Source organism: Novacetimonas pomaceti (assembly GCF_003207955.1).
Classification (GTDB): domain Bacteria; phylum Pseudomonadota; class Alphaproteobacteria; order Acetobacterales; family Acetobacteraceae; genus Novacetimonas; species Novacetimonas pomaceti.
This window is the reverse complement of the sequence record NZ_NOXG01000008.1, coordinates 57,672-113,307: the sequence shown is the minus strand read 5'-3', so window position 1 is coordinate 113,307 and position 55,636 is coordinate 57,672. Positions and strand designations below refer to the sequence as shown.

General features: G+C 60.4%; 42 protein-coding genes (1 of these 42 running past the window's edge). 15 read left to right on the top strand and 27 right to left on the bottom strand.

The window, feature by feature from the left end; all coding sequences use genetic code 11:
• Positions 1-83 precede the first annotated feature (83 nt).
• The 7 genes from CFR71_RS09200 to CFR71_RS16890 form a co-directional block, all read right to left on the bottom strand.
• The gene (locus tag CFR71_RS09200) at positions 84-965 is read right to left on the bottom strand and encodes a DUF4910 domain-containing protein (RefSeq protein WP_165832074.1); all 882 of its coding nucleotides are present in this window, start codon (positions 963-965) and stop codon (positions 84-86) included.
• 53 nt (positions 966-1,018) lie between these two features.
• Positions 1,019-1,975 carry a hypothetical protein gene (locus CFR71_RS16170; RefSeq protein ID WP_133251122.1) on the bottom strand — a complete coding sequence of 319 codons (957 nt, stop codon included), beginning with the start codon at positions 1,973-1,975 and terminating at the stop codon, positions 1,019-1,021.
• A gap of 40 nt (positions 1,976-2,015) precedes the next feature.
• Positions 2,016-2,975: a hypothetical protein gene (locus CFR71_RS09190; protein ID WP_110530400.1), complete on the bottom strand. Its 960-nt coding sequence runs from the start codon at positions 2,973-2,975 to the stop codon at positions 2,016-2,018.
• Between the two features lie 51 nt (positions 2,976-3,026).
• Positions 3,027-4,322 (bottom strand): class I SAM-dependent methyltransferase, encoded by a 1,296-nt coding sequence (locus CFR71_RS09185; protein ID WP_110530398.1) that lies wholly within the window; start codon positions 4,320-4,322, stop codon positions 3,027-3,029.
• A 64-nt stretch (positions 4,323-4,386) separates the two neighbouring features.
• On the bottom strand, positions 4,387-4,932 hold the full coding sequence (locus CFR71_RS09180) for a dTDP-4-dehydrorhamnose 3,5-epimerase family protein (protein ID WP_110530397.1): 546 nt from the start codon (positions 4,930-4,932) through the stop codon (positions 4,387-4,389).
• 165 nt (positions 4,933-5,097) lie between these two features.
• Positions 5,098-5,817, bottom strand: a complete 720-nt coding sequence (locus CFR71_RS09175; RefSeq protein WP_165832073.1) for an SDR family oxidoreductase — start codon at positions 5,815-5,817, stop codon at positions 5,098-5,100.
• A gap of 341 nt (positions 5,818-6,158) precedes the next feature.
• Positions 6,159-6,326, bottom strand: a complete 168-nt coding sequence (locus tag CFR71_RS16890; protein WP_239020339.1) for a hypothetical protein — start codon at positions 6,324-6,326, stop codon at positions 6,159-6,161.
• On the opposite strand from CFR71_RS16890, the gene CFR71_RS09170 reads away from it, so the two are divergent.
• The 9 genes from CFR71_RS09170 to CFR71_RS09130 all read left to right on the top strand — a co-directional run bounded on the left by CFR71_RS09170 (position 6,252) and on the right by CFR71_RS09130 (position 15,570).
• Positions 6,252-7,241 (top strand): NAD-dependent epimerase/dehydratase family protein, encoded by a 990-nt coding sequence (locus tag CFR71_RS09170; protein ID WP_239020338.1) that lies wholly within the window; start codon positions 6,252-6,254, stop codon positions 7,239-7,241. The two genes, CFR71_RS16890 and CFR71_RS09170, sit on opposite strands and share 75 nt — an antisense overlap.
• 46 nt (positions 7,242-7,287) lie before the next feature.
• The gene (locus tag CFR71_RS09165) at positions 7,288-8,181 is read left to right on the top strand and encodes a hypothetical protein (RefSeq protein WP_165829237.1); all 894 of its coding nucleotides are present in this window, start codon (positions 7,288-7,290) and stop codon (positions 8,179-8,181) included.
• Between the two features lie 96 nt (positions 8,182-8,277).
• Positions 8,278-9,042, top strand: coding sequence for a glucose-1-phosphate cytidylyltransferase (rfbF, locus tag CFR71_RS09160; protein ID WP_110530438.1), 765 nt, complete (start codon positions 8,278-8,280; stop codon positions 9,040-9,042).
• Positions 9,043-9,182: 140 nt separating this feature from the next.
• Complete coding sequence (locus tag CFR71_RS09155; RefSeq protein ID WP_133251121.1) at positions 9,183-9,602, top strand: hypothetical protein; 420 nt, start codon at positions 9,183-9,185, stop codon at positions 9,600-9,602.
• Positions 9,603-9,676: 74 nt separating this feature from the next.
• Complete coding sequence (locus CFR71_RS09150; RefSeq protein WP_110530387.1) at positions 9,677-11,449, top strand: copper resistance system multicopper oxidase; 1,773 nt, start codon at positions 9,677-9,679, stop codon at positions 11,447-11,449.
• A gap of 77 nt (positions 11,450-11,526) precedes the next feature.
• Entirely contained in the window at positions 11,527-12,246 is a 720-nt protein-coding gene (locus CFR71_RS09145; protein WP_239020337.1) for a copper resistance protein B, read from the top strand.
• Positions 12,247-12,281: 35 nt separating this feature from the next.
• Positions 12,282-12,596 (top strand): hypothetical protein, encoded by a 315-nt coding sequence (locus CFR71_RS09140; RefSeq protein WP_110530385.1) that lies wholly within the window; start codon positions 12,282-12,284, stop codon positions 12,594-12,596.
• 222 nt (positions 12,597-12,818) lie between these two features.
• Positions 12,819-14,180 carry an 8-oxoguanine deaminase gene (locus CFR71_RS09135; RefSeq protein WP_110530383.1) on the top strand — a complete coding sequence of 454 codons (1,362 nt, stop codon included), beginning with the start codon at positions 12,819-12,821 and terminating at the stop codon, positions 14,178-14,180.
• Positions 14,181-14,283: 103 nt separating this feature from the next.
• The gene (locus CFR71_RS09130; RefSeq protein WP_110530381.1) at positions 14,284-15,570 is read left to right on the top strand and encodes an Hsp70 family protein; all 1,287 of its coding nucleotides are present in this window, start codon (positions 14,284-14,286) and stop codon (positions 15,568-15,570) included.
• A gap of 157 nt (positions 15,571-15,727) precedes the next feature.
• On the opposite strand, the gene CFR71_RS09125 is transcribed toward CFR71_RS09130, so the two are convergent.
• Positions 15,728-16,861: a PQQ-dependent sugar dehydrogenase gene (locus CFR71_RS09125; RefSeq protein ID WP_408891794.1), complete on the bottom strand. Its 1,134-nt coding sequence runs from the start codon at positions 16,859-16,861 to the stop codon at positions 15,728-15,730.
• A gap of 115 nt (positions 16,862-16,976) precedes the next feature.
• Here CFR71_RS09125 and CFR71_RS09120 point away from each other — a divergent pair, with 115 nt between their 5' ends.
• Positions 16,977-18,272, top strand: coding sequence for a replication-associated recombination protein A (locus CFR71_RS09120; protein WP_110530379.1), 1,296 nt, complete (start codon positions 16,977-16,979; stop codon positions 18,270-18,272).
• A gap of 5 nt (positions 18,273-18,277) precedes the next feature.
• On the opposite strand, the gene CFR71_RS09115 is transcribed toward CFR71_RS09120, so the two are convergent.
• Complete coding sequence (locus CFR71_RS09115) at positions 18,278-18,883, bottom strand: nitroreductase family protein (RefSeq protein ID WP_110530378.1); 606 nt, start codon at positions 18,881-18,883, stop codon at positions 18,278-18,280.
• A gap of 337 nt (positions 18,884-19,220) precedes the next feature.
• Between CFR71_RS09115 and CFR71_RS09110 the strand changes: the two genes are divergently transcribed.
• Positions 19,221-20,045, top strand: a complete 825-nt coding sequence (locus CFR71_RS09110; protein WP_239020335.1) for a creatininase family protein — start codon at positions 19,221-19,223, stop codon at positions 20,043-20,045.
• Between the two features lie 290 nt (positions 20,046-20,335).
• On the opposite strand, the gene CFR71_RS17140 is transcribed toward CFR71_RS09110, so the two are convergent.
• The 14 genes from CFR71_RS17140 to glgA all read right to left on the bottom strand — a co-directional run bounded on the left by CFR71_RS17140 (position 20,336) and on the right by glgA (position 41,182).
• Positions 20,336-20,470 (bottom strand): hypothetical protein, encoded by a 135-nt coding sequence (locus CFR71_RS17140; RefSeq protein ID WP_275401678.1) that lies wholly within the window; start codon positions 20,468-20,470, stop codon positions 20,336-20,338.
• 115 nt (positions 20,471-20,585) lie between these two features.
• Positions 20,586-21,587: an LLM class flavin-dependent oxidoreductase gene (locus CFR71_RS09105; RefSeq protein WP_110530430.1), complete on the bottom strand. Its 1,002-nt coding sequence runs from the start codon at positions 21,585-21,587 to the stop codon at positions 20,586-20,588.
• A 42-nt stretch (positions 21,588-21,629) separates the two neighbouring features.
• On the bottom strand, positions 21,630-22,457 hold the full coding sequence (locus tag CFR71_RS09100) for an MOSC domain-containing protein (protein ID WP_110530428.1): 828 nt from the start codon (positions 22,455-22,457) through the stop codon (positions 21,630-21,632).
• 89 nt (positions 22,458-22,546) lie between these two features.
• On the bottom strand, positions 22,547-24,370 hold the full coding sequence (locus CFR71_RS09095) for a glycoside hydrolase family 15 protein (RefSeq protein ID WP_110530375.1): 1,824 nt from the start codon (positions 24,368-24,370) through the stop codon (positions 22,547-22,549).
• Between the two features lie 9 nt (positions 24,371-24,379).
• A complete protein-coding gene (ybaL, locus tag CFR71_RS09090; protein ID WP_110530373.1) occupies positions 24,380-26,077 on the bottom strand; it encodes a YbaL family putative K(+) efflux transporter in 1,698 nt (565 codons plus the stop codon).
• Positions 26,078-26,116: 39 nt separating this feature from the next.
• Positions 26,117-26,470 (bottom strand): hypothetical protein, encoded by a 354-nt coding sequence (locus CFR71_RS09085; protein ID WP_110530371.1) that lies wholly within the window; start codon positions 26,468-26,470, stop codon positions 26,117-26,119.
• 36 nt (positions 26,471-26,506) lie between these two features.
• Positions 26,507-27,034, bottom strand: coding sequence for a DUF4142 domain-containing protein (locus CFR71_RS09080; RefSeq protein WP_110530369.1), 528 nt, complete (start codon positions 27,032-27,034; stop codon positions 26,507-26,509).
• A 102-nt stretch (positions 27,035-27,136) separates the two neighbouring features.
• On the bottom strand, positions 27,137-28,315 hold the full coding sequence (locus CFR71_RS09075) for an acyltransferase family protein (protein ID WP_165832072.1): 1,179 nt from the start codon (positions 28,313-28,315) through the stop codon (positions 27,137-27,139).
• Positions 28,316-28,664: 349 nt separating this feature from the next.
• Positions 28,665-31,430 carry a malto-oligosyltrehalose synthase gene (treY, locus tag CFR71_RS09070; RefSeq protein ID WP_110530365.1) on the bottom strand — a complete coding sequence of 922 codons (2,766 nt, stop codon included), beginning with the start codon at positions 31,428-31,430 and terminating at the stop codon, positions 28,665-28,667.
• Entirely contained in the window at positions 31,427-33,481 is a 2,055-nt protein-coding gene (gene malQ, locus CFR71_RS09065) for a 4-alpha-glucanotransferase (RefSeq protein WP_110530363.1), read from the bottom strand. Before malQ ends, treY begins: the two co-directional genes overlap by 4 nt.
• A complete protein-coding gene (gene treZ / locus CFR71_RS09060; protein ID WP_110530361.1) occupies positions 33,474-35,252 on the bottom strand; it encodes a malto-oligosyltrehalose trehalohydrolase in 1,779 nt (592 codons plus the stop codon). The genes malQ and treZ overlap by 8 nt, the downstream gene beginning before the upstream one ends.
• A complete protein-coding gene (gene glgX / locus CFR71_RS09055; RefSeq protein WP_165832071.1) occupies positions 35,249-37,372 on the bottom strand; it encodes a glycogen debranching protein GlgX in 2,124 nt (707 codons plus the stop codon). Before glgX ends, treZ begins: the two co-directional genes overlap by 4 nt.
• Entirely contained in the window at positions 37,369-39,537 is a 2,169-nt protein-coding gene (gene glgB, locus CFR71_RS09050) for a 1,4-alpha-glucan branching enzyme (RefSeq protein WP_110530359.1), read from the bottom strand. The genes glgX and glgB overlap by 4 nt, the downstream gene beginning before the upstream one ends.
• Positions 39,538-39,598: 61 nt before the next feature.
• Positions 39,599-41,182, bottom strand: coding sequence for a glycogen synthase GlgA (glgA, locus tag CFR71_RS09045; RefSeq protein ID WP_110530357.1), 1,584 nt, complete (start codon positions 41,180-41,182; stop codon positions 39,599-39,601).
• 612 nt (positions 41,183-41,794) lie between these two features.
• Here glgA and pgm point away from each other — a divergent pair.
• Positions 41,795-43,456, top strand: coding sequence for a phosphoglucomutase (alpha-D-glucose-1,6-bisphosphate-dependent) (pgm, locus tag CFR71_RS09040; protein WP_110530355.1), 1,662 nt, complete (start codon positions 41,795-41,797; stop codon positions 43,454-43,456).
• A gap of 103 nt (positions 43,457-43,559) precedes the next feature.
• Here pgm and CFR71_RS09035 read toward each other — a convergent pair whose 3' ends face one another.
• Positions 43,560-44,273 (bottom strand): TetR/AcrR family transcriptional regulator, encoded by a 714-nt coding sequence (locus CFR71_RS09035; protein ID WP_239020334.1) that lies wholly within the window; start codon positions 44,271-44,273, stop codon positions 43,560-43,562.
• 127 nt (positions 44,274-44,400) lie between these two features.
• Here CFR71_RS09035 and CFR71_RS09030 point away from each other — a divergent pair, with 127 nt between their 5' ends.
• Genes CFR71_RS09030 through CFR71_RS09020 form a run of 3 tightly spaced genes read left to right on the top strand, consistent with a single transcriptional unit; the run spans position 44,401 to position 50,249 of the window.
• On the top strand, positions 44,401-45,588 hold the full coding sequence (locus CFR71_RS09030) for an efflux RND transporter periplasmic adaptor subunit (protein WP_110530352.1): 1,188 nt from the start codon (positions 44,401-44,403) through the stop codon (positions 45,586-45,588).
• Between the two features lie 6 nt (positions 45,589-45,594).
• A complete protein-coding gene (locus CFR71_RS09025; RefSeq protein ID WP_110530350.1) occupies positions 45,595-48,750 on the top strand; it encodes an efflux RND transporter permease subunit in 3,156 nt (1,051 codons plus the stop codon).
• Entirely contained in the window at positions 48,750-50,249 is a 1,500-nt protein-coding gene (locus CFR71_RS09020) for an efflux transporter outer membrane subunit (RefSeq protein ID WP_110530348.1), read from the top strand. Before CFR71_RS09025 ends, CFR71_RS09020 begins: the two co-directional genes overlap by 1 nt.
• Positions 50,250-50,438: 189 nt before the next feature.
• On the opposite strand, the gene CFR71_RS09015 is transcribed toward CFR71_RS09020, so the two are convergent.
• The 3 genes from CFR71_RS09015 to CFR71_RS09005 all read right to left on the bottom strand — a co-directional run.
• Positions 50,439-52,658 (bottom strand): S9 family peptidase, encoded by a 2,220-nt coding sequence (locus tag CFR71_RS09015; RefSeq protein WP_110530346.1) that lies wholly within the window; start codon positions 52,656-52,658, stop codon positions 50,439-50,441.
• Positions 52,655-54,577, bottom strand: coding sequence for a M61 family metallopeptidase (locus CFR71_RS09010; RefSeq protein ID WP_110530344.1), 1,923 nt, complete (start codon positions 54,575-54,577; stop codon positions 52,655-52,657). The genes CFR71_RS09015 and CFR71_RS09010 overlap by 4 nt, the downstream gene beginning before the upstream one ends.
• Positions 54,578-54,744: 167 nt before the next feature.
• Positions 54,745-55,636: the 3' end of a M13 family metallopeptidase gene (locus tag CFR71_RS09005; protein ID WP_239020333.1), read on the bottom strand. It continues 1,184 nt past the right edge of the window; 892 of the gene's 2,076 nt are visible here — the last part of the coding sequence; the start codon falls outside the window, past its right edge; the stop codon is at positions 54,745-54,747.

Here is a 55,636-nt window from a genome sequence, read left to right as displayed (position 1 = left end):
GCCATGCCTGGAACCAGCTCGTCAATCAACCATGGCGCATCATGTCAATCGGACTGCGCAATTGGGCTCATGGGTTATAGCAATCAACGGTTGGTATAAGGCTCGAACGGCACGACCTTGCCACCCCAGCGCGTTTCCACGAGATAGGCGGCATAACGGTCAATCGCCGCATCACCCTGTCGGGACTGTTTATAGGTCGGAGAACCATCATCCCCCAGGCAACTCATGACCAGGCCATGACGGATATGCCGCAGCGTATGGCGATTGCGGGCAAGCCATGTGATGGATCCGATCGTCCCGGGAATGAAAAGGAAACGATAGGACAAATGCCGGCAGGGCATGTTCCGCAGATTGCGGATCAGTTCAATCGCGATTGCGATTGAGGAGGCATTGTCGTTTGCCAGCGAGGGATGGCAGCAGTGAACCGAAAACAGGACCTCGTCGGCCTTTTCCCCCGGCGGATGCGTGGCCGGTATCAACACTTCCCCGTAACTGAGATGCCCCGGGCCAAGTTCGGTCCGGATATCAATGTCATATTCCTCGTCCGTCAGTTGTGCATGTTGCTTTGCGGAGAGGCAGAAGCCCCAGTCATGGTTATAATAGCTTGTGCGATAGGGAATGAGTTCCGGCTGATCAGGCAGCCAGTGGAGATGCTTTTCCAGTTCCCCCCGCGATACCCGCGCGCATACCGGAATACTGTAATGGACCAGGTGCAGGTTGCACCGTGCCCAGTCAATCACGACTTCACCATTGGTGCGTCGGATCGTCGCGCCGTTTACATTCCATTCATCCGGCACGGTCCAGTCAAGGACCCTGGTTCCGGACGCGACATGATGGATCTCAAAACCTTCGGTCAGGTCAAAAATATATTCAAGCGTCTGGCGGATGCCCCTGCCGGTTATGCTTCGAAAAACAGGAAATATGTTTTCCACATGACGATACAGTATTTCCGGCGAGGTCTCCATATCAGGAACATGCCTTTCTTCTGACGGAGAAAAATACAGGGCGCGCGCATTTTCTAGTGCGGCGTAAAGGGACCACTGACCGGTGCCTGGACCTTTCCCGGACCTTTCATGACCCCATCCCGGCCTGTCACGCCCCATGTATTGAAAGGAAACTGCACGACGTTATAAGGGCTGTTGGATGATATCCAGGCATCTGACGTCGGTTTTCCGTTATAGCCATTGACCATGACGAACGATCCGGGGGTCATGTACAGCTGGGATGCCACCATGTTTGGCAAGGCACGCAATTCGATGACAGGCTGGGTGGACGGTCCGATTTCAATATGGCCGTCAAATTCGACCAGCGCGGACAAAATGGCCGTCCTGCCATTATAATCCCAATGACCACCAACCCAGTCCATCTCGAACCCGCCTTCGTCATCGATCCCCAACTGGTTGTTGAAGACACCGACATCAACGAACGTGATGCGTTCCCCCGCGTCCTGAACCGCAGGCGCCGTGTATATACCGGTCTTGTTATTGAATATCTGGATATGGGACAGGCCAAATCCGTAACAGTGATTGGCGAACGTAATTCCCCGGCGGAAACCGGAAATGGACATGTTTTCCAATGTCATCGCAGCCGCAAGTATATTGTCATTATGGACGCTGTTGAAGACGATCCCATCGGCGTTTTCATTTCCGATCAGGCGTATCCCCTTGATATAATGAAGGAATGATCCATAATCGGAAACAGTTTCGCTATCGGTGCTGACCGTCAGCGCCGCCTCGCCCGCAGGCAGGGCAGACGCATCGATCAGACCGTCCTGCAACGTGACACGCAGGGGATTGATGACCACGCCATGTGTCAGATGCACGGTCCGGCCCGACAGGTTGATGATGCACGGACCATGCCCGCTGTAACAGGATTTCAACGCCGCAGGCAGGTTGGATACCGCATCCATGCCCCCGGATGCCGCCAGCGCGGTGCCCTGTATTCCCAATAGTCCCGACAACAATATCACTGCCATGTAACCGGATTTCATGCCGAATGCCCTATTGTGATTTCAATCAGAATTCTTCTTTTATTTTTCTGAACCTGCCGATACGGTACGAAAATATTTTTTCACCCAGCAGGGAGAAAAGCAGTTTTGCCCGCTTTTTCAGGGCATGAAACAAAGGAACACCATAGCTGCTTACGGGAAAGCGGCGAAGTTTCTTTCCAAAAGAACTTGATGGAATGAAAAACTTTTCCGGCCGTCCTTCATACCGGATCGTGCTCAGGATATACCGTTTTGTATCGAGAACCGGGTGAATGATCTCGTTTTCTTCAAGAAAATTGGTATCTTCTTCAAGGTGTGCGGGTTCATGACTGTAACGGTTCACGTTTACATAACTGGACAGATCCGAAAAGCGATAGCCTGCCTTTCTTATTTCTATTGGAATGAATGCTTCACAATGGGGCCAGTTCATCAGCATTCCGGAACGAAACTGTGCCGACATTTCCAGACGTCGCCGCAGGAGCAGGGATACGGCACGTCTGGAAAAAATACCGATCTGCAGGAATGTCTTTACCAGCTCCTTTTCCTCGTAAACGCCGACACATGATTGAAAAAACCACCATTTATTGAAAGCGCCACTTGCGGTCACCCCGACAAGATCGCTTCTGTTGTCGTGAACCTTTTTTATCAGTTCATCAAAATTAACGTTCCCACGGACATCATATTCAAACAGTACGTAATAATCATAATCGTCATATATATTCATGAAAAAGTATAATGCATAATCCACATTATACCACATCAGGTTTCCTTCGCCGCCATCGGCCAGGCCCATTTTCCCGAAATCGGATTCCTGAAACCCGACAACCCGGAGCGTATCTGGAATCCTGGTTTTCCCCGACGTATTATTGACAACCACGAACAGGTCGCCCTGGTCGATCAGTGACTGAAGCCGGAAAAACTGACGCTCGACAAAACTGTCCCATGTATGGGTGCGGAACAGAACGGCGTATCGCGGCACATCAACCACAGGATCGGTTCCCTGATAAATTTCCCAAAATCATGGGGGACTGTGTTTAATTCAGAAAATTTCAATCCGGGGTATCGGGATTACAAATTTCCCACCCCATTCACGGATATAAGACAGGCTTCCGACAATCTCGTTCCTGAGATTCCATGGAAGGATCAGGACAAAATCCGGTCTCTGTTCACGAATGGCTTCGGGGGAAAGAACAGGAATGCGCGTGCCGGGCAGGAGCATGTTCTGTTTGTAGGGGCTGGCATCGGTCGTAAAGGGGATGAGTTCCGGACCAACGCCACAGTAATTCAGCAGTGTATTGCCCTTGGCTGGCGCCCCGTAACCCACCACCACCTTTCCGTTGCGATGCGACGTGATGAGGAAATCCAGCAAACCGCACTTTATGTCGATCACGGTTCGCGCAAACTTCTCATAAGTCGCAAAGTCCTCGAGCCCGAATTCCTTTTCCTCCGTGCAGATCATTTCCACGGCAGGACTTTCCTGCTGCTCTGCATTATCCTTATGTGTTGCAAATACCCTCAGGGACCCGCCATGCGTCGGAAGCTGCTCGACATCGAAAACACGAAGCCCATGCACGGCAAGGGCACGGCGGATGACCTGTAGCGACAGATAGGAAAAATGTTCGTGGTAAATGGTATCGAACTGATATTCCTTTATCAGCCGCAACAGATGCGGGAATTCGAATGTCACGATCCCCTTCGGGGCAAGAAGTATCCTGAACCCTTCGAGGAAATCATGAAGATCAGGAACATGTGCAACGACATTGTTCGCAACCATCATGTCGGCCGCATATCCTTCCGATTTCAGCCGGGTGGCCGTCTGCTCCCCGAAAAAGGCAACTTCCGTTGCAATGCCTTTTGATACGGAAATTTCGGCAACGTTGGCCGCCGGCTCGACACCGAGGGTCCTGATCCCGGCCTCTTTGACATATTGCAGCAGATAGCCATCATTGCTGGCCACCTCGACAACCAGGGACTTTCCATCCAGACCAAATCGATCGATCTGTTTTTTCACATAATTCCTTGCATGCTGCAGCCAGCTTTCGGAATAGGATGAAAAATAGATGTAATCGCCAAATATCGACTGTGGTGACTCGAATTCCGACAACTGGACCAGAAAACACTTTTCACAGATAAAGGCATGAAGGGGATAAAATGCCTCCATGCTGTTCTGCAGTTCCGGCTTGATGAACGAATTCGCCAGAGGCGAAAGGCCAAGGTCCACGACGCTGCGTTGCAGCGGGGTCGCGCAAAGACGGCAGGCGCCGATTGCTGAATGCGGGATCGCGGAGTAAAGCTGCGATTTGTCGCGGAAGGGCGAATGTACCACGTTTTCCATGAGAACCATCCATTATGACAGATGTGGCTTTGCAGGTTTCAGGAACATCGAAACAGCGTCATTTTCAGTCCACCAATGATGCTGGCGCATAAGGGGGCCAATCCAGATCCTTCGCGGATATACACGAAACAGGACGAGCCCATGTAATTCCAAGTATAGGATCATCGAAACGAATGCCATATGCATGATTTTCAGAATATATATTCGACATGGCATATAATACTTCTGCATTGTCTTCCATGGTCTGGAAGCCATGCGCACAGCCGGCCGGGATATAGATCATCCTGTTATTCTGGTCGCTGAGATGAAAGCCCTGACACTTCATGTATGTCGGGGATTCTGGACGCAAATCGCAGATTACGTCGTGTATTGCCCCCCGGATACAATAAACAAGCTTGTCTTCAGCGTAAGGGGCTTTCTGGTAATGCATGCCCCGCAATGTCCCTGCATGCTTCGTACGGGAAATGCTGAACTGTATGAATTCACATGTTATGCCATGATCCATGAACATATCCCGATCGAATATACGTCCAAAAGATCCTCGCTCATCCTTATGTCGTGGAAGGATGATTTCCCTGGCATCATGTATTTCTGTCGACTGGAAAAGCATTTATGAGATCACAATCGTGTTATTCGTTGGAGGATCAGAAAACGCTCTATGGTGCTTGCTTAAGCGAAACCATTCCTAAAGGTTCCGCAGGCATGAAAATATTGTATGAAACAGGCGCGGGCTTTTTTTTCGCAATGCCAGAATGTGGATGGATGTTGCGGGGCCTTAGTTGGTGGCCGGCCGGACGACGATATCCGTGATGTCCGCCCTGCGGGAAAATGAAATGCACCCCATGATGATTTCAGCGATATCATGGGGTTGGAGCATCGGAATGACAGCGTCCGGACGCCCTTCCGTCCGCAGGACCTCGCTTTGCATCGGGGTTTGCGTCCTTCCGGGATAGATGTTCAGGATACGGATGCCTTTTTCCCTGACCTGTTCCCTCAGACGGCCAGCTTCCTGTTTCAATGCATATTTACTGGCGGCATAGGCGTCCGTGTGAATGCGTGATCCCATGACCGCGGTTGAATTGATGAACACGATCTGCCCGCGTGCGGCTTTTAGGGCAGGCAGGAACAGGTTCGACAGCTTCAGCGGAGCATGGACATTAACCGCCATGAGGCGGTCGCGGGCCTCGGGGGAAATGCGATCAATGCTGTCCGCGCAGAACATGCCTGCCGCATGGACCAGCACCTCCAGCTTCGGGATGGCGGAAATGAAAGGGGGGAGGGCATTTTCCCGTGTTATGTCCACAGCCCAGATGCTGGCCCGTTCATTTCCAAGGATTCGGGCCAATGCTTCAAGCACTTCCCGCCTGCGCCCGGCAAGGATGACGTGAAAACCCGCCTGATGCAGCGCAAGGGCAACTGCCCGGCCGATCCCGCTTCCCGCCCCGGTGACCAAGGCCACGCCATTATCGGGAAATTCATATTCCGGAAATTTCATTGCTGATTTCATGATGGCTGTATTCCTGCACGCAAGGACAGGGAACCTGAAATACGGGCGGATATTCTTTTCCTTGGATTCCAACATGATGAACACGGGGAAATAGAAGATTCCTTCCTGGGATTCATACAGGACCTACCTATTGTAGAAGACATGTTCGCGGAATTTGTTTTCTCGTCGATAAAACTCCGTCGACATCATAACGTTCCTGATCCCAGCAAAAGGAAAATGGGGCTTCGCATGCAACGTCGGGTCCTGTTCGCTGATGTTGCCTGCATGGAACGGTATATGCCCCGGGTTCCCCGCCCGATCTCCGTGTCATGGGGATCGTTCAAGACGAATTATTTTTCATCACCCGAGCCGGGAAGAAAAAATCCATGCGCATACTTGTGGTAGGCAATATGGGGTATATAGGGCCAGTCGTCGTGCGGCACCTGAGGAAAAGCTTCCCGACCGCGCACATTACCGGATATGACCTCTGCCTTTTCGGGCAATGCCTGACCACGCATGGGCCTTTGCCGGAAATTTCCCTGCAGATGCAGTATTTTGGCGATGTGCGTGATATTTCTTATGAATTCCTGCATGAGGTGGATGCGGTCATTCATCTTGCCGCCATTTCAAACGACCCGATGGGATCGCGCTTTGAGGAGGTTACGGACCAGATCAATCGTGGCGGCAGCCTCCATCTGGCCCGGATGGCGGTAAAGGCCGGGGTAAAGCATTTCGTTTTCGCCTCCAGCTGCAGTGTATATGGCGTGGCCAGCGGGCCGGCCCGGAAGGAAACCGACCCGGTGGAGCCGCTTACGGCCTATGCGCGTTCAAAAATAGAGACCGAGCAGGCACTGGCGGAAATGGAACTGGGCGATATGACCGTCACATGCCTGCGTTTTGCCACGGCCTGTGGTTTTTCCGATCGCCTGAGACTGGATCTGGTCATCAATGATTTTGTGGCCAGCGCCCTGACGACCGGCGAAATCGTCGTCCTCAGCGATGGCACGCCCTGGCGCCCGCTGATTCATGTCCGCGACATGGCGCGCGCCATTGAATGGGCGGCCACGCGTCGTCAGGGCCTGCCCTTCATGGTGGTCAACGCCGGGTCTGATGAATGGAACCATACGGTCCGTGACCTTGCGGAAGCCGTGGCGGAGCATATTCCCGGCACGACCGTCAGCATCAATACCGACGCCCCGCCGGACCGAAGGTCCTACAAGGTGGATTTTTCCCTGTTCCGCACCCTGGCGCCCGATTTCCTGCCGCAGGTCAGCCTGGCGGAAACGATCACCGAACTGGTTGCGGGATTACGCAACTTCGGTTTTGCAGACAGGAATTTCAGAAATTCTTCCCTGATCCGGCTTCATGCCCTGAAATACATGATCGATGCCGGATATCTGGGAATGGACCTCCGGTGGACCGCAAGCGCCTGAAAAGGCCTGCCCGCCTGTTGCCGCATATCATATCAGGATGGAACTCATGACGCTTTTTCAACCGATGTTTGCCACTTTCTGGGGAGGAGGAGCGCTTTCCGCCTATGAAGCCGCCTGCATCAATTCATATGTGGCGCATGGATACATATTCACGCTCTATAGTTACGAAGCCATTGAAAACCTGCCACCGGGCGTCGTCAACGGCGACGCCCGGGAAATTACCGATCCTTCAAACATGACGCGTTTCAGGATCCGGGGAAAACCGAACCTCAGCCATTTCTCGGACCTGTTCCGTTATGAACTTTCCCACAAGACCGACAATATCTGGGTCGACGCGGACATGCTGATGCTGCGTCGCCTCGACCTGCCGCGCTGGGATCTGCTGATTGCAAAGGAGGATCCTACGTCCATATGCGGCGCGATCATGCGGCTGGAACGCGACAACCCGAAGCTGGACAGGCTGGTCGAGGAAACGCTTGCCCTGCGTGACCGGGACCTGGTGTGGGGGGCGACGGGTCCCCGCCTGCTGACATCGCTGTTTGGCCGTCAGGCGGTCATGCAGGATTCCTATGCGCCGCAATATTTCTTTCCGATCCATTTCCGCGAGGCATGGAAAATGCTGTTACCGCAGTATCGGCAGGAATGCGAGAAGCTGTGCGCTTCGGCCTATACGCTCCATCTGTGGAACGACCAGATGGTGCGTATCGGCATATGGAAACGCTTTGCCCCGCCACGCGGCTCCTTCCTGGCTGAATGTTTCGCCGCGACGGACGGACTGCGTTTCTTTGAGGATTTCTATCCCCTGTCGGTCATGGAAAACATGGTCTCCAACTGGAGATTCCGCTGCGAGGGGGGGGAGATCGGCATGGGGCAATGGCTGCGCCGCGCATTACCGAGCGTGCGGGTCACATGGCGGCGTCGCCTTAACCTGCCGACATAGGATCGCCCCGGGAAAGCAGAACCGCCCCTTTCGTCAACGGGACGGGAATTACAGGTCATCCAGCTTCATATGAAGCCTATATGGAGAATATTGGTCATGAAAGCCGTTATCCTGTCCGGTGGTTACGGAACCCGTCTGATGGAAGAAACCGAAAGCCGTCCCAAGCCGATGGTGGAAATTGGTGGCCGCCCCATATTGTGGCACATCATGAAAATATATTCCTGCGCGGGGATCAATGATTTCGTGATCCCGCTGGGGTACAAGGCGGAAATGATAAAGCAGTATTTCGCGCATTATCATCTCCTGTCTTCGGACATCACGGTCGACATGCAGTCCGACAGCATCATCACCCTGCGGCGCAATGCGGAACCATGGCGCGTGACGCTGGTTGATACGGGCCTTGATACCATGACGGGCGGCCGACTGCACCGCCTGCAGCCCTATCTGCAGGATGAACCGTTCTGCATGACCTATGGCGACGGGGTGGCGGAAATAGATGTCCGCACCACCATCGACTTCCATCACAGCCATGGACGCATCGCCACGGTCACGGCGGTCAGGCCGCCCGCGCGTTTTGGCACCCTGGAAATCGTCAATGGCTGCGTGAACGCCTTTCGTGAAAAACCGATTGAACAGGGATACGTCAACGGGGGGTTTTTCGTGCTATCCCCATCTGTGTTTGAATACCTTGAGGATGACGAGACCGTTTTCGAACGTGGTCCCCTCGAACGCCTGGCCAATGACGGACAGTTGATGGCCCTCAAGCATGACGGGTTCTGGCATTCGATGGATACGCTGCGTGACAAGCGCCATCTGGAACATTTGTGGGCGACCCATAACGCGCCATGGCGGATGTGGTGATCCGTCATCCGCGTGGCACGCACGTCCCCACGCGGGGATGAGCAACCGGGGGATGGACAGGGGGATGTCGTGGCATGCTATGATGCCACGTCCCACCCGTGGGACCATGATGCAATCCCGTGAAGGACAGGGAAACGGACGTGAGCCGGACAGGCAGGCGAAAATGGGGACGCGTGCTGGCCTGCCTGATGTTTCAGGTGGGAATGCTTCTTCTCATTGCCATGCCTTCGCACGCCATGCCGATCATGCCTCATTCCCCCGCCATGGATACCGCAACGGCCATGGCCCCGATGGATATGGCGGGAATGCCGGACCTTCATGCCCATGCGTCCCGATGCCATCATGACAGCCCCTGTGGCGGTGGCGCGGCCAGCCATCACGGGGACGAACACTGCTGCCTGCAGGGGGCGAACTGCGTGGTCAGCTGGGCTGTCGCGCCATCTTTTCCCATCCTGTCGGCCCGATATGCCATGACGATGGTGTTTGGCATCACCGATATTGCCGGGGGCGGGGGGACGACTTTCGCCCCGGCACTTCCCCCACCCAGAAAAACGGCCTGATCCTGTTCTGAGCGTTTCAGGGCCGGTTGCCTCGCGGTGACCGCTTCCGTGATTTTTCTGGCGGATGATTACTCATGAAATTTGCATCCCATGCGGGACGCGGCGTGCTGACGCGCCGTCGTTTCGTGGTCGGCGCGGGCCTGTGGGGCACGGCGCTGGCGCTTGCGGGGCGAAATACGTATGCGCAGACCCCCATGTCCGGGCAACCCGCGGCCGTGCCTTCCACCCGTTTCGACCTTACCATCGACGCCATACATGCCAACGTCACGGGCCATCGGGTCCGTGCGGTCGGGGTCAACGGGACGACCCCGGCCCCGATCCTGCGCTGGCGGCAGGGCGACACCGTTGAACTGAATGTCACGAACCACCTGCGCGAGGACAGTTCGATCCACTGGCATGGCATTCGCCTGCCGGCGCGCATGGATGGCGTTCCGGGGCTGAGTTTCGCCGGAATTGCGCCGGGCCAGACCTTTACCTACCGCTTCCGCCTGCATCAGAGCGGCACCTACTGGTACCACAGCCATTCCGGATTTCAGGAACAGACGGGGCTGTACGGGGCGATCATCATCGACCCCAGACAGGGCTATAACCATCATTTCGACCGGGAATACGTGATGGTCCTGTCCGACTGGACCGACGTGGACCCGAAGGACATCATTTCCAACCTGAAGTTCGACAGCGATTATTACAATTTCCGGCAACGGACGCTCGGCACCCTGTTTCATGACATGCGCCACCGGGGCATTTCCGCGACCATTCATGACCGGCTGCGCTGGGGGGCGATGAACATGGCCCCGACCGACATCCTGGATGTGTCGGGCATCATCTATACCTACCTGCTCAACGGACAGTCGCCGCACGCCAACTGGACCGGGCTGTTCAGGCCGGGGGAGCGCATCCGGCTGCGCTTCATCAACGCATCCTCCATGACGCTGTTCGACGTGCGCATCCCGGGCCTGAAGATGACGGTCATCCAGGCCGACGGCAATGATGTGGAGCCGGTTCCGGTCGATGAATTCCGCATTGGCACAGCCGAAACCTATGACGTGCTGATCTCCCCGGACGGTGATGGTCCCTACACGATCTTTGCCCAGGCGGAAGACCGCACGGGCTACGCACGTGGCACGCTGGCAACACGGCCCGGCCTTGCCGGGCCGATCCCGCCCATGGACCCGCGCCCCCTGCGCACCATGACCGATATGGGAATGGGGAACATGCAGGGCATGGGCCACATGGATCATCACGCGATGGATCACCACGCCCCGTCTTCGTCCCATATGGATATGCCGGGGATGGACATGGATCATATGGATATGAAGGACAGCAAACCTGCCCCCGCGCCGCGATTACGTCCGGGGGTGGAGGTCCAGAGCATCGCGATGAAGCCCATCAACCGCCTTGGCGAAGCGGGCGACGGACTGGATCACAATGGCCGCCGCGTCCTGACCTATGCCGACCTGCGCGCCACGATTCCGGGGGCGGACCCGCGACCGCCCTCGCGGGAGATCACGTTGCACCTGACCGGCAACATGGAACGGTTCATCTGGGGATTTGATGGCAAGAAATTCTCCGAAGCCCAGCAAATCCACCTGCAGGTCGGCGAACGCGTCCGCTTCATCCTGATCAACGACACGATGATGGAACACCCGATCCACCTGCATGGGTTATGGAGCGAACTGGAAAACGGGCAGGGGGAATATCGCCCCTACAAACACACGGTCATCGTAAAACCGGGGGAGCGGCTGAGCTACCTTGTCACCGCCGACGAACCGGGGATGTGGGCCTATCACTGCCATCTGCTCTATCACATGGAACTTGGCATGTTCCGCACGGTCGTTGTGTCATGACGCAGCATTGCCACAGGATGGCGATGGTCCTTCTGGTCGGGACGGGAATCATCGCGGCAGCGTCCGCCCATGCGCAGATGGCGCCCGCCATGATGCAGGGAAACGCCATGACGGCCACATCGGCCCCTGTTGCCTATGTCAACGGGATGCCGCCGGTGATGGACCATAATTCCTATGTCCATGCCCTGCTGGATGAATTCGAAGCCCGCTACAGCGGGAATGGCGGGGAGTTCCGCTATGACGGGGAAGGGTGGTTCGGCACCGATTACAACAAGCTGTGGCTGAAATCCGAAGGCACGGTCGGTACGAACGGAAAATTCGGGGATGGCGATCACGAGGCCCTGTATGACCGCGCGATCTCGCGCTATTTCGATGTCCAGACCGGGGTCCGCATGGACATCGATAACGGCCCGACCCGTGCATGGGGCGCCGTGGGGATAGAAGGGCTTGCCCTTTATTTCTTCAATGTGGAGGCAACAGCCTATTTCAGCGACCGGGGCGTCGCCGGGCGGCTGCAGGGGTCGTACGACCTGCTGCTGACCAACCGCCTGATCCTTCAGCCGCAGGTTGAACTGAATTTCTATTCCCGGTCCGATCCGGCCCGTGCGAACGGGGCGGGCCTGTCGAACATCGATACGGGCCTGCGACTGCGTTATGAATGGCACCGCAAGCTCGCCCCCTATATCGGCGTCACCTACAGCGGCACATTCGGGCAGGCGACCGGACTTGCCCGCGCGCGGGGCGAGCGCGACCTGCACGACCTGAACTTCACGTTCGGCCTGCGGACATGGTTCTGAACAGATTCCCCAGAAATACGAAAAGGATGCCAACAATGAGCAAATCCGTCCTTATACAATTCCTGTCTGTCTGCACGGCCGCAACCCTGATCTGTGGCGCGACCGTGGCGACAGCGGCGCCCGATCCCGCGATGCAGATGCCGGGAATGCAGGATATGTCCGGCATGCAGGACATGGACAATATGGACGACATGCCCGGCATGAAACACAATCCCTCCAAAAAGACGACTGCCGGCAGGCATCAGCGCCCCGGCCACGCGATGTCAAAAGAGGAAGATAAACCCGGCCATGCCGAAAAGCCGGCCGCCACCGGCCCGTTGGGCATGCCCGAGGCCGTGCGTGAACGCTGAGGCATCTGGCGAAAGCCTGCGGACTGGTTGAAAACAACTGATTGATGAAAATATAAAAATGCAGCGCATATTTGAAGATTTTTGAAAAAATCCTCACAAAAACCCTTTTTCTTGGCGCATTATTTCAGACAGTTTTTTTACTGCGGCACGAAGATATGCCAGCGACCATAATCGGGTATAAAAAACCCATCTACGATACTCCATCATCGCCGAAGGACGCGCATGCCCCGTTCCATACTGCTCAAAAACGCCCTGATGCTCGTGACGATGGATGAACGGCGTCGGGAGATTCCAGGGGGCTGGGTCCTGATACAGGACCGGCAGGTTGCCCGGATCGGCACGGCGGATGAAACGCCGCCCGATGCCACCGAAATTGTGGACATGGCGGGGCATGTGGTCATGCCGGGCATGGTCAATACCCACCATCATATGTACCAGACCCTGACCCGCGTCATTCCCGGCGCGCAGGATGTCTCCCTGTTTGGGTGGCTGAGGACGCTTTACCCCATCTGGGCCGGGCTGACGCCGGAAATGATCCGTGTTTCGACCTGCACCGCAATGGCCGAACTGATGCTGTCCGGCTGCACCACCACCAGCGACCATCTTTACCTGTTCCCCAATGGCAGCCGCCTGGATGACCAGATCGAGGCCGCGGCCACGATGGGCATGCGTTTTCATGCGGCACGGGGCGCCATGAGCGTGGGCGAAAGCCGGGGCGGCCTGCCACCTGACAGCGTGGTGGAGGATGAACACGATATCCTGCGCGACATGCAGCGCGTGGCGGAGACGTATCATGACCCGTCGCGCCTTTCCATGCGGCGGATCGTCCTTGCACCCTGTTCCCCCTTTTCCGTCAGCCGCGACCTGATGCGCGAGACCGCCGCCCTGGCACGCGCGACGGGCACGATGCTTCATACCCATCTGGCGGAAAACAGAAGCGATATCGATTACTGTCGCGACGCGTTTGACATGACCCCGGCGCAATATGCCGAAGACGTGGGATGGCTTGGACCCGATGTCTGGCATGCCCATTGTGTCCGCCTTGATGATCCGGGAATCGCGAAGTTCGGGGACAGCGGCACGGGCATTGCCCATTGTCCGTGTTCCAACATGCGTCTGGGGTCGGGTATTGCGCCGGTGCGCCGCATGATGGCCCACGGCGTCAAGGTGGGGCTGGGGGTCGATGGCTCCGCCTCCAACGACAGCAGCCATATGCTGGCGGAGGCACGTCAGGCCATGCTTGTCTCGCGCCTGCGCGACAATGACGACAGCGTGCCGATGATGCGCGCGCGCACTGTGCTGGAACTTGCGACACGTGGCGGGGCCTCGGTCCTGGGACGTGATGATGTCGGGCACCTGTCGCCCGGCATGGCGGCCGATCTGGTCGCCTTTGACATGCGCGGCATCGAATATGCGGGCGCCCTGTCGGACCCGGTGGCGGCGCTGGTTTTCTGCACGCCGGGTCATGTGGCACTATCGATCATCAACGGCCGTGTCGTGGTCCGCGACGGGCATCTTGTGACCTGTGACGTCACGCAACTGGCGCAACGCCACAACAGGCTGGCCCATACACTGCTGAATTAAAGTCCCGGCGCGTGAAGATGGCCGCCTGAGGCCCGCGAACAACTGTCCACCCCCTGAAACCGCACGGATGGACACAAGGCGGGGGGACGCCTATTGAGGCGCGATGTCTTCCATCACGTCCCCCCAGAGCATACGGCTCGGCATTGATTTCGGCACCACCAACACCGTCGTGGTCGTGCTGGACGAACACGGACGGCCCTGTCCGGCACGCTTTTCCTTTCCCCATCATGCACCGTCGGAGACATGCCGCTCCCTGCTGTGCCTGTGGCAGGAGGAAACGCAGCCGCGACGGCCCACCCTGCAGGAGGCCATCGGTGCTGCGGCCATTGATGCCTATCTGGAAGATCCGGCGGAAAGCCGCCTGATCATGTCCATGAAATCCTATCTGGCGCAGGCATCCTTTCGCCAGACGCGGCTGCTGGGACGGGTCATGACGCTGGAGATGCTGATTTCACGTTTCCTGACATGCATGATGCACACCATCGGAATCGACCCCGCGCGTGTCAGCGCAACGGTCGGGCGTCCCGTCCATTTCGCGGGGGACGGGGTGGATGACGCCTTTGGCGAACAGCGACTGCGCGACAGTTTCAGCGCGGCCGGGTTCGGACATATCAACGTGGCCCTTGAACCCGAAGCCGCCGGCTGGCGCTTTGCCCAGCGGCTTGACGCGCCCGCAACCGTGCTGGTCGGGGATTTCGGCGGCGGGACGAGTGACTTTTCCATCCTCCGCTTCGACCCCGGCGCCACCTGCCGGGCGACGCCGCTGGGATATGCGGGCGTCGGGATCGCGGGGGACCAGTTCGATTATCGCATCATCGAACATGTGATCGCCCCCGAACTCGGCCGTCACGCCACCTATCGCGTCATGGGGGGCGAACCGCTGCCCGTTCCCGTGGAATGGTACGCCAGCCTGGGCCGATGGCACCGTCTGGCCCTGATGCGCACGCCACAGACATTGCGCAATATCGCGGACGTCATGCGCACGGCGTCGGAACCTGAAAAGCTTCAGGCGCTGATGCAGGTCATCGACGATCAGCAGGGGCAGGCCCTTTACCGGGCCGTCGGGGCGGCAAAGCGGGAACTGTCCCACGCCGATCGCACGGTCCTGAAATATGCCCACCGCGACATCGACATTCATCGTGAAATCACGCGCGCGGAATTCGAGGACTGGATCGCGCCCGACATCGCGCGCTTTGACGGGGCTGTGGAGACCGCCCTGCAACGCGCTGCCCTGCCCGCCAGCGCGATTGACCGCGTCTTCCTGACAGGTGGGACCTCCTTCGTGCCAGCGGTGCGTGATCTGTTCATCCACCGCTTCGGCGCGGAGCGCGTGGATACGGGCGGTGAATTCGTCTCGGTCGCCGAAGGGCTGGCGCTGATGAATGGCTGAAAGCCGGCGCCGCCGGTTGCCCGCCGCACAGGGAGGAGGGGAGGGCAACCGGCGTTCTGCCCTGCCGGGACGCCCGTAATATTATCGCACATTATGATGATTGTGACTGCGCAATCCCACCGTCAGATGCATGAAACGCCGCATTGGCCATCCGGCATCAGCCGGAATGGGCATCGTAGGTCAGCCGATAGACCGCCCCCGCCTGATCGTCGCTGATCAGCACGCTTCCGTCAGGCAGCGGCTGCACGTCCGTCGGGCGGCCCCATGGCACCTGATTCTGCTCGAACCCGTCCACCAGCGGTGTTGCGGGGCCAACCGTACCGTCCGTACCGAAAGGAACCGTGACCACCCGGTATCCCGACAGGCGGGAGCGGTTCCACGATCCGTGTTCCGCGATCAGCAGGCTGCCCCGATAGGGGGCCGGGAACATCGTCCCCTCGTAAAACCGCAGCCCAAGTGCCGCGACATGGGCGCCCAGCCCCAGGACAGGGGGCGTGAACTCGCTGCACGGATGCAGATGTCCATAGGTCGGATCGGCAATATTGCCCTGATGGCAGTAGGGAAAGCCAAACGACTGCCCCACCTTGTCAAGCCGGTTGAGTTCATCATTGGGCACGTCATCGCCCAGCATGTCGCGCCCGTTATCGGTAAACCACAACGTTCCCGTATGGGGCTGCCATGTGAATCCCACGCTGTTGCGGATGCCATAGGCAATATCCTCGCGGTCCGTGCCGTCAGGATTCATCCGCATCAGCTTGCCAAGGTCATGCCCCACCTCGCACACATTGCATGGCGAACCGATGGGAACGTACAGCTTGCCGTCCGGGCCGAACGCAATGAACTTCCACGAATGGTCCCCGGCGCGATAGGGCAGGTTGTCCGCGACCGTTTCGGGGGCCGGCGGATGATCCAGACGGTCCTCGATCCCGCGCAGGACGACAATGCGGCGCGTATCGGAAACATAAAGGTCGCCATGGAAAAAGGCGACGCCGGCGGGAAGGTTCAGCCCATGGGCGATCACCCGGACCTGTCGCGGATGGGTCGCATCACCGTCCCCCGTCAGGGCATACACCTTGCCTGCCCCCATGGAGCCGAGGAAAACCGTTCCCTTTTCCCCCAGCGCGATTTCCCGCGCGCCCGGGACATGCGTGGCATAGGTCGCGATGTGAAACCCCGCAGGCATGTGAAGGTCCTGGAGTTGCGGCGCCGCATGGCTGCTGACGCTCCAGCAGGATGCGGCCAGCATCATGGCAGGCATGATCCCGCGGCGGGCGGGCTTCCGGAATGTCATGGCTGTACTCCTTGCATTGGCGGTTCAGGGATGGCGACAAATGTAGAAAGACCTCCTTATGAAGGGTATCGGGAAAATGCATAATCCCGGCAGACATGAATGACATGGAGCAGACGTGACGTCCCTGTTTGAAACAGCCGCCCCACGCCCCCTTGCCGAAGCACTGCGCCCGGGAAAGGTGGAAGATGTCATCGGGCAGACGCATCTTCTGGCCCCCGATCGTCCAATCGGGCGGATGCTGGCGTCCGGCCGCCTGTCGTCGATGATTTTCTGGGGGCCGCCCGGCACCGGGAAAACCACGCTGGCGCGCATCCTGGCCAGCAGTTCGGGCATGGCGTTCGAACAGATTTCCGCCGTCATGTCAGGAATGCCCGACCTGAAAAAGGCGCTGGCGAAGGCGCAGGCCCATCGGCAGCAGGGACATGAAAAGGGAATGGTCCTGTTCGTCGATGAAATCCATCGCTGGAACAAGGCGCAGCAGGATGCGCTTCTGCCTTTTGTGGAGGACGGAACCGTCGTCCTGATCGGCGCGACGACTGAAAACCCGTCCTTTGAACTGAACCGCGCACTCGCCAGCCGCGCGCAGGTCATGGTTCTGCAACGGCTGGAGGTGGAGGACCTGTCAACGCTGCTGACACGGGCGGAGGCACATCTGGGGCGTGAACTTCCCCTTGCGCCAGAGGCCCGCGACGAACTGCTGCGCATGGCCGACGGCGACGGGCGTTACCTGCTGGTGATGGTGGAGGCGCTGTCGGATCTTGCGCCCGAAGCGCCTGTCACCCCGGAACAGCTCCATACCCTTGTCCAGCGCAAGGCCCATGCCGGGGACAAGGGGTCGGACATCCACCATGCCCTGCTGTCCGCATTCCAGAAATCAATTCGCGGATCGGATGTGCAGGCGGCGCTGTACTGGCTGGCGCGCCTGCTGAAAAGCGGGGAGCCACCGCGCGCCATCCTGCGCCGCCTGATGGTCATGGCGACGGAGGAGGTGGGACTTGCCGATCCACGTGCCATAGAACAGGCCGCCGCCTGCGCCGCCGCATTCGAACGGGTGGGCGAACCCGAAGGACTGCCGGCCCTTGCGCAATGCGTTGGGTATCTGGCGACCGCGATCAAGTCGAATGCGATTTACAAGGCCTTTTACGCGGCGATGGACCTTGCGGAAACACATGGTTCCATCCTGCCGCCCAAACACCTGATCAATGCCCCGACAGCCCTGATGAAGGCGCAGGGATTCAAGGACGGATACCAATACGACCATGATTTCCCGCACGCCTTCAGCGGACAGCAGTTTTTCCCCGACACGCTGAGCGGTCCCAACAGGCCGGATCTCTATCGGCCCAATGAAAGGGGATATGAACGCGACATCATAAAGCGGCTTTCATGGTGGGACCAGCGCCGCCAGTCATGACCCATTCAGTCCGGGTCCTGAACACGGAACCTTCCCGCGAAGACAAGTTCCGACAGAGGCCGACGGGCAGAGGGAACCTCACGCGCGCGCAGGGAGTCGGGCAATGTTCCCGCATCGCCCTGCCGGCCGATGACAAGGGCGGCATTGAGGGCATGATCCTCAGGCAGTTCCAGTCCCGAACGCGCGAGATCGTGGTCAAACCCGCTGATGGGATGGCCGGCCCATCCAGCCCGGCTCAGTTGCAGTTGCACCAGCACGGTCGCGGCACCCGCGTCAAACGCATGGGTGGGGGAGGGTACCGGCTCCGCCCTGCCACCACCCATGACCGTATGCGATGCGACATAGACCAGTGCGGATGCATTCTGTGCCCAGGCATGGTTGAACGGGATCAGCCATGACAGGAACCGTTCCCAGTCCGGGGTATCGCGACGTGCGTAGATGAAGCGCCATGGCTGGGAATTATAGGCCGAAGGCGCCCACCGGCCCGCATCCAGAAAGGAAAGAAGCTCCGCTTCCGTGATGGGGGCGGGCGTAAAGGCCCGGGGGGACCAGCGATCAAGGATAAGGCGATCGACGGCAGTATCGGAATGGCGTTCAGGGGCTTCGGTCATGAGGAATCACCTGCAATGTGTCGCATAGGAAATCATCGGATTTCCATGATGATTACTTCAGAAATAATGTCATTCAAATAACTATGCTTTATGGTTATTTATTGTTTCGTATATTTCCGCCTGCAGATTGGCCATGTTACCGGACGGCATTCATCCGATCGTGGGGAAAATGGGTAATCGGGCCGCATATGGTAATTTTTGGGAAATTCCTGTAAATGTGGAGAGCAGGTTTTTCGCGCGCATGTCATGAAACATCGTAAATACGCGCATGATTTTTCCTGAAAACAGGATTTCACCAACAGTATTTCCAGAACGATTACATTATCAGGATCCACGCATGATGAATGAAATTCCTACAAAGACATGTCTTGGCGAACTCACCGGGGAAGAAGCGCGTGAAGTGCTGTCGCGCAATCCCGTCATCATCCTGCCCCTTGGCAGTCATGAGGATCAGGGGCCATTCGCGCCAATGGGCGATTACATGTGCGCGGACGCCGTGGCGCGGCGCGTGGCCATGGCGGCGACGGATCGTGGCATCACCACCTATGTAGCACCCGTACTGCCTTATGGCGGGGCTGATTTTTTCGGAAGCATGATTGGCGGCATCGCGCTGCGGCAATCCACCCTGCGCGCCGTCCTGACTGACATGATTTCCTGTCTTGTGCGACAGGGACTGACGCGTATCGTGATCTTCAACGGTCATGGGGGAAATGCGCAGGCCATTCATGATGTCACGCTGGCCGTGCGGCAGGAACATGGGATCGTGATCCCGTGCGTATATCTGTGGAGCATCGCGGCAGGGATGTTGCCCGATGTGATGGAGGACGCCGATGCGGCGAAACGCTCCGCAGGTCATGGCGGCAATCCGCTGGGAAGCATCGCCATGGCGCTGTTTCCCGATCTGATCCGTCAGGATCTTGTCCCCGGGCCGGCTGCGCCGCCCCCATTCATGGGGATGCCGGTCAATGGCTTTGCAACGGTGGAATTTGACGATGCCAGCATCAATTTTCCCCTTGAGATCAATGAAATTGCCGTCAGGGGCGTCGCGAATGCCGACCCGCGACTATGTTCAGCGCAAACGGGGGAAAAACTGCTTGATCGGCTGACGGCGCTGGGCGTTGACCTGCTGGCGCATCTTGAACACGAAAACTGGGGAAAATGATTCCTCATGGATCGTCTGAAAACAGGAGGCCGTTTAAAAATAGCCCATTGATAATGAATGACAAAAGTTTTTTGGAATCGATTTTTTCAAAAATGTGACGTCTCCATAAAGATTTTTAAAAAAATCTTCACCAAAAATTTTCAGATGCTATTTTCCGCAAAAGAAACAATCCCAAACATTCCTGAAAAAACATTCATAAAATTCCTTAAAATTACATGGTTTTTTCTAAACAAACTTTCAGGAACCCTCCACGTCACCATGTGACGCGGCCATGTCCGGGTATTTTTCTCCTACAGCACATTCTGGACGCCATGCGTCTGCTCCAGACCGTCGATCAGCGTCAGCATCTCGTGGGGCGGCGGCTCATGTATGATGAAATCGAAACAGGCATGCAGTTCACGCCTTACCCAATGAAACAGTGACATGTTTTCTGCATGCACGCAGAGGGGGAAATCCATGACACTCCCTCCTTCTCTATTTTCGGATACCTGTTTTATGAAGCGTGTGAACGAAAGCAGGGTTTCATGACAGGAAATCCAGCTAACCCGCCATGGCATCCGTTTCCATCCCGTCCCACAGGCCCTTCAGCAGGGACAGTGAATGGCATCGGGCGGCGTGATCGTATATCGGCATCGCCACCATCAGTTCGTCCGGGCGATGGCGCCGCATGAAATTCGTCAGGGACTGGCGCACGCGCTCCACCCCGCCATGGAACGTGTAACGCAGGACCTGTTCCAGCATGCCCCGTTGGGCCGGATCATGTTGCACGCGCGCGTCCGGCGGCGGGAATGCCGTGGGCCGGCCGGAACGGAGCGCCACGAAATACTGCTCAAGCGAGGTGAACAGCAGCGCGGCCGTCGCATCGTCATCGGCGGCAATGACGTTGACGCATAACATGACATGAGGCGCCTGCAGATATCGCGACGGGACAAAGGCGTGCCTGTAAAGGGCGATGGCCTCTTCCATCATCGCGGGGGCGAAATGGGCGGCAAACGCGAACGGCAGCCCCAGTCGGGCCGCAAGATGCGCGGAAAACAGCGACGACCCCAGCAACCAGACCGGCACGTCCAGTCCCGCACCCGGGATGGCGACCACACGCTGTCCAGCCTCCACCGGGCCGAGATAACGCAGGACCTCCTGAACATCCATGGGAAAGCGATCGGCCGCCGCCGGATCGCGACGCAGGGCGCGCATCGTGGCCTGATCCGATCCCGGCGCGCGACCCAGCCCGAGGTCTATGCGTCCCGGATAAAGGCTTTCCAGCGTGCCAAAGGCTTCCGCCACGGACAGCGGGGAATGATTGGGCAGCATGATCCCGCCCGCGCCGACACGGATATGTTGCGTGGTGCCAGCAATATGCCCGATCACCACCGCCGTCGCGGCCGAGGCGATGCCGGGCATGGCATGATGTTCTGCCAGCCAGTAGCGATGATACCCCAGCCGTTCCGCAAGACGCGCCAGATCAACGCTGTTGGCCAGCGCGCCAGCCACGCTGCCGCCACGGGTGATCAGGGACAGGTCAAGGACAGAAAGGGCGGTCATGGGCATCTCCGTCCATATCGGGGAGGGGAGCATCAGCGAAAATCAGGACGCCGGAGGTCCGAGATTGGAGGATCCCCGTTCCACAATAACGACCTCATCGCCGACCGCAATGACGCCCTCCTGCCGGACGAGGGCATTCTGTCCGAACATGATGCCATCCGTCACGTGGCGAAACCCTGCAAGCGTGCGTAACGGTTCGCCCTTTTGTGGCACCTCGCCCGTTTCCTGATCCACGGTCGTCACGTTGCAGCGGCTGCAGGCCTTTGCAACGGAAAGTTCCACCGCGCCGATCCGGATGCGCCGCCATGTATCCTCCTCCCACGGCTCCGACCCGGCGATCACGACATTGGGGCGGAAGCGTTCCATCGGCACCGGATGCTTCATCCTGCCGTTCAGGTCGGCAAGGGAGGATGTCGTCGCCAGCAGCAGGGGAAAACCATCCGCGAACGATACGGGATAGATGCCCGCCGCATCCTTCACCCGCGCGGAGCGGGGATCACGCATGAACGCCAGCCGGCACCCGTGCCCCAGCGCCTGTGACAGCCACGCGGCCGCATCCTCTCCCGCATCATGGGCCTGCACCCTGTCGCCCCAGACCTCGACACCCATGACAGGGGCATCCGGCGATGGGAACGCGACGCAGAGATTCTCCATCCGCCCGTTGCCGATGACAAGCCCGCCTGCCATGGCCCGCACCATCAGCGTGGCCATCCGGGGATGATGGCGCTGCGTCAGGAACTTCCCGTTTACATCCGTCACGATCCAGCGGCGATCCCCGCGGGGTCCCCACGGATCCACCCTGAACGACCGCACGGCGCAGCGATGCAGGCTTTTGACGGGATAGACGTAAAGGGAATGGATGTGGGGCATGGTCACGATCCTATCGACCGCCGCGCGAAGCCCCAACCGAAAACGGGCGGCAATGGCCCGGCCCGGCAGTCAGTCGCTGCATCCGCCGCCTACTTCTTCCTGCGTCGCTGGCCGCTGGCGTCGATGACGCCCCCGGCCAGCATGTGGGCGGTATGGACAAGGGCGAAATGACTGAACGCCTGCGGGAAATTGCCCAGCTGCCGCCGCGCGACGGGATCATACTCCTCCGAGAACAGGCCAAGGTCATTGCCATAGGTCAGCAGGCGCTCGAACAGGGCACGGGCCTCGTCCATGCGGTGGGACATGATGTAGGCGTCACACAGCCAGAAGCTACAGGCAAGGAAGGCGCCCTCCCGGCCTTCCAGCCCATCGGCGCGCACCCCTTCGGGAAGGTAGCGGTAGACGACGTTGTTATGCAGCAGTTCGCGTTCGATCCGCGCGACCGTGCCCTGCACGCGCGGGTCATCGGCGGGCAGGAAGCCCAGCAGCGGAATCTGCAGCAGGGAGGCATCGACGCGATCGGCCCCGTAATACTGCACGAAACTGTTGCTTGCGCCGTCAAATCCTTTTTCACAGACCTGTGCATGGATTTCCTCGCGCGCCTGCCGCCAGGTGTCGATCGGACCTTCCAGCCCGAAATCCACGGCGCTGGCGATGGTCCGGTCGAATGCGAACCAGCACATCATCTTGGAATAGACGAAATGCTGCTTGGGGCCACGGATTTCCCACAGGCTGGAATCCGGCTCCCGCCACAGCACCAGCAGACGATCGGCGATGGAACGCTGGAGCGGCCATATCGCGTCCATGTCGGGCAGTCCGTCACGCCGCGCCGCATCGAACGCCCCGAGCAGCGATCCATAGACATCGAGCTGCAATTGTCCGTGGGCGGCGTTGCCAATGCGCACCGGACGGCTGTTTTCATATCCCGCCAGATGATCCAGCGTCGTTTCCGTCAGGCGACGTTCCCCATGCAGCCCGTACATGATCTGCAACCCGTCCGGCGCCCCCGCCGTCGCGCGCATCAGCCACCAGCGCCACGCGCTCGCTTCCTCCATATATCCCGAAACGGTCAGGGCATGCAGCGTCCAGACCGCATCGCGCAACCAGCAGTAACGATAATCCCAGTTGCGGCTGCCCCCCGGATCTTCGGGCAGGGAGGTGGTCGGCGCGGCGACGATCCCGCCCGTCGGGTGATAGGTCAGCGCCTTGAGCGTCATGAGCGACCGCCGCACGGTTTCCGCGTAAGGACCTTCATACGTGCATTGCGAGGCCCACAGCCGTCCCTGTGCCTCGGTATGGCGCAGCAGGGCATAAGGGTCGCGCGGCAGGGGCGGGATCTTGTGGGATGGAAACCATTCCAGCGTCGTCGCGACGCTCTGTCCCGCGACAATGGTGAAATCCGAAGTGGTGGAGAAGTTCGCGTTGCTCAGGTCCACGCTGCTGCTCAGGCGGATCGCATCAGGTCCGGCAAAGGCGAATATCGCCCCCTCGCGCCGTTCCACCCACGGGATCCATGCCCCGTAATTGAAGCGCAGGCGCAGCTCGGCCGCAAAACTTACCGTTCCCTCGATCCCGCGAATGATGCGGATCAGTTCATGCAGGTCGCCATCGACCGGCGTGGGCATGAAATCCTGCACCACGGCACGCCCCTGCGGCGTTTCGATCGTGGTTTCCAGAATCATCGTGTCCGGCACGTAACGGCGGGAAATACGGGCCGCCGGGTCGGTCGCGCGCAGGACCCATTCGCCATTTTCCGGCGTGCCGAGCAGGGAGGCGAATATTGCCTCGGAATCGAAACGCGGCATGCACAGCCATTCGATCGTGCCGTTGCGATGCACCAGCGCCGCGCTGTGGGTGGAGCCGATCATCGCATAATCCTCGATCCGGCGTGACATGACTGAAACAGGCGACATGCATGGCCCTCAGCTGGATGGGGACGCGTCGCGTCCGGGTGCCGCGGCCTCGTCACGGGTGGCGTAATCCAGCATGGCGCGGGCGATTTCGCGTTCGCCCATGATGACCAGGCTGGCGCCATATTCGGAAAGGTAGTCGGCGGCGCTGTCGAAATGCGCCCGGGCGACGATATCAAGCTGGGGACTGAGGCCGCGCGCCTGCTGTATGATTTCCCCGGCCTCGAACGCATCGGGAATGGCGACGATCAGGATGCGCGCGCGATCCAGCCCGGCGAGGGGAAGAAGCCCGGGATCGGCCGCATTGCCCAGCAGAACCGGGATCCCCCGCTCATCCAGCGCATGCACACGCGTATCCCCGGCCTCGATCACCAGCAGCGGGACATGACGCGCGCGCAGTCCCTCCGCCACGAGGGAGCCGACGCGCCCGTACCCGATCAGCACGGCATGGTCATGCAGCATCGCCATGCTTCCGTCGCGGCCTTCACGTCCCATGCGCAGCCATTCGCGCCGATCGAGCATGGCATTGATCTGGTTGACGATTGCAATGACAACCGGGTTGAGCAGGATCGATACGATCGACGCCCCCAGCACCAGATCATGCGCGCGCTGCGTCAGCAGTCCCGACTGCACCCCAAGGGCGGCCAGGATAAATGAAAACTCCCCGATCTGGGCTAGTCCCGCGCCAACGCCAAGGGCGGTCTGCCACGACTGGCGCAGGCAGCGCAGGATGACGACCGTGATCGCCGGGGTGGCGATCATGATGACCCCGAGCGTCGCCAGCAGGGGCAGGGGATCGTGCAACATGATCCCCGGGTTGAACAGCATGCCCACGGAAATGAAGAACAGCACCGCGAACGCGTCACGCAGCGGCAGCGTTTCCGCGGCCGCATGCTGCGAAAGTGGCGATTCACTCAAAACCATGCCCGCGACGAACGCCCCCAGCGCGAAAGAAACGCCAAAGACCTCGGTCGCCGTCATCGCCACGCCCAGCGCAATCGCGAGCACGCACAGGCGAAACAGTTCCCGCGACCCGGTATGGGCGACGGAATGCAGCATCATCGGGATCAGCCGCCGCCCCACCAGCAGCATGAGCGCGATGAACGCCACGACCTTGCCGATCGTCACCCCGATCGCCAGCGCCACCCGCCATGGATCGACCATGCCGGCCGGCGCATCCGGCCTGAGCAGCGGCGCCAGAACCGGCAGCAGCACCAGCACCATGACGGTCAGCAGGTCCTGGATCACCAGCCAGCCCACCGCGATATGCCCGCGCTGGCTTTCCATCAGCCGCTGTTCCTGCAATGTGCGCAGCAGGACCACCGTACTGGCGATCGCGACCGTCAGGCCAAAGACCAGGCCGCCGCCCCATGACCATCCCAGCGCCCGCGCCAGCAGCATCCCGCATATCGTCGAAAGGATCACCTGCGTCAGCGCGCCGGGAATGGCGATCGCACGCACGGATACCAGATCATTGATGGAAAAATGCAGGCCCACCCCGAACATCAGCAGGATGACGCCGATTTCCGCCAGTTGCGGCACCAGTTCCTGATCGGCCACGAAACCGGGGGTGAAAGGACCGATGATGATCCCCGCCAGCAGATACGCCACCAGCAGCGAACATCCGATCCTGTGGGCGATCGTCCCCAGTATGAACGCAAGCCCCAGACCGATGACAAGGATTGTGACAAGGGGACTTCCGTGCGGCATGACCTGCTGATCCCTTGAAACCGGTTATGTCAGACAGCCTCAGGGCTGATCCGGACGGGTTTCGTGCAGCCCCATCCAGCGGGGATGACGCCGTTCGATCCATGCCAGAACGCGGGCCACCCACCGGCGCACGGGGGGAATGTCCTCTGCCAGCAGCATGAGGCCCAGCGGGGTCATCCACAGCCCAAAGACCGGCAGGATGGCCAGGAATCCCGCCGGCACCAGAATGATGCCCACCGGCACCCGTATCCAGCGCGCCGACGGACGACGCAGCCTGTGGACGACGGCCTGAATCCGCGACGGAAGACGACGGACAAGAAGGTCCATCCGTCGTTCATAATCCTGATGAAAGGTTTCGCTGGATGACGCGCGTCCGGATTCGGGCTGCCTCATATGGTCTTCATGCCTTTCTGTGCTGCGTCAAAGGGGTCAGTGGGGAAGGTTGCGCGCCATTTCCAGATGGGATTTCAGCGTGGGCAGCGTCTTGGCGGCCCAGTTTTTCAGTTCCGTGTTTTCACCATTATCGGCATAACGCTGGAAAAGCGAAATGGCCGTCTGGTGGGCGCTGATCTGGTCCTCGCGGTAATGCTCCTCGAAACTGTTTCCATGCAGTTTCCTGAGCTTGTCAAGCATTGCCATGTGCGAACTGTCCAGTGTCGTGGGCAGGTCCGCCTGAAGGTTGCCCCCATGCACCATTTCCTTCAGCTGCCCCGATGTTTCCTGATGATCGGAAATCATCCGCGCCGCGAACGATTCCAGCGCCGGGACATGCTCGGTCTGGGCAAGCTGGCTCGACTGGATTTCAAACTGGTCGCTGATCGCGACCTCTTTTATGAAATCAGCCGTATTCGGCGCCATGCCCAGAAGGGAATTCATGCCCGTCTTTTCCGGGACCGACTGCGCCAGCGCGGAAGACGAACACAAAAGTGCTGCGAAAAAAAACAAGGCTTTTTTCATGACTATTCCTCCAGTTTGTCATGTAAAAAGCCTTTGAAAGGTCAAAAGTTTTATTTATTTTGTCATAACGCGAAATTTAATCATCCATTTTTCATCGCCACCTTACCCCACCAGTTCAGGCTTCAGGACAGGTCGCCGCGTCAGCCAGTAACCGGCCTGCATGCATGGGTATTCGACCAGCCAGAAACATGCTGTCGCCGCGGCCAGGAAAACAGGAAACGCAAGCAGCATCCACGCCCATACCGGCATGATGGCATCCAGCGTGTAAGCCATGGCCGAGATAACGACCAGATGGCTGAGATACAGGCTGTATGAAATATGTCCCAGCCCCTGCATATGGGATTTCTGCAGATACCGGCATATCCTTTCATTATGCAGTGCAACGCAGATCACGGCCACCGAACCGATCGTGGTACAGACAAGCCAGATCAGGTTCCTTACGACGCCAACGGCATTTTCTGGTCCGATCGCCGGCACCCCAAGAAGGATTATCGCCAGGGGAAGGACAACATTGCGTATCACCGCAGGGCTTGATCCGTAAAAAACCCTGATATTTTCCCTGAACTGGAAGAACAGGATACCCACCACGAAAAGCGGAAGATATTCAAGGGTGAATATGAGGCTGTGCATGAAGGTGGTGGGGGGATTTTCCCCCATGCCGTTCAGAAACATGCTGGCGGCGAAATACATGACGATGACAGCGGCAATCGTCCGTTCCCGGTATTTTTCCATCAGGACAAAAAGGATTGGAAAAACCAGCGAAACCCGCATTTCGATGATCAGCGACCATGCCGGGCTGTCAAGGCTGAGCAGGGGAACGGTGCCCGTCATCAGCAGATGTCCCATGACGACCTGTTCCGTGGGATAGACAGACCACGGACCGGTCGCGAACCATTCGCTCACGCCCGTCAGGGGGCCTTTTTTCACAAGGACCAGCATAAGGGCCGAAAACAGGATGACGACGGCAAAGGGAAGGTATATCCGGCATATCCTGCGCACGACAAACCGTTCATAAGACACCATTCCATATCGCGATATGGACAGGGAAAGGACATATCCACTCAGGACAAAAAAAAGCCCCACGGCCCCCGATCCGGAAATCAGAAGCCGTAGAGGCGTAAAGTGGAACAGGGTTTCAAGGTTGAAGGAATGTCCCATAAGCATGGGAAACCTTACCGCCTGTGTTTTCCATTCATCCGGCATGATCAGCCAGAAATGAAAAATCACCACAACCAGGGCGGCGATGCCGCGTACGGCATCAAGCTCCGTTTCACGACGCACGTTTTCCTCCATATTGATGGGTTTGTTCACAAAAAAACGCGACATTACTTTGGATATTAATGAAAATCATTCGTACAACTGATGTGGTCGGCGTCCTGATGAAGGCATTTTACATGTCATGACATTTCAGGTTGCCCATGTTATGCCCCACGTTCCCACGCGGACTCGGCGCCACAAAAAAAACATAATTCCGTATGTGGCGAAAAACCACTTTATTTGTCCCCCTGCGGACACACGTTTATTTTTACGGAATGGCAATGACATCCCGTATCATTTTAATTGCCATTTTATTTGTTTTGATATCGGTTTTTTAAAAAGACGACGCGTATCCGATGTGCCGTTCCAGTATTCATCCATCCTGAAACAGACATTCCACCGGAATGATGCCATGCAGAAACGACAGTGAAAGATTGCCATTTTCTTCATGGTTCCTGTCTGCATGCAATATGCTGCGCCACGACCCGCGTCCCGTCACCGGCAGGACCAGATGCGTCTGCGCCAGCATGCCGGTCTCAAGACTCAGATCGTGGGGGGAGGGAAGCAGTCCCCATGAATGGCGCATGACAACCGTCAGCAGGGATCGCCGTTCATGCCGTCTTACAAAGGCAATGACATGTTTCCTCGCCGGTCCAGATACCTCGACCTGTTCATAGGATCCAGCCTGGAACACAAGGGGATGTTCCGCGCGGAATGCCAGCAGGCGATGGAGGAGGTGAAGCTTGATTTCCCCCGTCCGCCATCGTGTCGCCAGTTGCCGCAGGGACGTCGCCTGCCGCAGGAATTTTTCACGCAGGCCATAATCAACCGGCCGCCGGTTATCCGGATCCACAAGCGTGAAATCCCACAACTCCGTTCCCTGATACAGATCAGGCACTCCCGGCAGGGTGCAGCGCAGCACGACCTGCGCCAGCGCATTCAGCGCGGCGGCAGGTGCAATCGCGCCAACCAGCGTATGCATGTCGGTCATGAACGCCCCAGAGAGCGCGGGATCCAGCAGGCGGTCAAGAAACACACGGCATGCGTCCTCGTATCCCGCGTCAGGATCCGTCCAACTGGTATGGCGCTTTGCCTCACGCAATGCCTTGAGCTGCCATGCGGCCATGCGCTCCTGAAAATCCTGTCGGGCCGCCGCGTCCGGCCATGGTTCCAGCGGCCATGCCCCCAGCATCGCCTGATACAGGATCAGTTCGTCCGCGCGGTCCGGCATCATCCGATGCTCGCGGCAATGGGCATTCCCCACGATCCACCGATTGACCAGCGCATGCCACTGTCCGGCAATCCCGCTCAGCACGGCGATACGCATGCGCGCGTCTTCGCCGCGTTTGTGGTCATGTGTCGCCGTCGCCAGAAGCGTATCTGGAAACATCCTGTGGCGACGCAGGTTTTCATCATGGAACCGCGCCACAGGCAGGCAGATCCGCGCCGGGTCGGAACCGACCTCATTGCGCGACAGCAATCGCCCGTATCTGTAAAAGGCGGTATCCTCAACGGATTTTGCGGCAAGGGGTGCCGTCAGGTGCTCAAAACGCTCCTGCGCGTTACACACTGCGGCATCCTGCCCGCCGGTCCTGCCAAGGATTGTCGTGATCCATTCCAGAACATCATGATACGACGGCAGAAGATCGGAACGGGCAGCTTTCGCAGCAACGTTGAGCGTCACATGATCCGCATGATGGCGCTCATGACCATTTTCAGAAAAATACGTTCGATAATAATGAAAGTTCACCAACAGGGCCTGCAGGGCGACCCCGATCCGTTCCATGCCATGGTCGCGGGTATCGATATCCGCCGCCGCGATCATGGCAAGCCGGGTCCGCAGGCCGAGCATTTCCGCCGGGAACGTATTGCGCAGGATCAGGTAACGGGCATTGTATTCCGTCATGGCAAAGGTGGGGCTGTCACTCACATGGTCGCGCCACAGCCCGTCCAGCACCGCCGTCCCCGCCGCATCATGCAGCACGGCGGAAACCTGATCCATGAAGTCGTATCCCGTCGTCCCGTCGACATTCCAGGATGAAGGAAGGTGTTCGCGCTCATGCAATATTTTCTCGACATGGATGGTAAGGCTGTCAGGCGCGGTCGGCGGACGCAGGTGCCGCACCGCCGACAGGCATTGACGCAGGCGGTGGCAGTAGGAGGCCGGACGCGTCAGGCCATCGACATGATCGACGCGCACACCATCGATCAGCCCGTCCGCGTACAGGTCGATAATATGGCGATGCACCGCGTCGAACACGTCTTCATGTTCGACGCACAGGGCCGCCAGGCCGGTTATATCGAAAAAACGTCGCCAGTTGATGAGATCCGGCGTCGTCCGCCACCATGCCAGCCGATAGGACTGCCGTTCCAGCAGGTCATGCAGGCGGGTCCGTCCACAGGCGCCCGTCGGGTCATGCTGGTCAAGTAGTGCCGAGATCGCGGCCTGTCCCGCCTCCGACCCGCTCCATGCCACCAGCCGTGACAGCGCGTGGCGGCATGCCTGCGTCCGGGTATTTTCGGCACCCAGATGATCGGCGCCCAGGGCGGAAAGTTCCTCGCACAGCCCGGGTGGCGCCCGCACGCCAGACAGCATGGCGCCGTAATCGCGTGGGCAGAGGGGGAAACGATGTTCGTGATGGTGGACAAAGAACATCCCCGTCGCCGCATCGAGGCCAAGGCGCAGCATCCCGTCCTTCAGCGCCTTTCCATATGGGCGATCAAGGAACGGGACAAGGATGCGCCCATGCAGCCATGGCGCGAAAGCATGCCAGTCGATATCGAAGAAATGGGCATGACGGCTGTCGCGTCCCCATGCCAGCACGTCTTCCCACCATTGGTTGCCCGAACCGCCGACGGCCATGTGGTTGGGCACGATATCGGCAATCAGTCCCATTTTGTGCGCGCGCAGGCATGTGACCAGACGACGCAGTGCGTCCTCCCCCCCCAGTTCCGGATTGACGCAGCCATAATCCAGCGTGTCGTACCCATGGGTGGAACCGGGACGCGCCTTCAGGATAGGGGAGGCATAGACATGGCTCAGCCCCAGGCGCGCGAAATAGGGAACCCGCGCCGCCGCGTCATCAAGGGTAAAGCCCGCATGCAGCTGCAGCCGGACGGTCGCGCGCAGGTCGTTCATGATACATCGCGTCCCTTGCGCACCAGCGCCAGCCTGGCCGCGACCTCCGCATCCGACAGGATGGGGCGGGTGGAGGCGGGATAGCGACGCCGCCAGTTGGGATGCCCGTCAACCGTGCCGGGCAGGTTGGGCTGCTCGATCAGGCCAAGGGCATCTTCCAGCGGCAGGATCACCAGTTGCGCCGCCGTCATCCCCAGAAACCGGGCGGCAGCATCCACGACTTCCTGCGCCCCTTCGGGCGTGATGGGGGGGACGGGGGCGGATGGCGCCTGCGCGTTCAACACGCGCCACAGTTCCGTGCGCTCCGCCTGGCGTTCCGTCCGCATCGCGCGCAGGCTCCGGCGCGGGCCAACCTGCTTCAGCCGTTCGCGCCAGTCGATATCGGTCCCCAGCCACCAGCCGGCCACGGTCGGCAGGTCATGCGTGCCCGTCATCCCGACAGAGCCGGGGGGCCATTCCCCGGCCTCCATGAACGTCCCGTCCCCGTGGCGCTGGAACCACAGGACGCTCATCCCCATGATGGAATGCCGCCGTGCCTCCCGACGGAAGGCAGGGGCGACCGTGCCCAGGTCCTCGCCCACCACGATGGCCGCGTGGCGCAGGGATTCCAATGCGATCAGGCGCATCAGGTCCTGCCCCGGAAAGGCCAGATATGCCCCGTCGGTCGGCGCGCCGCCCTCGGGGATGATCCACAGTCGCTGCAATCCCATCACATGATCGATCCGCAGCCCGCCGCCATGCGCGAACCCCGCGCGCAGTGTCTGGATGAACGCCGCATATCCATGCCGGCGCAGCCCGATGGGGGAAAAACCCGTCAGTCCCCAGTTCTGTCCCATCGGACTGAGGACATCGGGGGGGGCGCCGATCGACAGGCCGGTCAGGAACTGCTCCTGCTGCGCCCAGCACTGGCTTCCCGCCGGGTCGACGCCAATCGCCATATCCATGACAAGGCCGATTTTCATTCCCGCGCCACGTGCGCCTTCGCACGCGCGACGCAGGCTGGTGGCCGCCATCCATTGCAGGAATTCATGAAATCCCACCTCGGACGGATTGGAACGCGCGAACCCGTCCACTTCATCGCTGTCGGGACGACGCAGGGAGGCCGGCCACATGCGCCAGTCCCCGCCTTTTGACCCTTTTCCAATTTCGTGCGCGTGCAGGGCCTCGAAAATGGCATGACGTCGCAGAGGCGCGCCGCCACGCGCCACGAAATCGGTCATGTCGGCAGGTGGCGCGGGGGCGATGACGTCATCGTACAGCCTGCGCAGCAACGCCATGCGCAGGCGGGCGGCCCGTGGCCAGTCGATCAGCGCCGCACTTTCCAGACGCGCCAGATCGTCGCCCATGTCCTTTTGCGCATGCATCGCCATGGTGATGTCATGGCCACTGAAAACACAGCGCGGATCGGCAAGCAGCACGTTGAGGAACAGGCGGCTGGAGGGGGAATAGGGACTGTACTGCTGTGGGACGGCCGCGAACATCGCGTGTACCGGACTTACCGCTAGGGCATCGGCCCCATGCGCCGCCGCCTGGCGGGCCAGCGATTCAACCGCGCTGAAATTCCCGATCCCGCCATCATGCGCGGTGCGCAGGCCGTATATCTGCGCCGCCATGCCCCACAGGCGCGGATGATCGCTGCCCGCCCGCATCGCCACGCTGCAGCAACGCGTGGGTGCTACGGCAAGGGTCGTTACGGCGTCAGCAACGTGCAGCCGATGATATCCGGGCTGCGGCACGGCCGGCAGCCTGCAGGTGCCGTCGGCCTGCGCGCGCAGGAATCCCTCCAGCGATCCGCCATCCTCCAGCTCCAGATGGAATGTCCCGCTTCCGCGTAGCACGTCGCCGGGCAGAGGGGTGGGACGATCAACCTCTGTCACGACCAGCGGGGGCAGGACCGGCGTTTCCGCAAGGGCCGCCTCTTCCTTTTCCAACACCCGGAGAAGGTGCCGCAGGTTATCCACGCTGACATGATGCCTGTGTCCCGCCGCGTCCTGCCAGCGTGAACTCAGCCCCAGGGCGCGCAGCCGCGCGCCCGGCACACGTTCATCCATGCGCGCCCTCCGTCATGAAAACCCTGACGCCATACGCGGGCAGATGCTCCTCCGCCACGTCACGGGGCGGAATGGCGCACAGCAGCCGGTCCGCGCAGGGCGGGATATCGGTTACGGGCGCGGCGCCCAGATTGAGCAGGATCGTCAGGATCGCGTCATCGTTCATGCGCCAGCGCGCCATGACCGCCGCGGGGCCCAGCGCCTGCGCGTCGAGCGCGTGCGCACCACGCAGGCGCGGGATGATCCATTGCGCCCGCAGGGCAAGCAGGCGCGTGGTCAGGTTGATGCGGTCCTGGGCCGCGGTCGAAAGACGATCCGACTGCAACAGGCGCGAGGCCTCGAACGTCGCGGGATCGTTGGGGTCGGGAATGGTTTCGCATTTCGCCGGATCGGAAAAATATGAAAAGGCCGACAGTTCCCTGCGCCGGCCATCACGCACGATATGGCCAAGCGCCTCATTATGGCTGGTAAAGAACAGGAAGGGGCGCGTGCTGCCCCATTCCTCGCCCATGAACAGCATCGGGATCTGGGGCGACAGCAGCAGCAGGACATAGGCCGCCCGCAGGGCGCGTGGGTCCGCCAGGACATCAAGGCGTTCGCCAAAGGCACGGTTGCCGGTCTGGTCATGGTTCTGCAGGAACAGGATGAAGCTGGTGGCAGGCAGGTCGCCGCTGGGGCTGCCACGCGGCGCGCCGGTCACGGGTTCGACCTGTCCCTGGAACAGGAAGCCATCACGCAGCACGGTCGCCAGTTCACGTGCCGTGCCGGTTTCAAAATTGCCGTAATATCCCTCAGTCTCGCCGGTCAGCAGGACATGCAGGACGTTATGGCCATCGTCATTCCACTGTGCATCGAACCCGCATCGCAGCAGGTCCGCGTCATTGTTGCGGTTTTCCAGCATCAGGTGGACGCGTCGGCCCGGTTCAACCGTCCGGCGTACGCGCATCAGCAGTTCCACAAGCCAGTCGCGTTCCGTGATCGCGTCCACCGCATCGAGGCGAAGCCCGTCGAAACGGTATTCCATCAGCCAGTACAGCGCATTATCCAGGAAATAGGTCCGCACCTGCGGCACGCTGAAATCAATGGCCTGCCCCCATGCGGTATGGGACCCGGCGCGGAACACGGGGGCCGCGTACTGCGCCAGATAATTTCCGTCAGGGCCAAAATGGTTATAGACGACATCGAGGAAGACCATCAGCCCGATCCGGTGGGCGGTATCAATCAGGGTCTTCAGATCCCCGGGCGTGCCATACGAAGATTCCGGCGCGTAAGGCAGCACGCCATCATACCCCCAGTTGCGGCCGCCCGGAAATTCCGACAGCGGCATCAGTTCGACGGCACTTACCCCCAGCGCCGCGAGACGGGGCAGGTCATCGCACAGGGCCCGAAAGCCACCGGCAAGTCCGACATGCACCTCGTATATGACCGTTTCTTCCCATCGGCGTCCGGTCCACTGCGTACTGCGCCATTCATGGGCGTTGGGATCGACCACCATGCTGGGGCCATGCACATCATCCGGCTGCGCCCGTGACGCCGGGTCCGGCACCAGAAGGTCCGGGCCAATGCGATAGCGATAGCGCGTGCCCGCGCCCACCGGGGCGATACATTCAAAGAACCCTTCGGCATCCCTGCGCATCGGAAGCGGTGGCTGCCCGTCCTCGATCTGGAGGGAGACGTCATCGCATGACGGGGCCCACAGCCGGAACAGCGTGCGCGACGGATCCAGCACGGTGGCCCCCATCGTGGTGCGATAGGCGTGACGTGTGCTCATGATGGCATTTCTTTCGCTACGCCCTGTGGCGTGAAAGACAGGAACAGGATGGAATGGGCCGCGACCCGCACCGTGCGCGCCATCCTTTCGCCCGTCAGGGGACCGGATGGTTCCGCGCTGTCGAGCAGCAGGCGCCATTCCCCATCCGGATCGGGCAGCGTGCACGTGGCATCCTGAAAACCGGGATTGAGCAGCAGGAACGTGACATCCGCCGCCCCGGCAGGGTGACGGCAGGCACGACGCAGGCCCAGCACGCGATCATTGGGATCGTTCCATTTTTCCGGCGTCATGGCCGTGCCATCGGCGGCATGCCACGAAATATCCGTGATATCGGGGGAGGGACAGTGCCGGTCGTGCCAGAACGTGTCCCCCCGGACCGACGGATGCGCCTGACGCAGGGCGGTCAGTTTCGCGACATAGGCCCGCATTTCGCGCCCCTGTGCTTCGTCGGCCCGCGACCAGTCAAGCCAGCTTGTCGCATTGTCCTGGCAATAGGCATTGTTGTTGCCCTGCTGGGTCTGTCCGAACTCGTCCCCCGCCAGCAGCATGGGCGTGCCCTGCGCCAGAAGAAGCGTCGCCAGCATGCCACGGCGCACGAGGGTCCGGGTCCGGTTGATCCCCGGATCGTCCGATGGCCCTTCGGCGCCCCAGTTCGCGCTCAGGTTGTCGGCATGCCCGTCCCGCCCGTCTTCGCCGTTCGCCGCGTTATGGCGTTCGGCGTAGCTGACCTGATCCATCAGGGTGAACCCGTCATGCGCCGTCACGAAATTGATGGAGGCCCACGGACGCCGGCCGCGACGGTCGAACAGGTCCCCCGATCCCGACAGGCGTACGGCCATGTCGCCACGCTGCAGTTCATCACCGCGCCAGAACCGCCGCGTGGTATCGCGGAAGCGGTTGTTCCATTCCGCCAGCCCGGGCGGAAAATTGCCCAGCTGATAGCCACCCGGCCCCGGATCCCACGGTTCCATGATCAGCTTGAGCCGACAAAGCACCGGGTCCTGCCGCAGGGCGTCGAAAAATCCCGAACACGGGTCAAAGCCATAGGATTCACGACCCAGCGTGGTGCCGAGGTCAAAGCGGAAACCGTCGATATGGAAATTCACCGCCCAGTAACGCAGGGAGTCCATCACCATCTGCAACACGCGCGGGTGCGAAAGGTTCAGCGTGTTCCCACAGCCCGTATCGTTGATGAAATGCCGTTCGTCAGCAGGGACCAGCCGGTAATACGTGGCATTGTCCAGACCGCGCCATGACAGCGTCGGCCCCAGTTCGTTTCCTTCGCAGGTGTGGTTGTAGACCACATCCATGATGACCTCGATCCCCGCTTCATGCAGGCGCCGGATCGCGGCCTGCATTTCATGCACGGACCCATCCGAAAGATAGGCCGGATGCGGGGCGAAGAAACCCAGCGTGCTGTAACCCCAGTAATTGGTCAGCCCGCGTTCCAGCAGGAAACGGTCGCGCGCGAAGGCCTGTACGGGCATCAGTTCCAGCGTCGTCACCCCCAGCTTCGTCAGGTATTCGATCATGGCGGGATGCGACAGGGCGCGGAACGTGCCCCGTTCGGCTGGCGGGATGTCGTCGCGCAGGATCGACATGCCACGCACATGGGCCTCCATGATGACGGTACGTCCCCACGGCACTGCGGGCAGGCGGTCCTTGCCCCATTCAAACCCGCCGCCGCTCACCACGCATTTGGGCATGGCCTGCCCGCTGTCGCGACGGTCGAAGGACAGGTCCCCGCGTGGTCCGCCGATACGGTACCCAAACAGCGCGTCGGACCAGACCAGCGAACCGTGCAGCCCCCGTGCATAGGGATCAAGCAGCAGCTTGTGCGGATTGAACCGGTGCCCGCGCACGGGATCATAAGGCCCGAAGGCGCGAAATCCGTACAGCAGGCCGGGGCGCCCTTCGGGCAGGTATCCATGCCAGACCTCGTCAGTGTATTCCGGCAGGCAGAAACGTGCGACCTCCCGGCGGCCCGCCTTGTCGAAAATGCACAGGTCCATGCGCTGCGCATGGGCGGAAAACACGGCGAAATTGACCCCCAGCCCGTCCCATGTCGCCCCAAGCGGATAGGGGCTGCCTGCCTCCAGCCGGGTGGGCCATGTCGTCATGACAGGTCGGCCTGTGCCATGCTGAGATACAGCATGCCCAGGGGCGGCAGGCTGAGGACGAAGGAATGTTCAAACCCGTGCGCCCCATGATCGTGCGCATGGACCCCGCCTGCGTTTCCCACGCCGGCGCCGCCATATTCAACCGCGTCGCTGTTGAGGATTTCGCGCCAGTATCCCCGATAGGGCACGCCGACACGGTAATCATGGCGGACCACGGGTGTCATGTTGCAGATGACCAGCACGGGCGCGCTGTCCGCCGCATGCCGCAGCCAGGCGAAGACGCTGTTCTGCGTATCGTCGCGGATCACCCATGAAAACCCGTCAGGCACGCAGTCGCCACGATGAAGGGCGGGATACGCACGATAAAGCCGGTTCAGGTCCCCCACCATGCGACGCATTCCGACCGACGCGGGCAGGCGCGAGGCCTCCCAGTCCAGCTGCCCTTCGGGGTTCCATACGCCCTGCTGCGCCAGTTCCAGCCCCATGAAAAGCAGCTTCTTGCCGGGCCAGCCCCACATGAACGACAGGTATGTCCGCATGCACGCCTGTTTCTGCCACGCATCCCCGGCCAGACGCGACAGCAGCGACCGCCCGTCGCGCATCCCTTCGACATGTGCGTGGCAGAGAATGAACTTTTCTGAAAATGCCGTATCCGACCGGGCGATGATGCCCGCATGATCTCCGCCGCGCCATAACGGATCGCGTTCCATATAGGCCGCCAGCATCCGCGGCAGGGCGGTATTCCACTGAAAGGAAAATCCCATGCCGCCGTGCGTCACGGGCGCGGTGACGCCGGATGCCGACAGGGTATCGGACGCGATGACAACAGCGCCCGGCACGCGTTCGGCAATGGCTTCGTTAAGTTCGCGCAGGAAAACAGCCATTTCTTCCTGCTGTTCCGCCGGAACGGGCTGCGTATCCACGCGCAACCCGTCAAGGTGATAGCGCTCCAGCCACATCAGGGCGCTGGAGATCAGGAAACCGCGGACTTCACGGCGCCCCAGATCATAAAACAGCGGCCTTCCTTCCATCAGGGAAGTGGCGGGGGGATGCGGATGTTCGTATAATGCCGTGCCATCGAAACAGGCATTCCCGTGCATGTCGGGGGGCAGGCGATCAGGCACCCAGTCAAGGATCACCCCCGTCTGCATGGCATGACATGCATCCACGAAACGCGCGAAGCCTTCCGGCGGCCCGTGCCGCGCCGAAGGACAGAACAGTCCCAGCGGCGGACAGCCCCATACCCAGCCGGATGGATGTTCCATGACGGGCATGAGGCCGATATGGCTGAAGCCCCCGTCCCGCGCATGTGGCAGCAGTTCGCGCGCCAGGTCATCCCATGACATGGTAAGGGCGGGATCGCCCGTGGGACGACGCCACGACGGGGCATGGACCTCGTATATCGCGATAGGGGCCTCATCGGCCTGCCTGAGCCCACGATCGCGCATCCATTCCCCGTCGGTCCATGTAAAAGGGGAGGGGGCGACAATGATCGACGCGGTGGCGGGCGGGATTTCGGCGCACAGGGCAAAAGGGTCCGACTTGTGTGGGCCAATGCGTCCGTTATGGTCCAGTATTTCGTATTTGTACCGTTCCCCCGCGCCGATCCCGGGAATGAATATTTCCCATATGCCCGCCTCATGCCGCAGCCGCATCGGATGGCGGCGTCCATCCCAGATATTGAAATCCCCCACGACCGATACACGCCGGGCATGCGGCGCCCATACCGCGAAACGCACCCCCGCGACGTCCTCGACCCGCATGGGACGCGCGCCCATGACCTGATCCAGCCTGACGGGACGGCCTGACAGGAAGAGATCCATTTCATGTTCGCTGAGCAGCAGGGGAAAGGAATAGGGATCGGCCGTTTCCTCCACCCCGTCGGCCCATGTCACCTTCAGGCGATAGGCCGCCCCCGCGGAAACATGCCCGATGTAAAGGCCGCCATCGTCAACGCGGCGCATCGGGCGTTCAGTCCATCCGCCATTGCGTCGCGCGACCACCAGACGCACCCGGCGCGCGTCGCGGTAAAAGACACGTATGATATCAACGGACCCTGCATTATGCCGCCCCAGAATGGAAAACGGGTCGCCACAGGTGCCATCAAACAGCGCGCCGGCTCCATCGGGAATGGAATAAAGGAGTTTATCATCCGGTCTTGGCATTACTTTGAAATCCGCCGCCATTTCGAAAACAGTCGCGTCACAGAAAGGAATATCGCGATATTCAGTGCGGGATTCTGGTGCGTGGCCTGGGCTGGCGGGCAATCGCGCGCCGCGCGGACGGATCGTCACGACGCAGGGGAACCACGTTGTCATCGCTGCGCAACTGCGGTCGCGCGCGCGCGACAACCGCGCGGAACAGGTTGGCGTATTGCGCTGCCTTGCCACACCACGAAACGTCATAGGCGATGGCGTTGCGTTGCAGGACGGACCAGGCGGCCGGGTCGCGAAAAACCATGCGCGCGCGCCGCACTTCCGCGACAAGGGCCTGCGCATCGACGGGGGAAAACAGGAACCCTGTCGCCGCATTGCCCGCGATCGCGGCCGCATTGGCATCAACGATGGTATCCGCCAGTCCGCCCACCCGGGATGCAATCGGCACGCTGCCGTAATGGCACGCGCTCATCTGCGTCAGGCCGCACGGTTCAAAACGCGAAGGCATCAGCATGGCGTCAGCCGAGGCCGGCATGCGATGGCCCAGCGCCTCGCTATATCCCAGATGACAGGCAAACCGCCGGGGAAAACGACGCTGCAGGGCGGACAGTTCGCGCTGGATCGGCAGGGACCCGCTGCCAACCACGACAAGCTGGGTATTGTCCTGCAGGATTTCGTCAGCGGCCTGCGACAGCAGGTCGATGCCTTTTTGCATCGTCAGGCGGCTAACGATCCCCAGAAGGAACGCATCGGGATCCTGCGGCAGGCCGAATTCCGCCTGCAGCGCCCGTTTGTTGGGCCTGCGTCCCGCAAGATCGCGCAGGCGATAGGGGAAATGGACGTCGGGATCATGTTCCGGGTCCCATATGTCGGTATCAATCCCGTTCAGGATGCCCGTCAGCACCCGCGAGCGTGTCCGAAGCAGCCCGCCAAGTCCCATGCCCCCTTCGGGCGTCTGGATTTCGCACGCATAGGTGGGCGATACGGTCGTAATCCATGCGGAGAAATGAAGCCCGGCCTTCAGGAAACCGATATTGCCGTAATATTCCACACCGTCGATGCACATGGCCCGTTCCGGCAGGCCCAGGCGGGACAGGGCGGAGGGTGGAAAACAGCCCTGAAAGGAAAGGTTATGGATCGTCTGGATGACAGGCGGCGCGACAGAACCGTCATAATGCAGGTATGCCGCCGTCAGCCCGGCCTGCCAGTCATGGGCCTGCACCAGGTCGGGACGATACCCATCGATCATGCCCTGCGCGATGTGTGCCGCCACGCGGGCCAGAACGGCGAAACGGATATCGTTATCGGGCCAGTCATTCCCGTCCGGCCCCATATAGGGGTCACCGGGACGGTCATACAGGGCGGGCACGTCGAGTATGAAAATATCATTCCCGCACAAGCAACTTTCCCATATCGTCCCGGAATGTCCCAGCACATCCGAAAAGCGCGCGGCGCATCGCGGGTTTCCCATCGCCGACAGAAGCGCGGGATATCCCGGCACCAGCGTGCGCGTCCTGATCCCGTGGCGGGCCAGCGCATGGGGAAGGGTGCCGACGATGTCGCCAAGTCCCCCCGTTTTTACAAAAGGAAACATTTCCGATGCTACGGACAGCAGTTCCACCGGGCAGGCTGGATGCGTACTGGCAAAATTCATCCGCGAAAGGCCCCCATTGCGAAAACCGTGGAACAGTCTGTCTTCGTGCAACGCAGACTGACTGCCACGGTGCGGCAATCACGGTTAAGTGATGTATGGGGAGGGGGGAATATTTACATAATATTTCCTGAATATTATTTTGTTTCCGGATTAATTTATTAAAAAACATATTAATTAATACTTGAAAAAGCATCCTGCCCTGAAATTCCGCACCATATGCCGGAATAATGGAAACCTGCTGACAGCTGCATGATTATGTCAGTAATTGCCGATGATCTGCGTCAATTACCACGCAGGACAGAAAAAGTATAAACACAGGGTATGACCAATTTTATGGGAATGTGGATATGAGCATGCATATTTAAACCTGTCATTCCGGCGGATGTTGCAAAACAGACACATCGTTGTCTTTCAACATCGCCTGCACGCGGTCTATCGCTTCCATCCCATGGCCATTCCCGCAGGTCCGCGACAAAATACATGAACCGCCATTTCCCGTCTCGACGCAGGCACATTTCATCATGTACAGATCGTCACTGAATGAACGAGATATTCCCGTGATCGTCCAGGCGGACACCCCACATACCCGAAATCCTTTCACGGAGACACCTAATGTCCACCAATATCAGTCCCCTGGCCGGGAAACCCGCACCGGCGTCCATTCTGGTCAATATTCCACGTCTGATGACCGCTTATTTCACGGGCAAGCCTGACCCGAAGATCCCGACACAGCGGGTTTCGTTCGGCACATCGGGACATCGCGGTTCCTCGCTGAGCAACAGCTTCAACGAACACCACATCCTCGCCATCAGCCAGGCCATCTGCCTCTATCGCGCCAAGGCAGGCATCACTGGCCCGCTGTTCATCGGCATCGACACGCATGCCCTGTCCGAAGCGGCACTGGCCAGTGCGCTGGAAGTGTTCGCCGCCAACAAGGTGCAGGTGATGATTGATCAGGATGGCGGCTATACCCCGACACCCGTCATCTCCCACGCGATCCTGACCTATAACCACGGTCGCAAGACCGATCTGGCGGATGGCGTGGTCATCACCCCGTCGCACAACCCGCCGGAGGATGGGGGTTTCAAATACAACCCGCCCAACGGCGGTCCGGCCGATACCGACGTCACCACATGGATCCAGAACAAGGCCAACGAGTTCCTTGAGGCCCGGATGGAAGGCGTGCACCGCATCGCGTATGCGCAGGCCCTCAGGTCGCCACATGTCCACAAATACGATTACATCACGCCCTATGTCGCTGACCTGGAAAATGTCGTCGACATGGCGGCCATCCGTGATTCGGGCGTAAAGATCGGGATCGACCCGCTGGGCGGTGCCGCGGTTCATTACTGGAAGCCGATCATCGAACGTTACGGCATCAACGCAACGGTCGTCAGCGAGGAAGTCGATCCCACCTTCCGCTTCATGACCGCCGACTGGGACGGCAAGATCCGCATGGACTGCTCGTCGCCCTATGCTATGGCACGGCTGATCGACCTGCGTGACAAATTTGACGTCGCGTTCGCCAATGACACCGATGCGGACCGTCATGGAATTGTCACCCGCACATCCGGGCTGATGAACCCCAACCATTATCTTTCGGCAGCAATCTCCTACCTGTTCAACCAACGGGCGGGATGGGGCAAGGATGCCGGCGTTGGCATCACCTTGGTCAGCAGCGCGATGATCGAACGCGTCGCCAAGATGCTGGGCCGCAAATTCGTGGAAATGCCGGTCGGGTTCAAATGGTTCGTCGACGGGCTGAGCAATGGCTCCCTGGGCTTCTGCGGGGAGGAAAGCGCGGGCGCGTCCTTCCTGCGCAATGACGCGGGCGCATGGTCCACGGACAAGGACGGGATCATCCTCGGCCTTCTGGCGGCGGAAATCACGGCCAAGACGAAACTTGATCCCAGCCAGATCTATACGCAGCTGACCCAGAAGCTGGGCACACCGTTCTATGCCCGCATCGATGTCGCGGCCGACCCTGAACAGAAGGCACTGCTCAAGAAGGTTTCCGCCGATCAGCTTGCCTATCTGACCGAACTGGGGGGACAGCCCGTGCGCGCCAGGCTGACAAAGGCGCCGGGGAACAACGTCGCCTTTGGTGGCATCAAGGTCACGGCGGAAGATGGCTGGTTCGCGGTCCGTCCGTCCGGAACGGAAAACGTCTACAAAATCTATGCCGAAAGCTTCATCAGCGCGGATCACCTCAAGCAGATCCAGCAGGAGGCACAGCAGGTCGTATCAACCCTGTTTGAAAAGGCGAAGGCCTGATTTTACGACAACCGGGCCACGATCATGGCCCGGTTTTCTGTGACTGACACTGACTGACACCCCGTCCGGGCCATAGCCGCGTCACACATGCGGTTTTCATGGTTCAGGCGGGGTGAATGCTTTTCAGGCCAGACAGGAAAATCCGCACGGCCATACCTGTGCGATGCTGGATGACGTCGCAGGTAAGGGGCTTTTGCGCACAGCCCAGCGTTTCGAAAATGAAATCGCCCACCGTCATCCCGAACAGCATTTTTCCCCATGAACGGACGTTGGTGCGGGCATATCCGTGCTGCCTGCAATAGGCCTGCAGCCACGTCTCCAGCGCATTATCCTCGCCACCGGTTTCCAGCGTCGCGATGATTTCGCGCACGTCCTCGGACTCGGAACTTTCCGTGATGATCGCCCGGATCAGGGAAATACGGTCCGGACGCAGGATCGTGCGCGCCAGATCGATCAGCAGGCTGGTCAGTTCCTCTTCCGCCGTCGTGGCCTCGGGCGCCACCTGTGGCCTTACATCGAACAGGCGATCACGGATCAGGATCTGAAACAGTTCCAGCTTGGACGGAAACATCTTGTACAGCGTGCGCTTGGACATGCCCGAACATTCGGCCACCTTGTCCATCGATGCACCGTGGTATCCGTGCTTTTGCAGGACCTTGCACGCAGCCTCCAGGATACGTTCACGCCTGACGCATTCCTCCATCTCCGGCGGGCGGCCGCAACGCGGCTTTTCCTCGGCAGGGGGGCAGGCTGTATCCTGCAATTTATGGCTGTTGCTGTTTTCCATCACCTCGCCCAGTTGCGTACGCCGTGTCACGACAGACGGCTTGACCGCCTTATGAAGACGATATAGTTTTCATTCCCTAGAAAACCAAGTGGTTTCTTTTTCCTCCGTCTCCCCCGGGCACGTCGTGCATGCCGCATTCTGAAACAGGATTTTTCCGATGTCGTGGCAGACAGACTGCAAAGGCAAGGTCAAGACTTTGAAAAGCCAGCGTTATTTTCAGGCCATCGCCCCGGCCGCTGTCCTGCTTGCCCTTGCGGGCTGTGACCGCAAGGGAGCCCCCCCTGCGCCGCCCCCGCAGCAGGTCACCTTTGTGACGCTCAAGGCGCAACCTGTTGAAATCACCACCACGCTGCCCGGACGTACGGAGGCTTTTGAAATCGCGCAGGTCCGCCCGCAGGTCAGCGGCGTAATCGAACAGCGCCTGTTTACCGAAGGTTCGGACGTCACCGCCGGACAGCAGCTGTATCAGATATATGCCGCCCCGTACCAGGCTGCCTATGATTCGGCAAAGGGACAACTGGTCCGCGCGCAGGCGGCGGAGATGACGGCGCGCGCGAAGCTCAACCGTTACGGACCGCTTGTGCGTGCCCATGCCGTCAGCCAGCAGGATTACGACGATGCCCTTGCCGCCGAGAAAGAGGCGCAGGGCGAGATCCTGACCGCGCAGGGGCAGGTCGAACGCGCGGCCGTCGATCTGGGCTATACCAAGATGTATGCCCCCATCACCGGGCGGATCGGACGGTCGCTGCTGACGGTCGGTGCGCTGGCGATCGCGAACCAGAACAGTAACGTGGCGATCGTGACGCGGCTGGACCCCATCTATGTGGACGTCAACCTGCCGGCCACCGAACTGCTGCGCTTCCGCCGCGAACTGGCGCAGGGACGGCTGCAGCGCAACGGGGACAACACCGCAAGCGTGTCGATCCAGCTGGAGGACGGGACGAAATACGAACATCCCGGCAGCATGGAATTCTCCGAAGTCAACGTCGATGAATCGACCGCCACGGTGATCGTGCGGGCGATCATGCCCAACCCGGACAAGCTGCTGCTGCCGGGCATGTATGTGCATGCCCAGCTTATGGAAGGCACCGACCCGAAGGCGCTGCTGGTGCCGCAGCAGGCGGTGCTGCGCAATTCGCATGGCGATCCGCAGGTCTGGGTCATCGATGCCGCCAACAAGGTCAGCCTGCGCCCGATCACGGTCGGGCAGGCCATTGGCACGAACTGGCTCGTAACCGACGGGCTGAAGGGGGATGAGCGCGTGGTGGTCGAAGGATTGCAGAAAATCCATCCGGGCGACACCGTCACCCCGCTCGACGCGGCCGCCCCGGCCAAGGCAGGATAACACCCCATGTCGCTGTCGCGCTTTTTCATCGACCGGCCCGTCTTCGCATGGGTGATCGGCCTGATCATCATGCTTGTCGGCGGGGTCTCGATCTTCCGGCTGCCCATCGCGCAGTATCCCAGCATCGCCCCGCCACAGATCGCCATATCGGTGACCTATCCCGGCGCGTCCGCCAACACGGTGAACGATACGGTGGTGCGCCCGATCCTGCAGCAGATGTTCGGGCTGGACCATCTGGAATACATCTCCGCGCAGTCCTACGCATCGGGGCAGATGGAAATCGACCTGACCTTCGCGCAGGGCACCAACCCCGACATCGCGCAGGTGCAGGTGCAGAACAAGCTGCAGCTGGCCCAGCCACGCCTGCCGCAGGAGGTCACCGCACAGGGGCTGAGCATTACGAAGGCCGTCAAGAACTTCATGATGGTGATCGCCTTCATTTCGACCGACAACAGCATGAGCGGCGCGGATATTGCCGATTATGTATCGTCCAATATCTCCGACCCGCTCAGCCGCGTCACGGGCGTGGGCGACCATACGCAGTTCGGCTCCGAATATGCCATGCGCATCTGGCTGGACCCGAACAAGCTGTACAAATACGGCCTGACGGTCGGCGACGTGCAGACCGCGATCCAGACCCAGAACATCCAGGTTTCGTCGGGTGAACTCGGCGGGGTGCCCGCAGTCAGGGGCGCGCGGCTGGACGCGACCATCATCGGCCCGACGCGCCTGAGCTCGCCCGAGGAATTCGGCAGGATCCTGCTGCGGGTGCAGCAGGACGGATCACAGGTGCGCATCCGTGACGTGGCCCATGTGGAACTGGGACCGCAGACCTACAACACCTATTCCGCCTACAACAACATGCCGGCATCCGGCATGGCGCTGAAGCTTGCCCCCGGCGCGAACCAGCTCCAGACCGAAACGGCGGTGCGCGCGCAGATCCATGAGCTGGAGCAGTTCTTTCCGCCGGGGCTCAAGACCGTCTATCCGCTGGATACGAAGCCGTTCATCGTCCTGTCGATCCAGGAAGTGGTCATCACCCTGGCCGAATCGATCGCCCTGGTGTTCCTGGTGATGCTGGTGTTCCTGCAGAACTTCCGCGCGACCCTGATCCCCACGATCGCGGTGCCGGTGGTCCTGCTGGGGACGTTTGGCATCCTTGCCGCGCTGGGCTTTTCCATCAATACCCTGACCATGCTGGCGATGGTGCTGGCGGTGGGCCTGCTGGTGGATGACGCCATTGTCGTGGTCGAGAATGTCGAGCGCGTGATGACGGAGAAGAAGCTCTCCCCCGCCGAAGCGGCGCGCCAGTCGATGGATGAAATCTCGGGGGCGCTGGTCGGCATCGTGCTGGTGCTGACGGCGGTGTTCCTGCCCATGGCCGCCTTTGGTGGCTCGACCGGCGTGATTTACCGGCAGTTCTCCATCACCATTGTCGCGGCCATGTGGCTGTCGGTCGTGGTGGCGATGATCATGACGCCCGCCCTGTGCGCCACCATGCTCAAGCCCGGCACGCATGAAAAGACGACGGGAGCCGCGGGCTGGTTCAACCGGCATTTCACGCGCCTGACCAATGGATACCAGAACGGCGTGCGCCGCGTGCTGGGACATGCAGGTCTTTCCATACTGGCGTTCGTGCTGATCACGGCGGGTGTTGGCTGGCTGTTCATGAAACTGCCGGGCGGCTTCCTGCCGGATGAGGATCAGGGCCTGATCTTTGGCCAGATCACCATGCCGCCCGGCTCCACGCTGGAACAGACGGCCGCCGTCAACAGCAAGGTCAGCGATTATATCCTCAGGACCGAGGGCCGGAACGTCGAATCCGTCTATGCCATGAACGGCTTCAACTTCGCCGGACAGGGCCAGAGCGCCGGCGCCTTCTTCATCCGGCTCAAGGACTGGGACGAACGCCCGGCGGCGTCGCAGACATCCACGGCGATTGCCGGTCGGATCATGCAGCATTTCTGGGGCGACCCGGTGGCGCAGATCTTTGCCATCAACCCGCCCGCGGTCCTGGAACTGGGCAATGCCACCGGCTTTGACCTGGAGCTGGAGGATCGCGGCCACGTCAGCCATGCCCAGCTGCTGGCGGCGCGCAACATGGTGCTGGGCCTTGCGTCAAAAGACCGCCGTCTGGCGGCAGTGCGGCCCAATGGCATGGAGGACGCGCCACAGTTCCATCTGGACATCGACCGCGAAAAGGCGAATGCGCTGGGCATCAGCATCGCCGACATCAATACCACCATCGAGGGCGCGCTGGGCTCGATCTATGTCAACCAGTTCATGCGAGATGACCGTGTGAAGCAGGTCTATATCCAGGGCGAAGCGGATTCCCGCATGATCCCCGACGACCTGAACAAATGGTATATCCGCAACGCCACGGGTGGCATGGTGCCGTTCAATGCCTTCGTTTCGGGGCAGTGGATCGTGGGGCCGCAGAAGGTCGAGGACTATAACGGCCTTAACGCCTTCGAAATCCTTGGCCAGCCCGCTTACGGCTACAGTTCGGGTGATTCGATCGCGGCCATGAAGGAAATCCTTGCCAAGCTGCCCCCCGGCATCGGTTACGAATGGACCGGCCTGTCGTTCGAACAGATGGCATCGGGTTCCTCCACCGGGCCGCTCTATGCGCTGGCGCTGGCCGTCATCCTGCTCTGCCTTGCCGCCCTGTATGAAAGCTGGGCCATCCCATTCGCCGTGCTGCTGGTCATCCCGCTGGGCGTGCTGGGGGCGATTGTCGCGACCCTGCTGCGTGGCATGGCCAATGACGTCTATTTCCAGGTCGGACTGCTGACCACGGTGGGACTGGCGGTGAAGAACGCCATCCTTATCGTGGAATTCGCCAAGGCGTTTTTCGAAAATGGCGCCACGCTGGAAGAATCCGTGCTCGAAGCCGGGCGCGAACGCCTGCGTCCCATCCTCATGACCTCCATCGCGTTCGTGGTCGGCGTGTTCCCGCTGGCGATCGCAACGGGCGCAGGTTCGGCCGCGCGCGTGGCCATCGGCACCGCCGTGGTGGGGGGCATGCTGACGGCGACACTGCTGGCTGTCTATTTCGTGCCGCTGTTCTTTGTCGTGGTCCTGCGCCTGTTCAAGGTGCGCCGCATGAGCGAACGCGCGCAACCCACCACAGCCCCTGAACTCCCGGGGGGAGAGCACTGATGAACAAGGTTTCACTTCGTGGTGTGGCGCTGTGCGCCGTAACCGCGCTTGTGACGGGATGCACCATGATCCCGCATTACAAGCGGCCCGTGGCCCCGGTTTCCAAAAGCTGGCCGTCCTATGCGACCACAGGCCAGCCGGTCATGGAAAATACGCTGGCCGCCGATCTCGGCTGGTCGGAATTCTTTACCGATCCGCGACTGAAGGCGCTGATTGCCATTGCCATACGTGACAATCGTGACCTGCGGCAGGCCGCGGCCAACGTCCGCCGGGCACAGGGACAGTTCGACATCCAGCATGCCGGGCTGTTTCCCCAGATCGGCGGCAATGGGGGCGCGATGTTCCAGGGACCGTCCCGCGCCGCGGGTCTGAGCTTCGCGCCAGGTCTGGACGCCGGATCCAACCCGCCCATGTTCAAATACTTCAACATGGGCATCGGCTTTTCATCCTATGAAATCGACCTGTTCGGCCGTATCCGCAGTCTCTCCCGGGAGGCGGCCGAACATGCGCTGATGCAGCGCGATAATGCGCGCGCCATGCTCATCAGCATCATTGCCCAGGTTGCGAACGCCTACATCTCGTGGCTGGGGGATCAGGAAGCCCTCAAGCTGTCTGAAGAAACCATGAATTCGCAAAAGGCCACCCTGGACATGGTCCGGGCCAGATTCGAACATGGGGAGGCGGACCAGCTCACCCTGCGGCAGACCGAAACGCAGGTGGAACAGAGTGCCGCCTTCATGGCGGATTCACAGCGCCGGGTGGAGCAGGATACGAACCTCCTCACGCTTCTGATCGGTGCGCCAATCCCGGACAACCTGCCGCCGCCGCGTCCGTTCGGTCAGCAGACCCTGATGCAGGACCTGCCGCCCGGCCTGCCATCCGACGTACTGGAACACCGCCCGGACGTTATCGCGGCGGAACATGACCTGAAGGCGGCCAATGCCGATATCGGCGCGGCAAAGGCAGCGTTTTATCCACGCATCACCCTGACGGCATCGGACGGCATCAGCAGCCTGCAGCCGCATCGCCTGTTCACGGCGGCCGGCACCACATGGGGGGTTTCCCCGCAGCTGCAGGTCCCCCTGCTGAGCTGGGGACAAAACAGCGGCAACCTCAAGGCGTCGCGTGCGGAACGTAACGTCAAGGTCGCGGCCTATGAAAAGACGGTCCAGTCAGCGTTCCGTGAAGTAGCCGACGCGCTGGCGGGACGTTCGGCCTACCATTATGAAGGCGAGCAGGTTGACCAGCTTGTCACGTCCTCGGCCGATGCCTACCGGCTGGCGAAGATGCGCTACGAAGCCGGGACGGATTCCTACCTGACCACCCTTGAATCACAGCGCTCCCTGTATCAGGCCCAGCAGTGGCAGATCTTCGTGCTGGTTTCGAAATACCAGAACCTGGTCACGCTTTATCGTGCGCTGGGGGGCGGATGGACCGAAAAGACGGTGCAGCAGACCGCTACGGCATCCTCCGGATCTTCTGACAGGAAGAAAGGATAGGGAAAGGGGCGTCCGTCATCCTGCTTCATGGATGCGGCGGATAAAAAACCGCCAACGACCTTTTATGATCGTCGGCGGGATCGGCCCGAGTGCCCTTGCAGGGAAAATACAAAGATGCCGCCTTTTTAAAAAAAGGCGGCATCCAAAAAACTTCTGTTATTTTTCAGAAGGTTGTTTCCAGACAGCCCCTTATCCGGACTTGCCGGAACGTACCGGCGGCAGATGGTCTTTCAGATAACGCATGCGGGCAATCGAGACATTGGCGCGCAATGTCGGATCGGACAGCATGTGCGTCCCCGGCAGCAGCATCAGATCATACGGACGTCCCGCCGTAATCAGGGCACGCGTCAGCTTCAGGGTATTGATGAAATAGACGTTATCATCCGTCACCCCATGGATCAGCATCAGGGGACGGGACAGGTTCTTTGCGTATGTCAGGACATTACTGGTGCGATAGCCAGCGACATCCTGATCCGGCAGTCCGAGATAGCGTTCGGTATAGGCGGTGTCATAATCGGAAAAATCGACCGGCGGCGCGCCAGCCACGCCTGCGCGGAACAGTTCGGGATGCCGCATGACCGCCATGGCGGTGAAGTACCCACCGAATGACCAGCCATAGACACCGACACGGTTCATGTCCATTTCGGGGAACTTCTGCCCCAGGGCCTTCACCCCGGCGACCTGATCCTCCAGCGGTGCATCGATCAGGTCATTCCTGATCGCGCGCTCCCAGTCCCGATCACGGCCCGGCGTGCCACGGCCATCAAGGCTGACGACAATGAAACCCTGATTGGCCAGACACTGTTTTTCCGCATGCATGCGCGGCGCGCGCAGGACTTCCTTGTATCCCGGCCCGGCATAGACCGACAGGATGACCGGCAGGCGCTGCCCGCGACGGAAATTGACGGGCCTGACGACCATCGCGTCATATCCCTGCGCCCCCACCGTCAGGAACTGCATGTTGAATGCCGGAAGGGCCTGCGCCACGTCGGGCAATGTCGCCGTTACCCGGCCGTCATGGTCCCGCAGCGTGACATGCACGCTTCCATCGGCGGCGTTGAAGCGGTCGATAAACGCGTCATGCTGGTCCGACGTGAAATGCACCTGATGCAGCCCGGCATCCGTCGCCAGCGGCGTTATCGCCCCGGTATCCAGATCCTGCCGATAGACGGCCGTTCCCATGCGGTCCGGCGTCGCCGTGAAGGTGATCGCATGATGCGCCTCGTCAACATCGTCAAGCGAGGCAAAAGGCAGGTCCGCGGGAGTCAGCACGTGGTCGAGCGTGCCGTTCGCATGCCGCATCTCCAGCTGCCACTTCCCGCTGCGTTCCGATGCCCACAGAAAATGCTGCCCGTCCTTCAGCCAGTGGGGCAGGGACAGGCCCGTGGTCCGCGCGGTGGGCGCGATATTCACCCATGCCGGGTCATGTTCCGCCAGCAGTTCGGTCGTCCGGCCCGTGCGCGGATTGACATCCAGCACCCGTTCCTCGCTCTGCGCACGGTTCATCACCACCAGTGACAGCCGCCCGGTCTCCTTCGACCAGACCACGCGCACGACATAGGGGTAGGCATTGTTGTCCCAGCGTATCCAGCGGGTATGGCCACCGTGGCGTTTTATGATGCCCAGACGCACCTTGGCGTTGGGCGTGCCAGCCTTGGGATAGCGAAAGGCAACCGGCGGCGTCGCGGGATTTTCAGGGTCCGCGATGTAATGCTCCTCCACCCCCGAAAGATCCGCTTCCTCATAAACGAGGGAGCGGCTGTCGGGCGACCACCACATGCCGTCATGACGGTCCAGTTCCTCGGCCGCCGCGAATTCCGCCACGCCATGGGTCAGGTCCGCCTTGCCGCCACGCGTGACGCGATGCGACCTGCCACTGTCAAGTGCTATGACATGGACATCATTATCCTTGACCGCGGCGATATAGCGTCCATCCGGCGACAGGCGCGGCGCGCCCCACTGATCGCCCGGCAGCGCCGAAACGCCGTGATCGGTCAGGTTCACCTTCAGCAGCCGTCCCGCCTGGCTGGCGATGGCGGACCTGCCGTTGTCCGCCACCTCGAACGCGGTCACGCCTGTCATCGTCAGGCGCGCGCGTTCGCGCCGGGCCTTTTCCTCAACCGACAGGTGCTCGTCCTTTGACGCCACATGCGTCAGGGCCGTTTCCTGACCGCTCGCGATGTCATAAAGCCACAGCTGCAGCGCAGTATCGCGCGGTCCACTACGCAGGAACAGCGCGCCACGCCCATCGGGCGTGAGCGTCGCGTTACGTGGAAGACCCAGCGAATACCCCTGGGTGGCGGCACTCTGCGCAAAGCAGTCAAGCGAGGTATCGGCCGCCCGCGCCCCGCCATGCCATGCCGCCAGCAGCAGGCTTCCCATCAGCAGGTTGCGTGCCGACTGCCTCATTGTGCAATCGTCCGGGGCTTGAGGATATCGGCCAGCATGTCGGGCGTGTTGGCGATACGTTCCAGCCGGGGATAGCGCAGGCCCCCGTGATAGGCGATGGAAACCGTCTTGTAACGGTCACCCGCGCGGATCAGCAGGCGGATCGGCGCGCTTCCTGCCGCGGTCGCCGCGGTGATCGCATCCGACAGGGTGTCCCCGTCGTATGCCAGGTCGTTAACAGCCACGATTTCCTCGTCCATCGTCAGGCCGGCCTGCCATGCGGGGCTGTTCCATTCGACGTTCAGCAGCTTGCCCTTCTGGTTGACGGCGAAGCCGAGGGAGAAGGTGTAGTCGTTCATCTTCAGCAGCGCCTGACGCGCCGACTGGTAGGCGGAGGGCTCCTTCGCGTAAACCAGCTTGTAACCACCGCGCGTCAGCCCCTCCAGCGGTGCGTGCTGGGTCACCACATCCACGCGGTCATGCAGGAACTTGGCCCAGTCGTACGGCTGCACCGCGTTGAGTGCCGCGATCATGTCCTCGCGGCGATAGGTATGCGTCACGACGCTGCCGTCATCGACGCCGAAGAACTGCCGCGCCACGTCATCCAGCGAATGCTGCCCGTGTGAAAGCTGGCGCAGGAGCGTATCGGCCTCCAGCCACAGCAGCTGGCCTTCGGAATAGTAATCCTCGCTCCGCTGCCAGCTGCGCCATGACAGGGAGGTACGCCGCGCGATCACGGGATCATTGGTCGTATCGACCAGCGGACGCCACAGGCGGCCGGCACGCCCGTCATAGGTCGCCGCCACCAGCGCAATCGCGTCAAGGACCTGCGGCTGGGTCATCAGGCCACTGCGCGCGGCAAGGACATATCCCCAGTACTGGGTCTGGCCTTCATAAATCCACAGCAGGGAACCGCGATGCGGGGTATTGAAATCGGCCGCCCACAGATCCTCGGGGCGACGGAATTTGCCGTTCCACGAATGGGTGAACTCATGCGGGAGCAGATCGCGGAAGGGGAAGGTCTTGTCCCATTTCGTGAAATAGCCGCGCGGACCGCTGTTTTCGCTGGACTGATGGTGCTCAAGCCCGATACGGCCCAGCTCCTCCGTCAGGGCGAGCAGGAAGTCATAATGCTCGTAATGGTGGGAACCAAAGACCGCGTTGGCCTGCTGGACCAGGTTGCGGTGCGCCTGGATCTGGTCCGGCGTTGCCTCCAGCTCCTCGGGGCGGTCGGCGATGACGTTCAGGGCCACCGGCGCGCCATGGGCGGGCGTCAGGTCGAAACGACGGAAGTAATGACCGGCAAAGACGGGCGAATCAACCAGGCGGTCAAACGACGTATCCTGGAACGTGACGCTGTCCCCGGGCGCGGCACCCGCGCGTGGACGCAGCGCGGTGCCGTACTGCCACCCATGGGGCAGGACCAGCGTGGGGGACACCGTTATGTCGCGGGTGTAATATCCCGCCGGGTACAGGGCGACCGCGTTCCACTGCACATTGAGCATGTCGGGCGTCATCACCACGCGTCCGACCTCTGGCGACACGGGCGTCAGGATCTGGAAATCCAGCGTCACGCTGCTGGTGCCGGCGGACACCGGAATATGAAAGGCGCTGATGTCAACCGTATCGCGAAGCCATGCGACACTCTGGCTGCCCGCATGGACGGACAGGCCGCCAAGCTGCGTGATCGGGCCGGTAGGCGAATGGTCGCCGGGCAGCCACATCGGATACCGGACCACCAGATCCCCGCCATGGGCGGAAAGTTCGGACGGGACCGGAACCGTTTCATGCACATTATAGATGTGGCGGGCAAGGTCGGTTCCGTCCACCTTCAGCGCGATGGTGCCCGGCATATGCACGTCACGGGCGGGGGGAACCGCGGGGGGCAGGGCGAGCTGCTGCGGAGCGGCCGCGCGGACCTCCGCAGCAGCGGCATTCATCGCCACGAAAACCGCCAGTCCTGACAGGCCTGTCAAAAGAATAGACCGCAAAACGCATACTCCAGAAATATTGAACAGGTCATTGCGAACATCAGAAACCGCCTCCCGGACGGAGCAGGAAAAAACATTCCTGCTCCCGCCAGGGAGGGGCCATTACATTCGGGTAATTACCAGATTTTCACACGGGCTTCCGGCTTGATGTAAAGCGACTGTCCCGGCTGGACATTCCATGCCTTGTACCACGCATCGATGTTATGCATCGGCATGTTCACGCGCGCGCGCGGCGGCGAATGCGGATCGGTGATGACGCGCTGGCGGATCGTGTCGTCACGCAGCTTTTCACGCCATACCTGCGCCCAGCCGAGGAAGACCCGCTGTTCGCCGGTCATGCCGTCGATGACCGGCGCCTTCTTGCCCTTGAGGGAAGCATGATAGGCATCCAGCGCAAGCGTCAGGCCGCCAAGGTCGGCAATATTCTCGCCCATTGTCAGCTTGCCGTTCACATGCACGCCCGGCAGGACCTCGAACGCGTCGTACTGGGTCCCGAAACGCGCGGCAAGCTGGTTGAAGCGCTCCTCGTCCTTTTTGGTCCACCAGTCGCGCAGCTGCCCCTTTTCGTCGAACTTGCGTCCTTCATCGTCAAAGGAGTGGGTCATTTCGTGACCGATCACGCCACCGATCGCCCCGTAATTGACGGCCATGTCCGCCGACGGGTTGAAGAAGGGCGGCTGGAGAATGGCGGCCGGGAAGACGACTTCGTTAAAGACCGGGTTGTTATAGGCATTGACCGTCTGCGGCGTCATGTCCCATTCATCGCGATCCACCGGCTTGCCCAGATGGTTCAGCCAGTAATTCCATTCAAACGCGACGCCCCGCGCCGAATTGCCATAGGCATCGTCCTTATGCACGGCAAGGCCGGTATAATCGCGCCACTTGTTGGGATAGCCGATCTGGATCGCGGAACTTTCCAGCTTGCGGATGGCTGCCTTGCGGGTTGCCTTTTCCATCCATCCATTGTGCTTGAGACGGATCCGGAACGCTGCCTTGAGCTCCTGTGTC

Bases quoted from the DNA above. Each gene is read 5' to 3' on its own strand.
- ybaL (WP_110530373.1), bottom strand. From the start codon at position 26,077: ATGCCGCACGGAAGTCCCCTTGTCACAATCCTTGTCATCGGTCTGGGG.
- CFR71_RS09105 (WP_110530430.1), bottom strand. From the start codon at position 21,587: ATGACCGCCCTTTCTGTCCTTGACCTGTCCCTGATCACCCGTGGCGGC.
- CFR71_RS09135 (WP_110530383.1), top strand. From the start codon at position 12,819: ATGCCCCGTTCCATACTGCTCAAAAACGCCCTGATGCTCGTGACGATG.
- glgB (WP_110530359.1), bottom strand. From the start codon at position 39,537: ATGCCAAGACCGGATGATAAACTCCTTTATTCCATTCCCGATGGAGCC.
- rfbF (WP_110530438.1), top strand. From the start codon at position 8,278: ATGAAAGCCGTTATCCTGTCCGGTGGTTACGGAACCCGTCTGATGGAA.
- treY (WP_110530365.1), bottom strand. From the start codon at position 31,430: ATGAACGACCTGCGCGCGACCGTCCGGCTGCAGCTGCATGCGGGCTTT.
- CFR71_RS16170 (WP_133251122.1), bottom strand. From the start codon at position 1,975: ATGGCAGTGATATTGTTGTCGGGACTATTGGGAATACAGGGCACCGCG.
- CFR71_RS09115 (WP_110530378.1), bottom strand. From the start codon at position 18,883: ATGACCGAAGCCCCTGAACGCCATTCCGATACTGCCGTCGATCGCCTT.
- CFR71_RS09080 (WP_110530369.1), bottom strand. From the start codon at position 27,034: ATGAAAAAAGCCTTGTTTTTTTTCGCAGCACTTTTGTGTTCGTCTTCC.
- CFR71_RS09175 (WP_165832073.1), bottom strand. From the start codon at position 5,817: ATGAAATTTCCGGAATATGAATTTCCCGATAATGGCGTGGCCTTGGTC.
- CFR71_RS09165 (WP_165829237.1), top strand. From the start codon at position 7,288: ATGACGCTTTTTCAACCGATGTTTGCCACTTTCTGGGGAGGAGGAGCG.
- pgm (WP_110530355.1), top strand. From the start codon at position 41,795: ATGTCCACCAATATCAGTCCCCTGGCCGGGAAACCCGCACCGGCGTCC.
- glgA (WP_110530357.1), bottom strand. From the start codon at position 41,182: ATGAATTTTGCCAGTACGCATCCAGCCTGCCCGGTGGAACTGCTGTCC.
- CFR71_RS09200 (WP_165832074.1), bottom strand. From the start codon at position 965: ATGGAGACCTCGCCGGAAATACTGTATCGTCATGTGGAAAACATATTT.
- CFR71_RS09020 (WP_110530348.1), top strand. From the start codon at position 48,750: ATGAACAAGGTTTCACTTCGTGGTGTGGCGCTGTGCGCCGTAACCGCG.
- glgX (WP_165832071.1), bottom strand. From the start codon at position 37,372: ATGACGACATGGCCCACCCGGCTGGAGGCAGGCAGCCCCTATCCGCTT.
- CFR71_RS09150 (WP_110530387.1), top strand. From the start codon at position 9,677: ATGAAATTTGCATCCCATGCGGGACGCGGCGTGCTGACGCGCCGTCGT.
- malQ (WP_110530363.1), bottom strand. From the start codon at position 33,481: ATGGATGAACGTGTGCCGGGCGCGCGGCTGCGCGCCCTGGGGCTGAGT.
- CFR71_RS09180 (WP_110530397.1), bottom strand. From the start codon at position 4,932: ATGCTTTTCCAGTCGACAGAAATACATGATGCCAGGGAAATCATCCTT.
- CFR71_RS09030 (WP_110530352.1), top strand. From the start codon at position 44,401: ATGTCGTGGCAGACAGACTGCAAAGGCAAGGTCAAGACTTTGAAAAGC.
- CFR71_RS09010 (WP_110530344.1), bottom strand. From the start codon at position 54,577: ATGAATGCCGCTGCTGCGGAGGTCCGCGCGGCCGCTCCGCAGCAGCTC.
- CFR71_RS09100 (WP_110530428.1), bottom strand. From the start codon at position 22,457: ATGCCCCACATCCATTCCCTTTACGTCTATCCCGTCAAAAGCCTGCAT.
- CFR71_RS16890 (WP_239020339.1), bottom strand. From the start codon at position 6,326: ATGCGTGGTCAGGCATTGCCCGAAAAGGCAGAGGTCATATCCGGTAAT.
- CFR71_RS09140 (WP_110530385.1), top strand. From the start codon at position 12,282: ATGAGCAAATCCGTCCTTATACAATTCCTGTCTGTCTGCACGGCCGCA.
- CFR71_RS09185 (WP_110530398.1), bottom strand. From the start codon at position 4,322: ATGGAAAACGTGGTACATTCGCCCTTCCGCGACAAATCGCAGCTTTAC.
- treZ (WP_110530361.1), bottom strand. From the start codon at position 35,252: ATGAGCACACGTCACGCCTATCGCACCACGATGGGGGCCACCGTGCTG.
- CFR71_RS09110 (WP_239020335.1), top strand. From the start codon at position 19,221: ATGATGAATGAAATTCCTACAAAGACATGTCTTGGCGAACTCACCGGG.
- CFR71_RS09125 (WP_408891794.1), bottom strand. From the start codon at position 16,861: ATGACATTCCGGAAGCCCGCCCGCCGCGGGATCATGCCTGCCATGATG.
- CFR71_RS09095 (WP_110530375.1), bottom strand. From the start codon at position 24,370: ATGTCGCCTGTTTCAGTCATGTCACGCCGGATCGAGGATTATGCGATG.
- CFR71_RS09130 (WP_110530381.1), top strand. From the start codon at position 14,284: ATGTCTTCCATCACGTCCCCCCAGAGCATACGGCTCGGCATTGATTTC.
- CFR71_RS09015 (WP_110530346.1), bottom strand. From the start codon at position 52,658: ATGAGGCAGTCGGCACGCAACCTGCTGATGGGAAGCCTGCTGCTGGCG.
- CFR71_RS17140 (WP_275401678.1), bottom strand. From the start codon at position 20,470: ATGTCACTGTTTCATTGGGTAAGGCGTGAACTGCATGCCTGTTTCGAT.
- CFR71_RS09025 (WP_110530350.1), top strand. From the start codon at position 45,595: ATGTCGCTGTCGCGCTTTTTCATCGACCGGCCCGTCTTCGCATGGGTG.
- CFR71_RS09145 (WP_239020337.1), top strand. From the start codon at position 11,527: ATGGCGCCCGCCATGATGCAGGGAAACGCCATGACGGCCACATCGGCC.
- CFR71_RS09085 (WP_110530371.1), bottom strand. From the start codon at position 26,470: ATGAGGCAGCCCGAATCCGGACGCGCGTCATCCAGCGAAACCTTTCAT.